Origin of the sequence: Tabrizicola sp. (genome assembly GCF_041919135.1) — a bacterium.
Lineage (GTDB): Bacteria > Pseudomonadota > Alphaproteobacteria > Rhodobacterales > Rhodobacteraceae > Tabrizicola.
In genome coordinates this window covers 1-53,767 of record NZ_JAYRUJ010000005.1, presented here as the reverse complement: position 1 = coordinate 53,767, position 53,767 = coordinate 1, and the positions used below count along the sequence as shown (strand labels likewise).

61 protein-coding genes are annotated in these 53,767 nt (G+C 67.3%); 37 read left to right on the top strand and 24 right to left on the bottom strand.

Going from position 1 to position 53,767, the window contains the following annotated elements:
* Positions 1-110 precede the first annotated feature (110 nt).
* From ACE3UA_RS05515 to ACE3UA_RS05490, 6 genes are all read left to right on the top strand, one after another.
* The gene (locus tag ACE3UA_RS05515) at positions 111-1,895 is read left to right on the top strand and encodes an APC family permease (protein ID WP_374643352.1); all 1,785 of its coding nucleotides are present in this window, start codon (positions 111-113) and stop codon (positions 1,893-1,895) included.
* Positions 1,896-2,050: 155 nt separating this feature from the next.
* Positions 2,051-3,190: an aminomethyltransferase family protein gene (locus ACE3UA_RS05510; RefSeq protein WP_374643350.1), complete on the top strand. Its 1,140-nt coding sequence runs from the start codon at positions 2,051-2,053 to the stop codon at positions 3,188-3,190.
* A 58-nt stretch (positions 3,191-3,248) separates the two neighbouring features.
* A complete protein-coding gene (locus ACE3UA_RS05505) occupies positions 3,249-3,875 on the top strand; it encodes a dimethylamine monooxygenase subunit DmmA family protein (protein WP_374643348.1) in 627 nt (208 codons plus the stop codon).
* Positions 3,872-4,834 carry a 2Fe-2S iron-sulfur cluster-binding protein gene (locus ACE3UA_RS05500; RefSeq protein WP_374643346.1) on the top strand — a complete coding sequence of 321 codons (963 nt, stop codon included), beginning with the start codon at positions 3,872-3,874 and terminating at the stop codon, positions 4,832-4,834. Before ACE3UA_RS05505 ends, ACE3UA_RS05500 begins: the two co-directional genes overlap by 4 nt.
* Positions 4,835-4,843: 9 nt before the next feature.
* Positions 4,844-5,908, top strand: a complete 1,065-nt coding sequence (locus tag ACE3UA_RS05495; RefSeq protein WP_374643344.1) for a DUF3445 domain-containing protein — start codon at positions 4,844-4,846, stop codon at positions 5,906-5,908.
* Entirely contained in the window at positions 5,901-6,917 is a 1,017-nt protein-coding gene (locus ACE3UA_RS05490) for a GlxA family transcriptional regulator (protein ID WP_374643342.1), read from the top strand. The genes ACE3UA_RS05495 and ACE3UA_RS05490 overlap by 8 nt, the downstream gene beginning before the upstream one ends.
* Before the next feature lie 26 nt (positions 6,918-6,943).
* Here the strand turns inward: ACE3UA_RS05490 and ACE3UA_RS05485 are convergent, their stop codons facing one another.
* Positions 6,944-7,816: an EamA family transporter gene (locus ACE3UA_RS05485; RefSeq protein WP_374643340.1), complete on the bottom strand. Its 873-nt coding sequence runs from the start codon at positions 7,814-7,816 to the stop codon at positions 6,944-6,946.
* 111 nt (positions 7,817-7,927) lie between these two features.
* On the opposite strand from ACE3UA_RS05485, the gene ACE3UA_RS05480 reads away from it, so the two are divergent.
* Entirely contained in the window at positions 7,928-10,291 is a 2,364-nt protein-coding gene (locus tag ACE3UA_RS05480; RefSeq protein ID WP_374643338.1) for a DUF1989 domain-containing protein, read from the top strand.
* Positions 10,292-10,313: 22 nt separating this feature from the next.
* Positions 10,314-10,688 carry a group II truncated hemoglobin gene (locus tag ACE3UA_RS05475; protein WP_374643336.1) on the top strand — a complete coding sequence of 125 codons (375 nt, stop codon included), beginning with the start codon at positions 10,314-10,316 and terminating at the stop codon, positions 10,686-10,688.
* A 3-nt stretch (positions 10,689-10,691) separates the two neighbouring features.
* On the opposite strand, the gene ACE3UA_RS05470 is transcribed toward ACE3UA_RS05475, so the two are convergent.
* The 4 genes from ACE3UA_RS05470 to cbiB are packed head-to-tail and all read right to left on the bottom strand — an operon-like array spanning position 10,692 to position 14,571.
* A complete protein-coding gene (locus ACE3UA_RS05470) occupies positions 10,692-11,597 on the bottom strand; it encodes a glycosyltransferase family 2 protein (protein ID WP_374643334.1) in 906 nt (301 codons plus the stop codon).
* Positions 11,579-12,490, bottom strand: a complete 912-nt coding sequence (locus ACE3UA_RS05465; RefSeq protein WP_374643332.1) for a glycosyltransferase family 2 protein — start codon at positions 12,488-12,490, stop codon at positions 11,579-11,581. Before ACE3UA_RS05465 ends, ACE3UA_RS05470 begins: the two co-directional genes overlap by 19 nt.
* A complete protein-coding gene (locus tag ACE3UA_RS05460; protein WP_374643330.1) occupies positions 12,490-13,647 on the bottom strand; it encodes a lytic murein transglycosylase in 1,158 nt (385 codons plus the stop codon). The genes ACE3UA_RS05465 and ACE3UA_RS05460 overlap by 1 nt, the downstream gene beginning before the upstream one ends.
* A gap of 24 nt (positions 13,648-13,671) precedes the next feature.
* Positions 13,672-14,571, bottom strand: coding sequence for an adenosylcobinamide-phosphate synthase CbiB (gene cbiB / locus ACE3UA_RS05455; protein ID WP_374643328.1), 900 nt, complete (start codon positions 14,569-14,571; stop codon positions 13,672-13,674).
* Between the two features lie 208 nt (positions 14,572-14,779).
* On the opposite strand from cbiB, the gene ACE3UA_RS05450 reads away from it, so the two are divergent.
* Positions 14,780-15,133 (top strand): hypothetical protein, encoded by a 354-nt coding sequence (locus ACE3UA_RS05450; RefSeq protein ID WP_374643326.1) that lies wholly within the window; start codon positions 14,780-14,782, stop codon positions 15,131-15,133.
* Positions 15,134-15,214: 81 nt separating this feature from the next.
* Here the strand turns inward: ACE3UA_RS05450 and ACE3UA_RS05445 are convergent, their stop codons facing one another.
* Together ACE3UA_RS05445 and ACE3UA_RS05440 are read right to left on the bottom strand one after the other, a co-directional pair.
* On the bottom strand, positions 15,215-15,745 hold the full coding sequence (locus ACE3UA_RS05445; protein ID WP_374643324.1) for a murein L,D-transpeptidase family protein: 531 nt from the start codon (positions 15,743-15,745) through the stop codon (positions 15,215-15,217).
* Positions 15,742-16,914 carry a MalY/PatB family protein gene (locus tag ACE3UA_RS05440; RefSeq protein ID WP_374643322.1) on the bottom strand — a complete coding sequence of 391 codons (1,173 nt, stop codon included), beginning with the start codon at positions 16,912-16,914 and terminating at the stop codon, positions 15,742-15,744. Before ACE3UA_RS05440 ends, ACE3UA_RS05445 begins: the two co-directional genes overlap by 4 nt.
* Positions 16,915-17,119: 205 nt before the next feature.
* On the opposite strand from ACE3UA_RS05440, the gene def (ACE3UA_RS05435) reads away from it, so the two are divergent.
* Genes def (ACE3UA_RS05435) through ACE3UA_RS05415 form a run of 5 tightly spaced genes read left to right on the top strand, consistent with a single transcriptional unit; the run spans position 17,120 to position 19,790 of the window.
* Positions 17,120-17,635 carry a peptide deformylase gene (gene def, locus ACE3UA_RS05435; RefSeq protein WP_374643320.1) on the top strand — a complete coding sequence of 172 codons (516 nt, stop codon included), beginning with the start codon at positions 17,120-17,122 and terminating at the stop codon, positions 17,633-17,635.
* Positions 17,636-17,653: 18 nt separating this feature from the next.
* Complete coding sequence (gene def, locus ACE3UA_RS05430; protein ID WP_374643318.1) at positions 17,654-18,139, top strand: peptide deformylase; 486 nt, start codon at positions 17,654-17,656, stop codon at positions 18,137-18,139.
* Positions 18,136-18,639, top strand: a complete 504-nt coding sequence (def, locus tag ACE3UA_RS05425) for a peptide deformylase (protein WP_374643316.1) — start codon at positions 18,136-18,138, stop codon at positions 18,637-18,639. The genes def (ACE3UA_RS05430) and def (ACE3UA_RS05425) overlap by 4 nt, the downstream gene beginning before the upstream one ends.
* The gene (gene fmt, locus ACE3UA_RS05420; protein WP_374643314.1) at positions 18,636-19,529 is read left to right on the top strand and encodes a methionyl-tRNA formyltransferase; all 894 of its coding nucleotides are present in this window, start codon (positions 18,636-18,638) and stop codon (positions 19,527-19,529) included. The genes def (ACE3UA_RS05425) and fmt overlap by 4 nt, the downstream gene beginning before the upstream one ends.
* Before the next feature lie 48 nt (positions 19,530-19,577).
* Positions 19,578-19,790, top strand: a complete 213-nt coding sequence (locus ACE3UA_RS05415) for a GlsB/YeaQ/YmgE family stress response membrane protein (RefSeq protein WP_374643312.1) — start codon at positions 19,578-19,580, stop codon at positions 19,788-19,790.
* Here the strand turns inward: ACE3UA_RS05415 and ACE3UA_RS05410 are convergent.
* From ACE3UA_RS05410 to ACE3UA_RS05375, 8 genes are all read right to left on the bottom strand, one after another.
* A complete protein-coding gene (locus ACE3UA_RS05410; RefSeq protein WP_374643310.1) occupies positions 19,783-20,283 on the bottom strand; it encodes a transcriptional regulator in 501 nt (166 codons plus the stop codon). The two genes, ACE3UA_RS05415 and ACE3UA_RS05410, sit on opposite strands and share 8 nt — an antisense overlap.
* 38 nt (positions 20,284-20,321) lie before the next feature.
* Positions 20,322-20,969, bottom strand: coding sequence for a trimeric intracellular cation channel family protein (locus ACE3UA_RS05405; RefSeq protein ID WP_374643308.1), 648 nt, complete (start codon positions 20,967-20,969; stop codon positions 20,322-20,324).
* Positions 20,966-21,424, bottom strand: coding sequence for a ribonuclease HI (gene rnhA, locus ACE3UA_RS05400; RefSeq protein ID WP_374643306.1), 459 nt, complete (start codon positions 21,422-21,424; stop codon positions 20,966-20,968). Before rnhA ends, ACE3UA_RS05405 begins: the two co-directional genes overlap by 4 nt.
* A gap of 3 nt (positions 21,425-21,427) precedes the next feature.
* Positions 21,428-21,889 (bottom strand): DUF3429 domain-containing protein, encoded by a 462-nt coding sequence (locus ACE3UA_RS05395; protein ID WP_374643304.1) that lies wholly within the window; start codon positions 21,887-21,889, stop codon positions 21,428-21,430.
* A gap of 39 nt (positions 21,890-21,928) precedes the next feature.
* Positions 21,929-22,402, bottom strand: coding sequence for a hypothetical protein (locus tag ACE3UA_RS05390; protein WP_374643302.1), 474 nt, complete (start codon positions 22,400-22,402; stop codon positions 21,929-21,931).
* Between the two features lie 72 nt (positions 22,403-22,474).
* Positions 22,475-23,428, bottom strand: coding sequence for a 4-hydroxy-3-methylbut-2-enyl diphosphate reductase (gene ispH / locus ACE3UA_RS05385; protein WP_374643301.1), 954 nt, complete (start codon positions 23,426-23,428; stop codon positions 22,475-22,477).
* Between the two features lie 254 nt (positions 23,429-23,682).
* Positions 23,683-24,102 (bottom strand): YqaA family protein, encoded by a 420-nt coding sequence (locus ACE3UA_RS05380; RefSeq protein WP_374643299.1) that lies wholly within the window; start codon positions 24,100-24,102, stop codon positions 23,683-23,685.
* Between the two features lie 16 nt (positions 24,103-24,118).
* Positions 24,119-24,694 carry an NYN domain-containing protein gene (locus ACE3UA_RS05375; RefSeq protein ID WP_197647253.1) on the bottom strand — a complete coding sequence of 192 codons (576 nt, stop codon included), beginning with the start codon at positions 24,692-24,694 and terminating at the stop codon, positions 24,119-24,121.
* Positions 24,695-24,837: 143 nt separating this feature from the next.
* On the opposite strand from ACE3UA_RS05375, the gene folK reads away from it, so the two are divergent.
* From folK to ACE3UA_RS05315, 12 genes are all read left to right on the top strand, one after another.
* The gene (folK, locus tag ACE3UA_RS05370; protein ID WP_374643296.1) at positions 24,838-25,410 is read left to right on the top strand and encodes a 2-amino-4-hydroxy-6-hydroxymethyldihydropteridine diphosphokinase; all 573 of its coding nucleotides are present in this window, start codon (positions 24,838-24,840) and stop codon (positions 25,408-25,410) included.
* 84 nt (positions 25,411-25,494) lie between these two features.
* On the top strand, positions 25,495-25,848 hold the full coding sequence (gene rpoZ / locus ACE3UA_RS05365) for a DNA-directed RNA polymerase subunit omega (protein WP_197647255.1): 354 nt from the start codon (positions 25,495-25,497) through the stop codon (positions 25,846-25,848).
* Positions 25,849-25,875: 27 nt separating this feature from the next.
* Positions 25,876-27,993: a bifunctional (p)ppGpp synthetase/guanosine-3',5'-bis(diphosphate) 3'-pyrophosphohydrolase gene (locus ACE3UA_RS05360; protein ID WP_374643294.1), complete on the top strand. Its 2,118-nt coding sequence runs from the start codon at positions 25,876-25,878 to the stop codon at positions 27,991-27,993.
* 64 nt (positions 27,994-28,057) lie between these two features.
* Entirely contained in the window at positions 28,058-28,744 is a 687-nt protein-coding gene (locus ACE3UA_RS05355; protein WP_374643292.1) for a DUF2062 domain-containing protein, read from the top strand.
* Positions 28,745-28,768: 24 nt separating this feature from the next.
* A complete protein-coding gene (locus tag ACE3UA_RS05350) occupies positions 28,769-29,530 on the top strand; it encodes a pyridoxine 5'-phosphate synthase (RefSeq protein WP_374643290.1) in 762 nt (253 codons plus the stop codon).
* 79 nt (positions 29,531-29,609) lie between these two features.
* A complete protein-coding gene (acpS, locus tag ACE3UA_RS05345) occupies positions 29,610-30,041 on the top strand; it encodes a holo-ACP synthase (protein WP_374643288.1) in 432 nt (143 codons plus the stop codon).
* Positions 30,042-30,067: 26 nt separating this feature from the next.
* On the top strand, positions 30,068-30,856 hold the full coding sequence (lepB, locus tag ACE3UA_RS05340; protein ID WP_374643286.1) for a signal peptidase I: 789 nt from the start codon (positions 30,068-30,070) through the stop codon (positions 30,854-30,856).
* Positions 30,853-31,542 (top strand): ribonuclease III, encoded by a 690-nt coding sequence (gene rnc / locus ACE3UA_RS05335; RefSeq protein WP_374643284.1) that lies wholly within the window; start codon positions 30,853-30,855, stop codon positions 31,540-31,542. The genes lepB and rnc overlap by 4 nt, the downstream gene beginning before the upstream one ends.
* 154 nt (positions 31,543-31,696) lie before the next feature.
* Entirely contained in the window at positions 31,697-32,608 is a 912-nt protein-coding gene (gene era / locus ACE3UA_RS05330) for a GTPase Era (RefSeq protein ID WP_374643282.1), read from the top strand.
* A gap of 126 nt (positions 32,609-32,734) precedes the next feature.
* Positions 32,735-33,070, top strand: coding sequence for a DUF1491 family protein (locus ACE3UA_RS05325; protein ID WP_374643280.1), 336 nt, complete (start codon positions 32,735-32,737; stop codon positions 33,068-33,070).
* A 36-nt stretch (positions 33,071-33,106) separates the two neighbouring features.
* The gene (gene recO / locus ACE3UA_RS05320) at positions 33,107-33,826 is read left to right on the top strand and encodes a DNA repair protein RecO (protein WP_374643278.1); all 720 of its coding nucleotides are present in this window, start codon (positions 33,107-33,109) and stop codon (positions 33,824-33,826) included.
* A 62-nt stretch (positions 33,827-33,888) separates the two neighbouring features.
* On the top strand, positions 33,889-35,151 hold the full coding sequence (locus ACE3UA_RS05315) for an MFS transporter (RefSeq protein WP_374643276.1): 1,263 nt from the start codon (positions 33,889-33,891) through the stop codon (positions 35,149-35,151).
* On the opposite strand, the gene ACE3UA_RS05310 is transcribed toward ACE3UA_RS05315, so the two are convergent.
* Both ACE3UA_RS05310 and ACE3UA_RS05305 read right to left on the bottom strand, forming a co-directional pair.
* Positions 35,126-36,790, bottom strand: a complete 1,665-nt coding sequence (locus tag ACE3UA_RS05310; protein ID WP_374643274.1) for an acyl-CoA dehydrogenase family protein — start codon at positions 36,788-36,790, stop codon at positions 35,126-35,128. The genes ACE3UA_RS05315 and ACE3UA_RS05310 overlap by 26 nt on opposite strands.
* Before the next feature lie 189 nt (positions 36,791-36,979).
* Positions 36,980-38,590: a phosphoenolpyruvate carboxykinase gene (locus tag ACE3UA_RS05305; RefSeq protein WP_374643273.1), complete on the bottom strand. Its 1,611-nt coding sequence runs from the start codon at positions 38,588-38,590 to the stop codon at positions 36,980-36,982.
* A 348-nt stretch (positions 38,591-38,938) separates the two neighbouring features.
* Here ACE3UA_RS05305 and ACE3UA_RS05300 point away from each other — a divergent pair, with 348 nt between their 5' ends.
* The 8 genes from ACE3UA_RS05300 (at position 38,939) to ACE3UA_RS05265 (ending at position 44,874) form a co-directional block, all read left to right on the top strand.
* Positions 38,939-39,640, top strand: coding sequence for a response regulator transcription factor (locus ACE3UA_RS05300; RefSeq protein ID WP_197647267.1), 702 nt, complete (start codon positions 38,939-38,941; stop codon positions 39,638-39,640).
* A 14-nt stretch (positions 39,641-39,654) separates the two neighbouring features.
* Positions 39,655-41,352: an ATP-binding protein gene (locus ACE3UA_RS05295; RefSeq protein WP_374643271.1), complete on the top strand. Its 1,698-nt coding sequence runs from the start codon at positions 39,655-39,657 to the stop codon at positions 41,350-41,352.
* The gene (locus tag ACE3UA_RS05290; protein WP_374643269.1) at positions 41,349-41,765 is read left to right on the top strand and encodes an HPr kinase/phosphorylase; all 417 of its coding nucleotides are present in this window, start codon (positions 41,349-41,351) and stop codon (positions 41,763-41,765) included. Before ACE3UA_RS05295 ends, ACE3UA_RS05290 begins: the two co-directional genes overlap by 4 nt.
* A 22-nt stretch (positions 41,766-41,787) precedes the next feature.
* Positions 41,788-42,693: an RNase adapter RapZ gene (rapZ, locus tag ACE3UA_RS05285; RefSeq protein WP_374643550.1), complete on the top strand. Its 906-nt coding sequence runs from the start codon at positions 41,788-41,790 to the stop codon at positions 42,691-42,693.
* Positions 42,690-43,085, top strand: a complete 396-nt coding sequence (locus ACE3UA_RS05280) for a PTS sugar transporter subunit IIA (protein ID WP_374643267.1) — start codon at positions 42,690-42,692, stop codon at positions 43,083-43,085. The genes rapZ and ACE3UA_RS05280 overlap by 4 nt, the downstream gene beginning before the upstream one ends.
* A gap of 3 nt (positions 43,086-43,088) precedes the next feature.
* On the top strand, positions 43,089-43,355 hold the full coding sequence (locus ACE3UA_RS05275; protein WP_374643265.1) for an HPr family phosphocarrier protein: 267 nt from the start codon (positions 43,089-43,091) through the stop codon (positions 43,353-43,355).
* A 48-nt stretch (positions 43,356-43,403) separates the two neighbouring features.
* Entirely contained in the window at positions 43,404-44,288 is an 885-nt protein-coding gene (locus ACE3UA_RS05270) for a lysophospholipid acyltransferase family protein (RefSeq protein ID WP_374643263.1), read from the top strand.
* A gap of 91 nt (positions 44,289-44,379) precedes the next feature.
* Positions 44,380-44,874 carry a GNAT family N-acetyltransferase gene (locus ACE3UA_RS05265; RefSeq protein ID WP_374643261.1) on the top strand — a complete coding sequence of 165 codons (495 nt, stop codon included), beginning with the start codon at positions 44,380-44,382 and terminating at the stop codon, positions 44,872-44,874.
* A 16-nt stretch (positions 44,875-44,890) separates the two neighbouring features.
* On the opposite strand, the gene ACE3UA_RS05260 is transcribed toward ACE3UA_RS05265, so the two are convergent.
* Positions 44,891-45,766 carry a 3-hydroxybutyryl-CoA dehydrogenase gene (locus ACE3UA_RS05260; protein ID WP_374643259.1) on the bottom strand — a complete coding sequence of 292 codons (876 nt, stop codon included), beginning with the start codon at positions 45,764-45,766 and terminating at the stop codon, positions 44,891-44,893.
* 158 nt (positions 45,767-45,924) lie between these two features.
* Between ACE3UA_RS05260 and ACE3UA_RS05255 the strand changes: the two genes are divergently transcribed.
* Positions 45,925-46,653, top strand: a complete 729-nt coding sequence (locus ACE3UA_RS05255) for a DUF6473 family protein (protein WP_374643257.1) — start codon at positions 45,925-45,927, stop codon at positions 46,651-46,653.
* 57 nt (positions 46,654-46,710) lie between these two features.
* Here the strand turns inward: ACE3UA_RS05255 and ACE3UA_RS05250 are convergent, their stop codons facing one another.
* From ACE3UA_RS05250 to ACE3UA_RS05225, 6 genes are all read right to left on the bottom strand, one after another.
* On the bottom strand, positions 46,711-47,637 hold the full coding sequence (locus ACE3UA_RS05250; protein ID WP_374643255.1) for an electron transfer flavoprotein subunit alpha/FixB family protein: 927 nt from the start codon (positions 47,635-47,637) through the stop codon (positions 46,711-46,713).
* Positions 47,637-48,398 carry an electron transfer flavoprotein subunit beta/FixA family protein gene (locus ACE3UA_RS05245; RefSeq protein ID WP_374643253.1) on the bottom strand — a complete coding sequence of 254 codons (762 nt, stop codon included), beginning with the start codon at positions 48,396-48,398 and terminating at the stop codon, positions 47,637-47,639. Before ACE3UA_RS05245 ends, ACE3UA_RS05250 begins: the two co-directional genes overlap by 1 nt.
* 242 nt (positions 48,399-48,640) lie before the next feature.
* Positions 48,641-49,213, bottom strand: coding sequence for a cob(I)yrinic acid a,c-diamide adenosyltransferase (locus tag ACE3UA_RS05240; protein ID WP_374643251.1), 573 nt, complete (start codon positions 49,211-49,213; stop codon positions 48,641-48,643).
* A gap of 13 nt (positions 49,214-49,226) precedes the next feature.
* Positions 49,227-49,430, bottom strand: a complete 204-nt coding sequence (locus ACE3UA_RS05235; RefSeq protein WP_374643249.1) for a twin transmembrane helix small protein — start codon at positions 49,428-49,430, stop codon at positions 49,227-49,229.
* Between the two features lie 104 nt (positions 49,431-49,534).
* On the bottom strand, positions 49,535-50,359 hold the full coding sequence (locus ACE3UA_RS05230) for an SDR family oxidoreductase (RefSeq protein WP_374643247.1): 825 nt from the start codon (positions 50,357-50,359) through the stop codon (positions 49,535-49,537).
* A 6-nt stretch (positions 50,360-50,365) separates the two neighbouring features.
* Positions 50,366-50,995: an SH3 domain-containing protein gene (locus ACE3UA_RS05225; protein WP_374643245.1), complete on the bottom strand. Its 630-nt coding sequence runs from the start codon at positions 50,993-50,995 to the stop codon at positions 50,366-50,368.
* 145 nt (positions 50,996-51,140) lie between these two features.
* Here ACE3UA_RS05225 and parC point away from each other — a divergent pair, with 145 nt between their 5' ends.
* Both parC and ACE3UA_RS05215 read left to right on the top strand, forming a co-directional pair.
* Positions 51,141-53,453, top strand: coding sequence for a DNA topoisomerase IV subunit A (gene parC, locus ACE3UA_RS05220; protein WP_374643243.1), 2,313 nt, complete (start codon positions 51,141-51,143; stop codon positions 53,451-53,453).
* Positions 53,454-53,640: 187 nt separating this feature from the next.
* Positions 53,641-53,767, top strand: a 127-nt coding sequence (locus tag ACE3UA_RS05215) for a GTP-binding protein (protein ID WP_242070362.1), incomplete at its 3' end; no start/stop codon positions are given.

Sequence of the window (53,767 nt, the reverse complement as noted above, 5' to 3'; positions counted from 1 at the left end):
GCTGATCACGCACCACGTCCAGGCGGAACCGAAAACGCGAAGCGGACCATTGGGGCCATGCAGGAGGGCAGGGGCCGGATTCCTCCGCTTCTTCCAACAGGAGAGAGGGAATGACCACTGAATTAGGAACGGGCCAGAGGGCCCGGGCGGCGGAACCCGGATCGGGCCAGATGGTCCGGGCGCTGAGCTGGCAGGGGGCCTTCTGGGTTGCCGCCGGCGTGCCGCCGCTGGTGCTGTTTTCGATTGGCGGGATCGCCGGGACCGTGGGGCAATATGCCTTCGTGGTCTGGATGCTGTCCATGCTCATGGGGTTTTCGCAAAGCTTCACCTATGCCGAGATGGCGGGGATGTTCGGCAACAAGTCGGGCGGAACCTCGGTCTATGGCGCGACGGCCTGGCTGCGCTATGGCAAGCTGATCGCGCCGCTGTCGGTCTGGTGCAACTGGTTCGCCTGGTCGCCGGTGCTGTCGCTCGGCTGCGCCATCGCGGCGGGCTATATCCTGAACGCGCTGTTCCCGATCCCGCTGGCCGAGAGCCAGCCGGTGCTGGACTGGGTGGCGGCGAACATCGGCAGCTATACGGCGGAAACGCAGTCGGTCGTCGACTACATGGCCGCCAACGCGGGCGTGACGGCCGAGGCGGCGATCCAGGCGGTTGCGGCATCGGACGGCGTTTCGGCGCTGACGCCCTGGTTCCGGGTCTATGAGGCGTTCCAGATCACCATCCCGGCGCTTGGCACGCTGCACTTCAACTCGACCTTCATCATCGGCGTCGCGCTGATGCTGATCATCCTGGCGATCCAGGAGCGGGGCATCGCCTCGACGGCCTCGGCGCAGAAATGGCTGGCGCTGGTCGTGCTGATTCCGCTTCTGCTGGTGGGTCTGGTCCCGATCCTGACCGGGTCGATCGACTGGATGAACGTCACCAACCTGACCCCGCCCAACGCGGGCGAGAACGGCGAGTGGAATGTCGGCGGCTGGACCCTGTTCCTGGGCGGCATGTATATCGCGGCCTGGTCGACCTACGGCTTCGAGACCGCGGTCTGCTATACCCGCGAGCTGAAGGATCCCCGGCGCGACACCTTCCGGGCGATCTTCTACTCGGGCCTTCTCTGCATCGTGTTCTTCTTCCTGATTCCCTTCTCGTTCCAGGGCGTCATGGGCGAGACCGGGATGCAGGATCCGGGCATCGTCGAGGGCACCGGCGTCGGCGAGGCGCTTGGCAACATGATCGGCGGCGGCCCGGTGATCACGCAGATCTTCGTGATCCTGATGATCATCGCGCTGTTCCTGGCGATCATGACCGCGATGGCGGGGTCGTCGCGCACGCTCTACCAGGGGTCGCGCGATGGCTGGCTGCCGAAGTTCCTTGGCACCGTCAACGAGCATGGCGCGCCGCGCAAGGCGATGTGGACGGATGTGGCCTTCAACATCTTCCTCCTGGCGCTGGCCTCGGATGCGGGGGGCTATTTCTATGTCCTCGCGATCTCGAACGTCGGTTACATCCTGTTCAACTTCCTGAACCTGAACGCCGGCTGGATCCACCGCATCGACAGTGCGCACATGGACCGGCCGTGGAAGGCGCCGACCTGGCTGATCGGGCTGAACACCTGCCTGGCCTTCGTCAACGCCCTGTTCCTGGGCGCGGGCGCCAAGGTCTGGGGCTATGAGAACGCGCTGCTGTCGGGGGTGATCTTCGCCTCGTTCATCTTCCCGGTGTTCTGGTATCGCCACTACATCGTCGATGGCGGCAAGTTCCCGAAAGAGGCCTATGAGGATCTCGGCCTGCCCTATGGCGAGCTGGGTGAACGCAAGGCGGGGATCCGGCCCTATCTGGCGCTGGTCGCCGGGGCCTGCGTCGTTCTCTGGGCGAACTGGTTCTTCGTCCTGCCGTGACGCTGCGCAAGAAAAGCGAAGGTCGCCCGGTCCGGGCGGCCTTTTTCTTTCACATTTGTTTTCCCTTAAGAAATTTTGTTGCATTTGATTATTGATTTCTGGCGAGAATCGCCTGAAACTGGCGAAAAAACAAACATGCAAACGGGAGTATACGCATGACCAATTCCTGGCGCTTCTCGACTCTGGGCGATCGTCACCGGGCCCTCGGCTCCAACCTGGAAGACTGGAGCGGTATGGGCACGGCCTGGTCCTATGAAAAGGGTGACCCGGATGCCGAATACATGGCGATCCGCACCAAGGCCGGGCTGATGGATGTCTCGGGCCTGAAGAAGGTCCACATCACCGGCCATGCCGCCAGCCATGTGATCGAGCGCGCCACGACCCGGAACGTCGAAAAGCTGATGCCGGGCCGCGCGGTCTATGCCTGCATGCTGAACGACGCCGGCAAGTTCGTCGACGACTGCGTGATCTACCGCATGGGGCCGAACAGCTTCATGGTCGTGCACGGCTCGGGCCAGGGGCATGAGCAGCTGACGATGGCGGCCACGGGGCGCGATGTCTCGATCCGCTTCGACGACAACCTGCACGACCTGTCGCTGCAGGGGCCGATGGCGGTGGATTTCCTGGAAAAGCACGTCCCCGGCGTGCGCGACCTGGCCTATTTCAGCCATATGCCGACCAGCCTGTTCGGCAAGCCGATCACCCTGTCGCGCACCGGCTATACCGGCGAGCGCGGCTATGAGATCTTCTGCCGTGGCCAGGACGCCGTGGAAATCTGGGACCGCATCCTGGAAGAAGGCAAGTCGATGGGGATCATCCCCTGCCGCTTCACCACGCTGGACATGCTGCGGAGCGAGAGCTACCTGCTGTTCTTCCCCTACGACAATTCGGAAATGTATCCGTTCGAGAACGAAGGCCCCGGCGACACGCTGTGGGAACTGGGCCTTGATTTCACCGTCTCGCCCGGCAAGACCGGCTTCCGTGGCGCCGAGGAGCATTACCGCCTGAAGGGCAAGGAACGCTTCAAGATCTGGGGCCTGAAGCTTGAGGGCAAGAATGTCCCCGGCAACGGCGCGCCGGTCTATTCGGACGGCAAGAAGGTCGGGGTCGTGACCCAGGCGATGCATTCGCCGCTGAACGACTGGACGGTCGCGATCGCGCGCCTGCCGGTCGATCTGGCGGTGGACGGCAAGAAGGTCGTCGTGAACTGCGCCACCCATGGCGAGATCGCGGCCGAGACGCATTCGCTGCCGTTCTACGACGTCGACAAGAAGCGGCGCAGCGCGAAGGGCTGATCTTTGCATCGGGGTCCGTCCCTTGCGGCGGACCCCATCCTCCAAGGAACCGGATCCCGTGACGACAACTCTCATCCCCGTGGGCGCACCTTCGATCACCAGCCGCCCGGTCTATGCGCCGCTCGAGCCGCGGCCCGCCAGCCAGCACCTGATCATCGCCGACGGCGAAGGGGCCGAGGCGGTGGTCGAGCTGTTCGGCAAGGCGAACGACCGTTCGGCAATGCTCGCCGCTGCGCAGCTCCTCTATACCCCCGGCCCGAACGGCACCGACCAGAGCGCGACGCTCGAGGCGCTTGGCGCCGCGCAGTTCTTTCGCGCGCCGACGATCCCGGTGATCCTGACGCGGCTTGCAAGGGTTCTCTCGGCCGCCCATATGGGCACGCAATTCTACCTTGCCGGCACCGAGGGGCTGATCGGCCAGGCCGAGCGCGAGATCATGAACACCGGCTTTCCGCATGCGTCGGTCCAGAAGGAACACCGGGGATCGACCGTGCGCCGGGTGCAATGCGTGCATTGCAAGGGCATTACCGAGAACGTGGCGACCGACCCGTTCAAATGCAGCCATTGCGGGCTGAACCTGTTCGTCCGCGATCATTACTCGCGCCGGATGGCGGCCTTCCAGGGCGTCAACATCGACGCGGAAGACCCCGGCCAGGTGCCGGAAAGCGTGGTGAGGTTCAAATGAGCGGGGGCGCGAAACTCCAGGTCCGGGTGGCCGAGGTCGTCGAGGTCAACGAGCTGATCAAGCGGTTCCGCTTCGTCGCCCGCGACGGGTCCGAGCTGCCGGCCTTTTCCGGCGGGGCGCATACGGTGGTCGAGATGGACGACCAGGGCACGCGCCGGCTGAATCCCTATTCGCTGATGTCCGACCCCGAGGACCGTTCGGGCTATGAGATCAGCGTGCGCCGCGATGACGCGGGCCGCGGCGGCTCTCTGTTCATGCACCGGCATGTGGTGCCGGGGATGGAGATGGTGCTGTCGAACCCGGTGAACCTGTTCGCGCTGGACAACCGGGCGAAGAAGCACCTGATGATCGCGGGCGGGATCGGGATCACGCCCTTCCTGGCGCAGATCGCGCAGCTGACGCATTTCGGCGGCAAGTTCGAGCTGCATTATTCGGCCCGCTCCAGGCCGCTGGGCGCCTATATGGACCGGCTGACGGCGGCGCATCCCGACCGGGCGCATTGCTACTTCGACGAGCTGGGCCAGCAGATCGACCTGAAGCAGGTCCTCGCGAATCAGCCGATCGGAACGCATCTCTACGTCTGCGGGCCCAAGGGCATGATCGCCTGGGTGCTGGCCACCGCCGAGGGTCTGGGCTGGCCGAAACAGGCGCTGCATTCCGAGGAGTTCCTGGCCCCCGGCACCGGCCTTCCGTTCCAGGTCGAGCTTGCGGCCAGCGGCAAGACCATCACCGTGGGCGCGACCCAGTCCCTGCTCGAGGCGATGGAGGCCAATGGCGTCGACGCGCCCTATCTCTGCCGCGGCGGGGCCTGCGGGCAATGCGAAACGAGTGTTCACAAATGCGACGGCACGATCCTGCACCGCGACCACTGGCTGACGCCGGAAGAGCAGGCGTCGAACCAGAAGATCATGCCTTGCGTCAGCCGCTTCGAGGGCAAGACCCTCGTCATCGACCGATAGGAGACGACGATGAGCCTTGATTTCAAGACCGGAGCCTTCAACGACTTCTTCCGCGACGAGACGTTCCGCGGCGATTTCACCTATCGCAACTCGAACCCGCGCCGGTTCCCGTTCCCGTTCGACCGCGACGACTACATGTATTCGGTCAACATGGAGCCGCATGTTCCCGGCCGCCCGGGTTCGGTGTTCGAGCACATCTTCGACGTGGACGAGCATTATGTCGCCGAGATGAAGGACCGCGCCAAGGTCCTGGCGGACGACCCGCTGCGCTGCCAGTCGCTGCCGCACATGACGCTGGCCGGCTGGGACGTGCTGGAACTGATCATGGAGACGAAGGCCCGGGATTATCCGCAGTGGTTCAGCCTGACCAAGGACGGCAACCGCTGGCACTGGGTCAACCGGCCGCTGGGGATCGAACAGTCGTTCACATTCCTGGACGAATCGACCCTTCCCTATGGCCCGTTCGAATACATCATGCGCCAGACCCAGGGCGACTGGACGCTGCAGGACGAACGCGACGGGACGCTGTGGATGGATGCGGGGATCGCGACCAGCCAGGCGGACTGGTCGGTGGATTTCGACGTCGGCATGAACTTCCACGAATGGCATGCGCCGGTGCCGCTGGCGCATGAGAAGGGGGTCTTCGACCGCGCGCTGAAATTCCTGCTCAAGCTCCAGCATGGCGCTCCGGTGCGGCGGTTCAACTGGACGATGACGGTGAACCCGCTCCTGGACACCGCGCCCGAGACCTATCCGAAATGGGGGCCGATGAAGACGACCCTGACGCCGGAGAATCTGGGTCAGAAGCAGCACCTGCGGGTGGAGCTGCAGACGCTCTACCGGCTGCCCCGGTCGAACGCGATCGCCTTCGACATCCGCTGCTATCTGGCCAGCTTCGACGAGATCGTGACGGTGCCGAAATGGGCCCGCCGCCTGCACCGGGTGATCCGCGACCTGCCCGAGGAACTGGCGACCTACAAGGGGTTCCTGCGCAACCGCCCGGCCATGGTGGAATGGCTGGCGAAACGTGATGACGGGGCGCCGACCTCGCCAGGGTGGTGGCCCGATGACTGATCGCGCCTCGGCCAACGCCCCGCTGCGGCTGGGGTTCCTGCTGTTCCCCGGTTTCCCGATGGCCTGCCTGACCTCGGCCATCGAGCCCTTGCGCGCCGCGAACGAGATCCGGGGCCGCAAGGAATTCGTCTGGTCGCTGGTCGCCGAAAGCCCGGCGCCCGTCAGGTCAAGCGCCGACATCGGCTTTGACCCCGATGCGACGCTGCAGGAGATCGAGGGGCTGGATCACCTCTACATCCTATCGCCGCCCACGGCGGAATTTGCCGATCCCCGCCGCTCGCCGGCCCGGCTGCGCTGGCTGGACCGGACGGGGGTGACGCTGGGCGCCTTCTCCGGCGGGATCTTTCCGCTGGCACGGGCGGGGCTGATGGAGGGGCGGCCCTGCTCGGTCCACTGGTGTTATGAAGCGGCGTTCAAGTCCGACTTCCCCGGCATCGAGGCGCGCGAGGCGGCGATCCTGATCGAGGGGCGGCGGATCACGGCCAGCGGGGCGGGGGCGGTGTTCGACCTGATGCTGCGCCTGATCGAGGACCGTCTCGGCCGCGATTGCATGACCGAGGTGGCCTGCTGGTTCCAGCACCCCTTCGTGCGCGATGCCAATGCCAGCCAGAAGGTCCCGGTGGCCCGCGCCGGCGGCACGACCGACACGCTGCCCGCCCCGATCCGCGAGGCGATCCGGCTGTTCGAGACCCATGTCGAGGACCCGTTGCGCATCCCGGACGTGGCGGCTGCGGTGGGCCTGTCGGGCCGGCATTTCGAGCGCACCTTCAAGCGCGAGACCGGACAGAGCCCCCTGCGGTATTATCACCATCTGCGACTGATGAAGGCGCGGCAGCGGGTGCTGTATTCCAACGATTCGCTGCGCGAGATCGCGGCCTCGGTGGGCTACATGACCTCAAGCCCGATGATCCGGCACTATACCGAGCTTTTCGGCGTCTCTCCCCGGGACGAGCGGCGGCTGACCCAGTCGATGCGCCGCTCGCCGGTCCGGGTGGAAGCGGCGGAGTAGGGCGCAAGGGCGCAGGGGGGGGCGAATCACCCACCCTGCGCCAGGCTTTGCAGGCCCAGGCCGCCGATCCCGCTGAAGACGGTCAACACGCCCAGCCATTGCAGCGGCCGGACCCGTTCCCGCAGGATCCAGGCGGCCAGCACCACGGTCAGGACGCCGAACAGCGACGCGGCGACCGAGGCATATTCGGCGCGCGGCATTTGCCCGGCAGCGGTGACCAGCCCCAGCGCTAGCGCGTCGAAGGCCCCCATAAGCACCAGAAGCCGGGCCTGTCCCGGTGCCGGGGCAAGCCTGGCGCGTCGCAGCAGTGCGATGCCGAAGATCGCGGCAAGGGCGGTGACCCGCCCGATCAGCATGACCGGCAGTTCGGCCCCCTGGCGCGCCGCCTCCTGCCCCAGCGCGAAGCTCATGGCGAAGCCCGCCGCGCTGAGCCCGGCCCAGCCCAACGCCACGGCGGCGGGGGCGGCATAGCCTTCGGGCCCATCCTCGCGCGAGGCGGTGGCGACGATGGCGATGCCCAGGACGATCGCCACCACCGAAATCCAGTCCTCCGTCGTGACCGGCTGGCCCTGCGCGGCGGCGATGACCAGCGACAGCATCGGAAAGGCCCCGATCACCGGCGAGACGAGTCGCACCGGCGCAAGGCTGAAGGCCCGATACAGCGCGCCGCCCGCCAGCGCATAGGCCAGCCCATAGGCCAGCGCCACCGAGATGGCCCCATTGGTCATCGCCGTCCAGTCCCCGAGCGCCAGCGCGACCGGCGCCAGGGCAAGGCTTCCCGCGCCAAAGACCACCAGCATGATCGGCAGCAGCATCGCGCCTTGCGTCAGCTTCCGCGCCAGGAGGTCGTGGCCCGCCCAGACCAGGGCGGCGGTCAGGCCGAAACTTAGTGCCAGCATTTTGCAGCCTTCCACACATCGATTGCTTGCGTCAAATTGACACTGTCGCTATTCATGGAGATGAACAAGTTTTATCCTCATTAAAGACGGCGTGCCGCCACGGGGGAAACCATGCTCGACTATCCCGCCATCCTGCAAGGCCCGCCGCGCCCCAGCCGGATCCTGACGCCGCAAGGCTTTTCGCGCCACGCCGGGCAGGAGCGCCATGTCGTTCCGGGCGGCGGGGCGCTGCTCATCCAGCTGATGACGGGCGACCGGCTGACGCTTGTCAACGACGAGGGCGGTCAACCCGTCGAACTGGTTGCGGCGGCGAAGGATGGGCGGATCGACGCGGCGATCCTGGGGCAGGCGGCAAATTCCTTGGCCGAAGGGCTGAAGGCGATGCTTGCCTCGGGCGAGGAGAGCCTGGCCCGGCTGCGCAAGGGGCTGGCGGCGCGGAAGATCGACCTTGGCAAGGCCGGGGGCCTTCGCCTGTTCGGGGCGGAAACTCCGGCCGGGACCAGGGCCGAACTGACCGCGCTGGACGAGGGCTGGCTGGCGATCGCCGCCCCCGGCCTGCCGATGGCGCCCGAGGCGCAGGATACCGCGACGCAGGTCACGCTGCTGCTGCAAAGGGCCAAGCCCCGGCTGATCGGCCAGTATGACCTGCCCGACCCGCTGGCCGACCCGATCCTGGACCTGCGGGTCAAGTCGGCCACGGCGGAAAGCTATTTCGTCAAGGCAGGCGACTATATCCAGATCCTCGACGTCGACGGGCGGCAATGCACCGATTTCCAGTGCTTCGACGCCCGCAAGCTGGACAAGGGCATTCAGCATGCGCTGGACGTGACCACCAGCCGCACGCTGATGGGTCATGCCTATTCGATGCCCGGCCTTCACTCGAAGTACTTCGACCAGGACTGGGTGCCGCTGGTCGAGGTGGTGCAGGATACCGTGGGCCGGCACGATGCCTTTGCCATGGCCTGCGCCGCGAAATACTATGACGACATCGGCTATCCCGGCCATGTCAACTGCTCGGACAACTTCAACAAGGCGCTGGCCCAGCACGGCGTGGACCCGCGGCCGGGCTGGATGGCGGTGAACCTGTTCTTCAATACGAACATCGATTCACATGGCGTCCTGATCAGCGACGAACCCTGGTCGCGCCCCGGCGACTATGTGCTGTTCCGGGCGCTGACCGACATCGTCTGCGTCAATTCGGCCTGCCCGGACGACACCTCGCCGGCGAATGGCTGGTACCTCTCCGACATCCACGTCCGCACCTATTCCGGGGCGGAGAAGTTCTCCCGTTCGATCGCCTATCGCCCCACGCCCGCCTCGGAGCCGAAGATGACCAAGGAAACCGCCTTCCACGACCGGATCAGCCAGAAGACCCGCAACGTGGTGGAATACAAGGGCTACTGGCTGCCGCAGGTCTATTCGCAGAACGGCGCGCTGGAGGAATACTGGGCCTGCCGTCAGGCCGCCGTGGTGCTGGACCTGTCCCCCCTGCGGAAATGGGAGGTCACCGGCCCGGACGCCGAGGCGCTGATGCAATGGGTGCTGACGCGCGACATGAAGAAGCTGAGCCAGGGCCAGGTGGTCTATTCCGCGATGTGCTATGAGCATGGCGGGATGATCGACGACGGCACTGCGTTCCGGCTGGGCCGCGACCAGTTCCGCTGGATCGGCGGCGACGACTATGGCGGGCACTGGATCCGCGAACAGGCCGAGAAGCTGGGCCTGCAGGCGATGGTGCGATCCTCCACCGATCAGTTGCACAACCTTGCCGTCCAGGGCCCGAACAGCCGCGAGATCATGAAGCGCATGATCTGGACCGCGCCGCACCAGCCGACGATCGAGGAACTGGGCTGGTTCCGCTTTACCGTGGGCCGTCTGGGCGGGCCGTCGGGCGCGCCGGTGGTGGTGTCGCGGACGGGATATACGGGTGAACTGGGCTTCGAGATCTTCTGTCATCCGAAGGACGGCAGCGCGGTCTATGACGCGGTCTGGGCCAATGGCGGCGACCTGGGGCTGAAGCCGATGGGCCTTGCCGCGCTGGACATGGTGCGGATCGAGGCCGGGCTGATCTTCGCGGGCTACGATTTCAGCGACCAGACCGATCCGTTCGAGGCCGGGATCGGCTTTACCGTGCCGCTCAAGTCCAAGACCGACGATTTCATCGGACGCGAGGCGCTGATCCGGCGGAAGGAGCATCCCAGCCGCAAGTTCGTCGGGCTGGACATCGACGCGAACGTGGATGTCGGCCATGGCGATTGCCTGCATGTGGGCCGGGCGCAGGTGGGCGAGGTCACGTCCTCGATCCGCTCGCCGATCCTGGGCAAGAACATCGCGCTGGCGCGGGTGGACGTGGCCCATGCCGAGGTGGGCACGGCGCTGGAGGTCGGCAAGCTGGACGGCCAGCAGAAGCGGCTGCCGGCGGTGATCGTGCCCCTGTCGCATTACGACCCGAAGAAGACCCGTCCGCAAAGCTGAGAGGAAGCCGCGCATGGAGCCGATGATCGAACGCATTGGCGGTGAGTCCAAGGTCCACTTGCTGGTGAACCATTTCTACGACCTGATCGAGACCCTGCCGCAGGGCAAGGCGATCATGGAAATGCACCTCAAGGGCCACGGCCTCGCCCATGTCCGTCCCGAACAGTTCGAGTTTCTCTGCGGCTTCTTCGGCGGTCGGCGCTATTATCACGAGCGTCACGGCCACATGAACCTGCGCGAGATCCACGCCCATGTGGACATCCGCCTGCAGGACGCCGAGGACTGGCTGGCTCTGATGGACCGCGCCATGGTGGAGACCGGGGTTTCCGAGGCCGAACGGACGCAGATCATGGCCACCTTCCGCCGCGCCGCGCTGACGCTGGTGAACGCGGACTGAGGGTTATCCCTTCCGGCGTTCCAGCAGCGCCGCCGCCTTGGACCGAAGGCCGAGATCGGCGGTGATCAGCCGGCCATGCTCTTGCAACAGCGCGATCTTCTGCGGCGTCAGGGTCATGGTCTGGGCGTAGAAGGCGCTGATCGCCTCGTCGCTTGCCCCTGCGAGATAGGACCGCAGCCGAGTCTCGGCATCAAAGTGATAGGCTCCCCCGTCCAGCCGGAATGGCAGGATGCTGCGCCAGGCGACCGGGTCCTGGGCATGGAAATGCAGGATGCGCAGGTCGGGGTGGAAGGTTGTGCGCAGCGGCTTGCGGTCCCTGAACACCTCGTGCAAGCCGATCTTCACCCCTGGAACGCCAATCCGGCAGAAGCTCTTGCCGATGGTATGGCTGAGGTTGCCCTTGGCGACCACATCCGCCACCGGCCCGAAGACGGCAGCATGGAGATCCGGGTGCGATGGCCCCAGCGCCGCGCGGAAATGGCGGGCGGTGAAGATGTCGTCGGGCAGGTCCGGGTCGTGGATGGCCTCGAATGGTTCCATGAGCAGGTTCGGCATCCCGACCGGCACCTTAGCGAGGATCTCGGCCACGGGGCGATCGGCGTGGATGAACTCGTCGGTGTCGATATGGCCCAGCCAGTCCAGCCTGCATCTGCGCTGGGCATGGATCGCATTGGCGATCTGGCGATTGTGCAGCTTCGGCGGCCGTCCGCCCCGGAGCGCCCAGTACAAGCCGGTGCAACGGACGGCCTTCACGCGGGGCAGCCGGGACACGGTTGCAATGGCCGCGTCGGCCGGATCGTCGAAATAGATCCAAATACGCGCGGCCCCGAGCGCCAGATGGTGGGCGATGAAGGCCAGGAGCTGCTCTTGCGGGGCCTTCACCGTCGACACTATTCCCCAACGTGCCATGGCCGCGCCTCCCTGAACTTTCGGACTTCCTCGCGCAGGCCAAGCCTGGCCGTGACCACCCGGCCGATCGCCTGCAACGCGCGCGAGACCTCCATCGGCAGGATCTGGGTCCGGCGGTAGAAGGCGTCGACCTCGTCCGGCGTGGCCGCGGCAAGGAACTCTGCCAGCGCCGGGTTGAACTGATAGGCCCCGCGCAGGATGCGAAAGGGCAGCGCGGCCTCCCAGGCGGCGCGGTCCTGGGCGTGGAAATGCAGAAGCCGCGCCTCGCGGCACCAGTCGGCGGCGGGCAGGCGCTTGCGGTGCAGCAAGACGCTGTGCAGCCGGGGAGAGAGACCCTTGATCCCGGTGCGGAACAGGACCTTGCCCACCGAATGGCTGAGGATTCCGTTGCGGATCACGCGCTTGTAGGGCCCCAGGGCGGGTGTGCGGAAGCGCCAGACGTCATGCGTCAGCGCGCCGCGAAACTCGGATGCCGTGTAGATGTCATCGGGCAGCATCGGGTCATGCATCGCCTCGAAGGGCTCCAGCTTGACCACCTGCCGGTCGGCCGGGGCCTCGGCCAGGATGTCGCCCAGCGGCCGGTCGGCCTGGATGAACTCGTCGACGTCGATATGGCCCAGCCAGTCGGTCCGCGCCTGCATATAGGCATCGCGGGCATTGCGGGACTGCCGGTTCTGGTGCTGGTGGTGCCGGGTCTTGTCGGCCCAGTAGCCGGCATCGCACAGGGTCGCGGTGATGCGCGGGTGCCCCTGCAGCGCGGCATGGGCCGGGTCGGCGGGATCGTCGAAATAGACCCAGAGATGCGCGGCCCCGATCGACAGGTGATGCGCGACCCAGGCGAGGACCTTCTCTTCGCTCGCCTTGACCGTCGCGACAAGGCCCCAACTGGCCATCAGAGCGCGTCCAGGAGGTCTCGTGTCGGCCAGCCATCGGCGGGCAGGCCCAGGCGAAGCTGTTCCTTCTGCACCGCCTTGCGGGTGCCGGCACCGAGGATGCCGTCGATCTGGCCGACCTCATGGCCAAGCGCGGCAAGCTTCTCCTGCAGCGCGGTCATCTCTTCGGGCGCGAGTGCGGGGTCGGGCCTGCCCGCCGCATAGGGGATCGCCCCTTCGATCCTTGTGGCGAAATAGGCGGCGGTGGTGACGTAGACGAAGCTCTTGTTCCATTCGAACAGGGTGCGATAGTTCGGATAGGCCAGGAAGGCCGGCCCCTTTCGCCCCTGCGGCAGCAGGATCGACGCCGCGAGCCCCGGCGTCAGCGGCCCGTTCCGCGGGGTCACGCCAAGCGCCTCCCAGTCCTCGGTCGGGCGTTCCGTCTCCAGCCCGGACAGCGACCAGTCGAAGTCCTCGGGCAGCGTGACCTCGGCCAGCCAGGGTTCGCCCGCGCGCCAGCCATGGTGCTGCAGCATCCGCGCGCCCGACAGGATCGCATCGGCCTCGGAGGATTTCAGCAGGACAAGCCCATCGCCGTCCCCGTCCACCCCGCGTTCCAGGATGTCCTTCGGCAGCATCTGGACCATGCCGATCTCGCCCGCCCAGGCGCCGGTGGTGTCCAGATCGAATTCGTCCAGCGCATGCAGCTGCGCGGCGGCCAGGACCTGGGGCTGGAACAGCTCGGGCCGGCGGCAGTCGTGCGCAAGGGTCAGCAGCGCATTGCGGGTGTTGAAATTGCCCTGGACCTGGCCGAAATCGGTTTCAAAGGCCCAGAAGGCCAGCAGGATCCCGCGCGAGACGCCATATTCCGCCTCGGCCTGATCGAAGATCGTGTTCAGGCTTTCCGACCTGGATTTCGCGGTGGCAAGTCGCTGCTTCGAGATCAGCGATTGCGAGAAGTCGAGGAAGGTCTTGCGAAAGACGCCCTGGCTGCGGTCCGCCTTCAGGACCTTCTGGTCGATCCGGGCGCCCGCGAAGAACTCCTCCGCCTTGTCCTGCGGCACGCCGGCGGCGACGGCCTCGGCCTGCATCGCCGCAAGGAAGGCGCCGAACTCGCCGCCACAGGGGGCCGCCGCGGCCGGGGTGGCGAGGGTCAGGGCAAGAAGGGCGGCGCGCATGGGATCTCCGGGTTTGCGGAGAAACTAGGCCAGCGCCACCAGGACGGCAACCACCAGCAGCGCGGCCCAGACCCGCCACAGCGCATCGGCGGCGGCGTCGATGTCCTCGGGGCCGGGGTCGCGGCGGCCCTCGGGCCAGACCCAGGGATAATGCCTGCGGATGCCGTTATAGCTGCGCGGACCGGAAAGCGCGACGTTCAGCACCGGGGCCAGCGCGGATTCGGGCCAGCCGGCATTGGGGCTGCGGTGCTTGGGCGCGTCGCGCAGGATCGGCGCGGGATCGACCCAGCCATGCGTCAAGGCGATCAGCAGCGCGGTCAGCCGGGCGGGGATCAGGTTCAGGAGGTCGTCCAGCCGCGCCGAAGCCCAGCCGAACTCGCGATATTTCGGGGTCAGGTGGCCGATCATGCTGTCGGCGGTATTGACCAGCTTGTAGGCCAGGATGCCGGGCAGGCCGAGGAGGAGATACCAGAAGACCGGCGCGACCACGCCGTCCGAGAGGTTCTCGGCCGCGCTTTCGATCGCGGCGCGGGCGATGTCGGGGCCGGTCATCTCCGTGGTGTCGCGGCCGACGATCATGGCGACGGCCTGCCGCCCCTCGGCAACCGAGCGGCGCAGGGCGCTGGCCACGGCGCGGACATGCTCGACCAGGCTTTTCTGCGCGATCAGGATGGCAAGGGTCAGGAGTTCCAGCAGGCCATGGTCGGGGACCCGGTGGATCAGCCAGCCGAGGATCAGGCCGGTGAAAAGCAGGCCGGCGGCCACCATGACGCCCCTGACGCGCAATGCGGCGCCCCGGTTGAAACGCCGGTCGCACCAGCCCACCAGCCGGCCCATCAGCACGGCCGGATGCGGCAGGCGGTCCCAGACCGCCTTCGGTTCGCCGAACAGGGCGTCAAGCGCCATCGCCAGGATCAGGATCATGCGCCGGTGGTTCCCGAATCCCTGCTGATTCGCAAGCGGGGTCAGGGCGTTGCGGCCTTTTGCCCAAGGGGGGAAGGTCGCTCAACCAAGAGATGCAGGAAATTGCGGCTTTCAGGACATCTGGCGTTTACATTTCGCCACTACCCTTGGCGCAGCTTGATTTTTTCGGGCCCGGATCCAGACTGGAGGCAAGATGCAGGGGGCTGCCATGCTTGAGTTTCTGCCCAAGGAAGTGCGCGAGGGGCTGGAGGCCGCGCGCAAGAAGGACCAGCGCCGCAAGTCTCGGCTGCGGGTCCAGGTGGGCGACGCGGTCTTTCCGGTGCTGCGTTTCTGGGACCGGGGCTTTGCGCTGGACGCGGACCTGTCGCCGGGCAAGCTGCGCGGCCTGGTCGATGTCTACGATGGCTCGCGGCATGTGTTCCAGTGCCTGATCGTCGCCTCGGCGATCGAGAATGGCGAGCTGGTCTGCGACTTCAAGCGCGCGACGGCGGTGTCGGACCGCGCGCCGCTGGACTTCTGGCGCGACGAGAACGCGCCGGTGGGCTATCTGCCGAGGACGTGAACGGTTCGCGGATCCCTCCTCGTTCGACTTTCGTCTCCTCGTCGGCGCGTCTGCGAGGAGTGACGAAGTCACCGACGAGCGTCAGGGCCGGATCTCCACCTTCGTGCCGATCGGCGCGACCTGCCAGATCTCGCGCATCTCGGCATTGGTCAGGGCGACGCAGCCCGCCGTCCAGTCGCCGCCCAGCCTGAAACCCTCGGACAGGGCATTGGGCTGGCCGTGGATGAAGATGTCGCCGCCGGGATCGACCCCGGCCCTTGCCGCCTCGGCCCGGTCCTCGGCGCGGGGATAGTCCAGCCCCAGCGACAGGTGAAAGGCGCTGCGGTCGTTGCGGCGGTCGATGGTGAACTCGCCCTCGGGGGTCTTGCCATCGCCCTGCCGCTGCTTGTCGCCGTCGGGGGCGAAGCCCAGGGCGATCCGGTAGCTTCGCACCGTCTTGCCGTCCTGGATCAAGGACATGCGCCGGGCGGCCTTCTCGATCACGATGCGCTCCACCTCGCCGGTCAGGGGCGGCAGCGGCACCCGCGCGGGCGGCAGGAACAGGGGGGCGGCCAGCACCCCCAGCGCGGCCGCCAGCATCACCCATGCCAGCCGCCGCGCGAGGCGCTTCATTGCAGGTCGGCGAAGGCGCGCTGCAGCCGGGCCACGGCCTCGGCCACCTGGGCGCGCGGGCAGGCGAGATTGAAGCGCAGATAGGCCTCGCCCCCCTTGCCGAAAGCAGCGCCGTGGTTGGTCGCGATCTTCGCCTGCTGTTCCACCCGCTCGATCACCTCGGCCGGAGTCATCCCGGTGCCCGAGAAATCGACCCAGGCCAGATAGGTCGCCTGCAGCGGCGTCGAGCGCAGGCCGGGGATCCCGGCGATGCCTTCGTCGAACAGCCGGCGGTTGCCGTCGATATAGCGCATCAGGTCATCGACCCAGGCCGCGCCCTCGGGGCTGTAGGCGGCCGTCGCCATATGCATGCCGAAGGAATTGGGCGAGATGCCAAGCGCGTTGACCGTGTTGGCAAAGGTCTTGCGCAAGGCGGGATCGGCGATGATCACGTTGCCGATATGCGCGCCCGCGATGTTGAAGGTCTTGGTGCTGGCGGTCATCATCACCAGACGGTCGGCGATGCCGGGCACGGCCTTGGCCATGACCAGATGCTTCTGCCCGGGAAAGACCAGATCGTGATGGATCTCGTCCGAGACGAGGATCAGGTCGTGCTTCACGCAGAAATCGGCGATCTGGCGCAGTTCCTCGGCCGTCCAGACCCGGCCGCCGGGATTGTGCGGCGAGCAGAGGATCAGCATCTTCTCGCGGCCGGTCAGCAGGCCCTCCCAGGCGGCAAGGTCCAGCCGCGCCGTGCCGTCCTCCAGCGCCAGCGGGCATTCCAGCACCTCGCGCCCCGCGGCTTTGATCACCCGGGCGAAGGCGTGGTAGACCGGGGTCATCAGGACCACCGCGTCACCGGGCCTGGTGAAGCTGTGGACGCAAAGCGCGGTGCCGTTGACCAGGCCATGGGTGGTGAAGATCCATTCCGGCGCGACCTCCCAGCCGTGGCGGTTGGCCATCCACCAGCGGATCGCCGCCAGATAGGCGCTTTCGTCGCCGAAATAGCCGTAGATGCCATGGGCCAGCATCTTCTCCAGCGCGGTCTGCACGACCTGGGGCGGGCGGAACTCCATGTCCGCGACCCACATCGCCAGCCCCTCGCCGGGCGGCAGGCCGTAGAGGGAGGGCATCATGTCCCATTTCGCGCAATGCGAGCCGGTGCGGTCGATCGGGGTGTCGAAGCTCATCCAGTCTGATCCTTGTGCGGAATTTTCATCCGATTACAGCATTATACTTGGGAAGTGTTCCCAAAAGAGATATGATAATCGGAAACTCATTCCAATAAGTTCGATAATTGCGGAAAAATCACCCGCTCCAGATTGACCGACCTCCTCCATCCTTTTCCGTGCCTTCCCCTTGCCATGTCGCCCCGGCTTTCGTAGATCGCAGGGCATGATCCGCCCCATCCTGATCCATCCCGATCCGCGCCTCAAGAAGGTCTGCGACCCGGTGGCCGAAATCACGCCGGAACTGCGCCAGCTGGCCGGCGACATGCTGGAAACGATGTATGACGCGCCCGGCATCGGCCTTGCCGCGCCGCAGGTCGGCGTGACGAAACGGCTGATCGTGATGGATTGCATCAAGGACGGCCCGCCGGAACCCGTCGTGCTGTTCAACCCTGTGGTCCTCTGGTCCTCCGAGGACCTGTCCACCTATGAGGAAGGCTGTCTCTCGATCCCCGACCAGTATGCCGAGGTCAAGCGCCCGGCCGAGGTTCAGGTGCGCTGGACCGATCTTGACGGGAAAGAGCAGGAGCGTCAGTTCGCCGGGCTCTGGGCGACCTGCGTGCAGCATGAGATCGACCATCTGAATGGCAAGCTGTTCATCGACTATCTCGGCCCGCTGAAGCGGCAGATGATCACCCGCAAGATGGAAAAGCTGAAGCGGGAACGCGCGCGGGCGCTCTAGCCCGGAAGGAGGGTTCCGATGCTGCTGCCGATCCTGTGCTGGCCCGATCCGCGCCTGTCGCAACCTTGCGCGCCGGCAGTGCTGGACGACGAGTTGCGCGCGCTCGCCGCCGACATGCTGGAGACGATGTATGCCGCCCCCGGTCGCGGTCTTGCCGCGCCGCAGGTCGGCCGGCTGGTGCGGATGTTCGTGATGGATGTCGCCTGGAAGACCGGCGATCCCGCGCCGATGGTGTTCGTGAACCCCGAGATCGAGCTTCTGGGCGCGCCGGTCCCTGGCCCCGAGGGTTGCCTGTCGATTCCCGGCCCGGTGACGCAGGTGGCGCGCGCGCCGCAGGTCCGGGCGCGCTGGAGCGACCTGCACGGCCAGCGGCACGAGGCGCTGCTGGACGGATTCGCCGCCGTCTGCGTGCAGCATGAATACGACCATCTCGACGGCATCCTGACGCTGGACCGCCTTGCGCCCGAAGCCCGCGCCCGGGCCGAGGCGGAGGTGCTGGCATGACCGTCCGCCGTTGCCTGCCCTGGCCCGACCCGATCCTGCGCAAGCCCGCCGCCGACGTCTCCGCGATCACCGACGAGGTCCGTTCGATCTGGGCCGACATGATCGACACGATGGAGGCGATGCCGGGCTATGGCCTTGCCGCCGTGCAGATCGGACTGCCCCTGCGGCTGGCGGTCGTGGACGCCTCCGAGGCGCGGGGGCAGGCGGTGCGGATGGCCAATCCCGAGGTCCTGCACGCCAGCGTCCAGCCGCGCGAGCATGAGGAGGCGAGCCCCAACCTGGCCGGCGTCTCGGCGGTGATCCAGCGCCCCCGCGCGGTGACGGTGCGCTTTCTGAATGCGGACGGCCTGGTCGAGGAGCGGGATTTCGTCGGCCTCTGGGCGACCTCCGTGCAGCACCAGATCGACCATCTGGCGGGGAAGGTGTATTTCGACCACCTCTCGCCCCTGAAGCGCAAGATGCTGATCGCGAAGGCGCAGAAACTGGGGCGGCGCGGATGAGGGTCGTCTTCATGGGCACGCCCGAGTTCGCCGTCCCGGTGCTCGAGGCGCTGCACCGCGAGCACGAGGTCGTCGCCGTCTACTGCCAGCCCCCCCGTCCCGCCGGACGCGGCAAGGCCGACCGTCCCAGCCCGGTGCAGCAGCGGGCCGAGGCGCTTGGCCTGCCGGTGCGGCACCCGGTCTCGCTGCGCAGCGAGACCGCAGCGAAGGACTTTGCTGCACTTGCAGCGGACGTGGCGGTGGTCGTCGCCTATGGCCTGATCCTGCCGCAGCCGGTGCTGGACGCGCCGCGGCATGGCTGCCTGAACATCCACGCCTCGCTCTTGCCGCGCTGGCGCGGCGCGGCGCCGATCCATCGCGCGATCATGGCGGGCGACCGGGAAACCGGCGTCTGCATCATGCGGATGGAGGCGGGGCTGGACACCGGCCCGGTCCTTCTGCGGGAGACGCTGGAAATCGGGCCGGAGGAGACCACGGCCGAACTTCACGACCGCCTGAGCGGCCTGGGCGCGGGCCTTGTCCTGCAGGCGCTGGACCGGCTGCCGACCCTGGTTCCCGAACCGCAACCGGCCGGGGGCGTGACCTATGCCGCCAAGATCGACAAGGCCGAGGCGCGGGTCGATTTCTCCCGCCCGGCGGTCGAGGTCGACCGGCTGATCCGCGGCCTTTCGCCCTTTCCCGGCGCCTGGGTCATGGTGGGCGGCGAGAGGGTGAAGCTCCTGCGCTCGCGCCTGGCCGAAGGCGCGGGCAGTCCGGGGCAGGTGCTGCACGGCTTCACCATCGCCTGCGGCACCGGCGCGGTCGAGATCACCGAGGCGCAGCGCGAGGGCAAGCGCCCCATGCCGGCCGTCGAGGTGCTGCGCGGCCTGATCCTGCCGGAAAGACTGTAGCGCAACCGCCCCGGCATCCCCATATTGCGGCCATGAGGGGGGGATGACATGCCGTTCATCTGGCTACTGATCGTGGGCGCGGCGGCGGGCTTTCTGGCGACGCGCATCCTGAAGGTGGATCTCGACACCCCGACCACCATCGCCCTTGGCGTCTTCGGCGCCTTGATCGGCGGGCTGGTCCTGCTGGCCGGGGCCGGCGCGGGCTTCGTCGGCGCGCTTCTCGGGGCGCTGGTCTGGGCCTGGAAAGCCTGGTCTAGGTAAGCCGCTTCGCCGCGTCCTTCAGCCGGAAGCCCGGCGCGCCAAGGGCCGACCACAGGGCCTGACCCTGCCAGGCCGCGAACAGCAGCGCGGCACCCTCTCGCGCCTTCTCTCCCGCGCCCAGCCGCAGCGCCAGCGCCGATTCCACCCTCGCGCGCCAGGCGGCCGCACGCTGCGCCAGTTCGGGATCGCGGAGATCGGTGGCCAGCCCATGCGCATCCACCGGGCCGATCGCCTTCAGCAGCCCCGGTGGCCCCTTTTCGGCACTGGCCGCGATCGCCAGCGCCGTGCGCGCCTCCAGCGCGTCCCAGGCCGCCAGCCGGGCGGCGCGGACCATGCCGTCGCGGCTGCCATACCTTTGCACCAGCGTCGGCGCCGCCAGCCCGGTCGCCGCAGCGACGCTGCCGAAGGACACGGCCCTGTCCCCGCCCCGGTCCAGCTGGCGCTGGATGGCGGCATAGACCTGTTCGTCGGGAATGGTGCGGCTGCGCGGCATGGGGCGAGGATAGGCGAACGCCCGTTCACCCTGCAAGCCTAGCGTTTCGGCGCCCCCGGGCTCGGCGGGTGCGAGCGGTAGACCGGCAACCGCCAGCCCAGCGCGATGCTGCCGGCGCGCAGGGTGAAGACGATCCCGGCACAGAGAAGGAGCGAGAGCCCGTGGCCCAGCCCCGCCAGCCCGCCCAGCACCGCACCCAGCGACCCGGCCAGCGCACAGGTCGCGTAAAGCTCGCCCTGTTTCAGGACCAGCGGCACCTCGTTGCAGACCACGTCGCGCAAGAGGCCGCCCATGCAGCCGGTGATCATCCCCATCACCAGCAGGATCGGCCAGCCCTGCCCCTCGGCCATCGCCACCGCGACCCCGGCCGGGACCGCGACCGACAGCGCGAAGGCGTCGAACCACAGAAGCGCGCGATAGCGGCTTTCCAGCAGATGCGCGGTGAAGAAGACCGTGACGGCGGCGAAAGCGGCGACCGCCAGGACCAGCGGATCGGCGACCCAGAAGACCTCGCGGTTCAGGATCGCATCTCGCAGCGTGCCGCCGCCGGTGGCGGTCAGGCAGGCGATGAAGATGAAGCCCACCACATCCAGTTGCGACCGGCTGGCGGCCAGCGCCCCGGTCAGCGCGAAGACCAGCACCGAGGCATAGTCGAGCCCGTCCTGAAGCGTGAAGGCGGCGATCATGCCGGGGCCTTGAACGGCGCCATCCCGGCCCTGGCCAGCGCATCGGCGCGCTCGTTCTCGGCATGGCCGGCATGGCCCTTGATCCAGCGCCAGGTGACCCGGTGCCGCGCCTGTGCCGTATCAAGCCTTTGCCAAAGCTCGACATTCTTGACCGGAGGCCCCCCGGCCGTCCGCCAGCCCTTGCGCTTCCAGTTGTGGATCCACTCGGTCACGCCGTTCTTCACATAGGCGCTGTCGGTGACGATGGTGATCTCGGACGGCCGCGCCAGCGCCTCCAGCGCCGAGATCGCGGCCATCAGTTCCATCCGGTTGTTGGTGGTCTGCGCCTCGCCGCCCATCAGCTCGCGCTCCTTGATGACCACGCCGTCCTCGCGCGCCAGCATCAGCACGCCCCAGCCGCCGGGGCCGGGATTGCCCGAGCAGGCGCCGTCAGTATAGGCGAAAAGCTGCGGCATGGTTCAGGCCTGCAACGGAATGGCAAGGCAGGCGAGAACGACGACGGTCAGCATCACCCGCAGCCGCAGCCACCAGACCGGCGCCAGGCCCCAGGCGGAATAGGTCGCGTCCAGAAGGAGGAGGCCGACGAAGCCGGCGGCCAGGAAGATCGTGGAATTGGCGCTGGCATCGGTGACGGTGCAGAACACCCAAAGCGCGGGGATCACCGAAAGGGCATAGGCGACCCCGGCCTCGCGCCCCTCGGCCTTGGTGGCAAAGCCCCACAGGACGCCGGACATGAAGGACAGGATCACCGTGCCCCAGGTCAGTCCGACATAGGCCCCGAGGAACATCGGCGGCAGCCATTGCCCGGCCCATCCGGCCAGCGCCGGCGACAGGTGGGTGGCGGCCGACCAGAGGAAGGGGATCAGCCCGGCAAGGCCGAGAAGCAGGGCAGGGCGGGGGATGCGGCGGTCGTTGCTCATGGCCCTGATCTAGCCCGGCGCGCGGGCCAAGGCCAGCCGTCAGTCGGTCAGGAAGCGGTGCAGGCGCGCGGGGATCGCGGCCCGGATCGCGGAAAGCACGCTGGCGACGCGCCCGGCATCCTGTTCGCGGACCTGCGAAGGCAGGTCGATCCTGGTGCCTTCCAGCCAGACAGCCCCATAGACGGCCCCGCCGCCGACGGCGAGATCCTCGGGCGGGTGGGCCGGGTCCTCGCGCAGGGTGCTGGCAACGGCAGCGGCACGGATCGCCTCCAGCTCAGCCTCGCCGACCTTGGCGCGGCGCGTCTTGCAGGCCGGGCCCTCGGTCTCGTAGCCCGTGCATCGCTTGAGGAACAAGATGCCGTCCTCATGGATGATGACGCTGGCCTCCCAGGCGTATTCCGGCGGCAGGCTGCCCGAGTCGGCGCGATATTCCGCCAGGACGGGGGCATCCTCGGCCCAGACGGCGGGGGCGAGCAGCATGAGAAGGGCGGCTAGGGCGGTCAGGCGGGGCATCGCTGGTGTCCGGGCTATCGTTGCTGTCCGGCCCTCATAGCATCCCGGCCGAACAGCGGCCCAGTAGGGAATTCACGCCGGTTCGCGCAGGATGCGGGGGACCTTGAACTCGATGTCCTCGACGGCGGTCTCGACCTGCTCCACGGTCACGGCGAAGCGGGCGCGGAAGGCGTCGATCACCTCGTCGACCAGCACTTCGGGCGCGCTGGCGCCGGCGGTCAGGCCGATGGCGCGCACGCCGTCCAGGGCACGCCAGTCGATGTCGGCCGCGCGCTGGATCAGCATCGAGTAGCCGCAGCCCGCCGCGCTGCCGACCTCGACCAGGCGGCGCGAGTTCGACGAGTTCGGCGCCCCGATCACCAGCAGGGCGTCGATCTTCGGGGCGACGGCCTTGACGGCGGCCTGGCGGTTGGTGGTGGCGTAGCAGATATCGTCGTGGGCGGGGGCGTGGATCCGGGGGAAGCGGGCCTTCAGCGCGGCGGCGATTTCGGCGGTATCGTCGACCGAGAGCGTGGTCTGGGTGATGAAGGCCAGCCTCGCCGGGTCGCGGACCTGAAGCTTCGCCACATCCTCGACCGTTTCGACCAGCAGCACCTCGCCGGGGGGAAGCTGGCCCATGGTGCCCACTGTCTCGGGGTGGCCGGCGTGGCCGATGTAGATCATCTGGGTGCCGGCCTCATGGTGCCGGGCGGCCTCGTTATGGACCTTGGTGACGAGGGGGCAGGTCGCGTCCACCGCGATCATCCGGCGGTCGGCGGCCTCGGCCGGGACCGATCTGGGGACACCGTGGGCCGAGAAGACGACGGGGCGGTCGTCGGGGCATTCCGACAGTTCCTCGACGAAGACGGCCCCCTGGGCGCGAAGGGCGTCGACGACGAACCTGTTGTGGACGATCTCGTGGCGGACGTAGACCGGGGCCCCCCATTTCTGCAGGGCCATCTCGACGATCTTGATCGCGCGGTCCACCCCGGCGCAGAAGCCGCGGGGGGCGGCGAGGTAGAGGGTCAGGGGGGGCAGGTCGGGCATCGGGAAGGTCCGTGGCTGGTCGGGCCAGACTTAGGGGTTGCGGAGCGGGAGGTCCAGTGTGGGACGTGTCCACGGTGGACAGATTTTTCGAGCAAACGATTTCAATGGGTTGCTTGCGGGCGTTAAGGATCTGGAAAGAAGTTTGGCGGGTCGTTCGCTCGGGTCGGACGCGGGCGAGGGGATCGACGCAGGGTAGGTGCAACCCACCGAGGTTGCGGTTGGCAGGTCAGCGGGATGGTGGGTTGGCGCCCAGCCTACAGGGCCGAGACGGCGGCGGCGAGGGCGATGTAGCGCCCGGTCTTCGCGATGGCGACCAGCAGCAGGAACACCGGGACCGGAACCCGCAAGACGCCCGAAAGCGCCACGATCATGTCGCCGAAGGGCGCCCATGACAGGAGGAGGAGCCAAAATCCCCAGCGGCCCCACCAGATCTTTGCGCGGGTCATCTGCGCGGGTGTCAGCGGAAACCAGCGGTGGTCGTGCTGATCCGCCAGCCAGCGGCCGAGCGCATAGGTCACGCAGGAGCCGAGCGTGTTGCCGATGGAGGCCACCAGGACCAAGGCCAGCGCGGGCCAGCCTGCGGCCTGCAGGCCGAGAAAGACGATCTCGGACTGGAAGGGGAGCGGGCTGGCGGCCAGGAGGGCCGCCAGAAACAGGCCGGAAAGCCCGATCACGCCGGACGCGCCGGGATCACTTCGCCCCGACCGGAACCTCGTCGGGGGTAACGGGGCGCGGCTCGCGCGGCGGGCGGCCGATGACTTCGCGCAGCTCATCCAGCTCGATGAAGTTGTCGGCCTGACGGCGCAATTCGTCGGCGATCATCGGGGGCTGGCTGCGGATCGTCGAGACGACCGAAACACGGACGCCCTGCCGCTGCAGGCTTTCCACCAGCGGGCGGAAGTCCCCGTCGCCCGAGAACAGGACCACATGGTCGATCCGGGGCGCCAGTTCCATCGCATCGACGCAAAGCTCGATGTCCATGTTGCCCTTGACCTTCCGCCGCCCCTGGCTGTCGGTATATTCCTTCGCCGGCTTGGTGCGCATGGTGAAGCCGTTGTAGTGCAGCCAGTCCACCAGCGGCCGGATCGGGGAATATTCCTCGTTCTCGAGCAGAGCGGTATAGTAGAATGCGCGAAGCAGCTTGCCGCGACGCATGAATTCCATTCGCAGAAGCTTGTAGTCGATGTCGAAACCCAACGCCTTGGCCGCAGCGTAAAGGTTCGATCCATCAATGAACAGCGCAAGCCGTTCGTCCTTGTAAAACATCTAGTGGTCCCCTCAAACCCGCCGACTGGACGAGCTTCCGTGTCTGGAGCGCATCGTGTAGTGAATTCCAGCAGCCGACTTACGGTGAATATCAGTCTGTATCCTGTGGCGACAAGTCAACTCTGGGAACTTTAGGGCTAATCATGCGTGAATCCGATCATGCTTTGGTCGCACTCGGCGCAAATCTGCCATTCGGGGGCGAACCTCCGGAAGCGACCCTCAGCCATGCGTTGAGCGCCCTCGCCGAGGAGGGTCTTCCCGTGCTGGCGGTCAGCCGGTTCTTCGCCACGCCCTGCTTTCCGGTGGGGGCGGGGCCGGACTATGTGAACGCGGCGGCAGTGGTCGATTGCACGGCGGCCGGCGGCCCGGCCGGGGTGCTGGCGCGGCTGCATGCGGTCGAGGCCCGCTTCGGGCGCGAAAGGCTGCAACGCTGGGGGATGCGGACACTGGACCTGGACCTGCTGGCGGTGGGTGATTCGGTGCTGCCGGATCCGGCGGCGCAGGATGGCTGGCGCAATCTGCCGGTGGGGGAGCAGGCCCGCGCCGCGCCGGACCGGCTGATCCTGCCGCATCCGCGGTTGCAGGACCGGGCCTTCGTGCTGGTTCCATTGGCCGATGTGGCCCCCGACTGGGTGCATCCGCGCCTGGGCCTGACGGTCCGGCAGATGCTGGCGGCGCTGCCGCAGGCGGATCGCGATGCGGTGAAACCGCTTTGATTTGCGGCGATTCCGCGCTTGTCAAGCCATGCCATTGCGCCTAAATAGGCCACTTCCAGCGAAGCTTCGGGATTGGAGTTGCTCATGGCCCGCGTGACGGTCGAAGATTGCGTTGACAAGGTGCCGAACAGGTTCGAGCTGGTGATGCTTGCTGCCCACCGGGCGCGCGAGATCCAGTCGGGCTCGCCCCTGACGATCGACCGCGACAACGACAAGAACCCGGTCGTCGCCCTGCGCGAGATCGCCGACGAGACCCAGTCGGCCGATGTCCTGCGCGAGCGGATGATCGAAAGCCACCAGACCCAGATCGAGGTGGACGAGCCCGAGGAAGACCAGATGGCGCTTCTCATGGGTGGCGAGATGGATCGTCCGATGGTGGACGACATGTCGGAAGAAAAGCTGCTGCGCGCGCTGATGGAAGCCCAGGGCGAAGTTTAAGGGTTTTGGCCCGCGGGTGGGGCGGTGATGATCGACGTCGATGACCTCATCGCCCTGGTTCGCAACTATAACCCGCGTTGCAATGCCGATCTGATCCGCCGGGCCTATGTCTATGGGCTGAAGATGCACGAGGGGCAGGTCCGCAAGTCGGGCGAGCCCTATTTCACCCATCCGGTTGCGGTGGCCGCGATCCTGACCGAACAGCGGCTGGATGACGCGACCATCGTCACGGCGCTGTTGCACGACACGATCGAGGACACGCGGTCGACCTATGCCGAGGTGGCCGAGCTTTTCGGGGCCGAGGTCGCGGAACTGGTCGACGGGGTCACCAAGCTGACCAACCTGCAGCTCTCCAGCACCGGCAGCCAGCAGGCCGAGAATTTCCGCAAGCTGTTCATGGCGATGAGCCGCGACCTGCGGGTGATCCTGGTCAAGCTGGCCGACCGTCTGCACAACATGCGGACGATCAAGTCGATGAAGCCGGAAAAGCAGGCCCAGAAGGCGCGCGAGACGATGGAGATCTTCGCTCCGCTGGCCGGGCGGATGGGGATGCAGTGGATGCGCGAGGAGCTGGAGGACCTGTCCTTCAAGGTCCTGAACCCCGAGGCGCGCAACTCGATCATGCGGCGTTTCCTGACGCTGCAGCGCGAGACCGGCGATGTGGTCCACAAGATCACCGGCGACATCCGGCACGAGCTGGAAAAGGCGCAGATCGAGGCCGATGTCTATGGCCGGGCGAAGAAGCCGTTTTCGATCTGGCGCAAGATGCAGGAGAAGGACCTTGCCTTCTCCAGCCTGTCGGACATCTACGGCTTCCGGGTGATCTGCGGCAGCGTGGCGGACTGCTACCGCATCCTGGGCGTGATCCACCAGAGATGGCGCGCGGTGCCGGGGCGGTTCAAGGATTACATCAGCCAGCCGAAGAACAACGGCTATCGCTCGATCCACACCACGGTCTCGGGCCGCGACGGCAAGCGGGTCGAGGTGCAGATCCGCACGCGCGAGATGCACGAGGTGGCCGAGGCGGGCGTCGCGGCGCACTGGTCCTACCGCGAGGGCGTGCGCGCCCCGAACCCGTTCGCGGTCGATCCGGCGAAGTGGATCGCCACTTTGACCGAGCGGCTGGACGAGGGCGACACCGACGAGTTTCTCGAGAACGTGAAGCTCGAGATGTATTCCGACCAGGTGTTCTGCTTCACGCCGAAGGGCGACGTGATCCAGCTGCCGCGCGGCGCGACGCCGCTGGACTATGCCTATGCGATCCATACGCGGATCGGGAACTCCTGCGTTTCGGCCAAGATCGACGGGATCCGGGTGCCCCTGTGGACCCGGCTGAAGAACGGCCAGTCGGTCGAGATCATCACCGCCGAGGGTCAGCGCCCGCAGGCGAGCTGGATCGACATCGTCACCACCGGCCGGGCGAAGGCCGCGATCCGGCGGTCCTTGCGCGAGGAGGACCGGGGCCGCTTCGTCAAGCTGGGCCAGGAACTGGCGCGGGCGGCGTTCGAGCATGTCGGCAAGAAGGCCAGCGAGAAGGCGCTGCGCACGGCGGCCAAGATGCTGGGGCTGGCGGACGAGAACGATCTTCTGGCGCGCCTCGGCTCGGCCGAGATGCCGGCGCGGCGGGTGGTGGAAACCCTGTATCCCGAGCTTGCCATGGCCGTGGCCGAGGAGGTGGACGCGAAACGTCCGGTGGTGGGCCTGACCGCCGACCAGGGCTTCCGCCGCGCACAATGCTGCCAGCCGGTGCCGGGCGAACGGATCGTGGGCATCACCTATCGCGGCCAGGGCGTGGTGGTCCATGCCATCGACTGCCCCGCGCTGGAGGAATTCGAGGACCAGACCTCGCGCTGGGTCGACCTGCACTGGCATTCCGGTCGGCACGCGCCGGCCTATACGGTGTCGCTCGACATCACGATCTCGAACGACGCGGGGGTGCTGGGGCGGATCTGCACCTTGATCGGCGAGCAGAAGGCCAATATCTCCGACCTCAGGTTCACCGATCGTAAACCGGATTTTTACCGGCTTGTCATTGACGTCGACCTGCGCGACGTCGAACATCTGCACACGGTCATGACCGCGCTTGAAGCCGACACGGATGTGGCGCAGATCTCTCGGCACCGCGATCTGACGCGGCGGCCGTAACGGGAATTGACGGGCTCGTCCCGGGTGAAGAGGCAGGGAAGTGGTCTTCAAACGCAGGGAACCGTTGGGCTGGGGCGCGTGGCTGCGCGAGCAGGTCTATCCGCGCGGCGGCTTCAAGCGGGCGATCCGCTATGTCGTCCACCGGATGCGCCGCCTGCCCGACCAGCCGCACCGCGTGGCGCGCGGGGTCTTCGCCGGTTCGGTGATCGGTTTCCTGCCCCTGCCGGGGCTGCAGTTCGTCGCCGCCTGGGGCGCGGCCCGGCTGGCGCGCGGCAATGTGCTGGCCGCCCTTCTGGCCACCTTCAACACCAATCCGGTGACGACGCCGTTCTTCGCGGTCCTGGCGATGACGCTGGGGCACTGGATCCTGGGGATCGAGGCCCCGCTGAACGCGGAATACATCGGCAAGGCCTTCGCCAATGCCGGCGCCGACCTGTGGTACAACTTCCTTGCGATCTTCGGCCCGGAGCGCACGCGCTGGGACGGGCTGATCCAGTTCTGGCACGAGATCTACTGGCCCTATTTCATCGGCGCGCTTGGACCTGCCCTGGTGATCAGCGCCGTGGCCTATTACGTCACGATCCCGCTGGTCGCGGCCTATCAGAAGTCCCGCGCCGCCACCGCGCATGAGCGCAGCGAGCGGCGGCGCGCGATCCGGACCAAGCTGGCCGAGGCCGCGACCAAGCTGAAGCGGCGGGGCGAGGACGGGCAGGACCTGCCCGAGGATGACGACGGGCCGGGAACCCCCTGACCCGGACAGGAACGGAGAACGGCGATGGCAATGATGGCAGGCAGGCTTCGGCTGGGGGTCAACATCGACCATGTGGCGACGGTGCGGAATGCGCGCGGTTCGGCCTGGCCCGATCCGCTGCGCGCGGCCCTTCTGGCCGAGACGGCGGGGGCCGACGGGATCACCGCGCATCTGCGCGAGGACCGCCGCCACATCCGCGACGGCGATATCGAGGCGCTGATGGCGGCGATCTCGATTCCGCTGAACTTCGAATGCGCCGCCACCGAGGAAATGCAGGCCATCGCGTTGCGGCACAAGCCGCATGCCATCTGCCTGGTCCCCGAAAAGCGCGAGGAGCGGACGACCGAGGGGGGCCTCGACGTCGCGGGCGACATGGCGCGCCTGGCCGACTATATCGCGCCCCTGCGCGAGGCCGGGGCACGGGTCAGCATGTTCATCGGCCACGATCCCCGCCAGATCGAGGCAAGCGCACGGATCGGGGCGGCGGTGGTCGAGCTGCATACCGGGCTTTATTCCGACCTTCTGGCCGAGGGTCATGCCGAACTGGCCGAGCGCGAGTTGCAGGCCCTGCGCAAGGGGGCGGAACTCGCGGCCGAAGCGGGGCTGGAGGTCCATGCCGGCCACGGGCTGACCTATGACAATGTGGAGCCGATCGCGGCGATCCCGGAACTGGCCGAACTGAACATCGGTCACTTCCTCGTGGGCGAGGCGATCTTCTGCGGCCTCGGTCCCGCGATCGAGGAGATGCGGCGGCGGATGGACCTGGCGCGCGGGCCGGTGCTGTGACCGCCGGGGCGCCGGAATTCGTGACAAATTCCGGGACGATTTCCGGACCGGAAATCGGCGTCGCGCAGGGGGGCGGGCGGTGATCCTGGGGATCGGCACGGATCTTGCCAACATCGAGCGGATCGAGGGCGTCCTTGCGCGTCACGGCGACCGTTTCCGCGACCGGGTGTTCACCGAAGCCGAGCAGCGCAAGGCCGAAAGCCGAAAGCGCGCCATTGCCGCGACCTATGCCAAACGCTGGGCCGCGAAGGAGGCCTGTTCCAAGGCGCTGGGCACCGGGTTGCGGATGGGGATTTCCTGGAAGGACATGGCGGTGACGAACCTGCGCTCGGGCCAGCCGGTGATGCATGTCACGGGCTGGGCGGCCGACCGACTGCGGGCGATGACGCCTGCGGGCCACGAGGCGGTGATCCATGTGACGCTGACCGACGACCACCCCTGGGCACAGGCCTTCGTGGTGATCGAGGCCCGGCCGCTGTCCTTGACTCCGTCCCCCTCGCCGCGCATGTAGCGGCGGTTATCGCAAGGCAGGGCATCATGGCAAAATCCGGCAAGGCCGACGGCGGGATCCTCGAGACGATCAGGACGGTATTCTGGGCCCTGGTGATCGCGGGCGTGTTCCGCACCCTGTTCTTCCAGCCGTTCTGGATCCCGTCCGAGTCGATGAAGGACACGCTGTTGATCGGCGACTTCCTCTTCGTCAACAAGATGGCCTATGGCTATTCGAAATATTCCTGCCCCTTCGCGATGTGCCCGTTCTCGGGCCGGATCTTCGCCTCGGAACCCGAGCGGGGCGACGTGGTTGTCTTCCGCCATCCGGTCGCGGGGACCGACTACATCAAGCGGCTGATCGGCCTGCCGGGCGACAAGATCCAGATGAAGGCGGGGGTGCTCTATATCAACGGTGTCGCCGCGCCGCAGGAACCCGCGGGCACCTTCCAGGAGGTCTATGAGCCGCAGGGCCCGATGCGCAACATCCCGCAATGCGAGAACGGCGCGGTGGGGGCGGGCGGCACCTGCACGAAAAGCCGCTTCGTCGAGACCCTGCCCGAGGGCCAGAAGCACAACATCCTGAACATCCGCGACAACGGGCCGGGCGACGACACGCCGGTCTTCACCGTGCCCGAGGGGCATTACTTCTTCATGGGCGACAACCGCGACAATTCGACCGACAGCCGCTATGACCCGCGCGCGGGCGGGGTGGGGATGCTGCCGGCGGAATATCTGATCGGCCGGGCGGACCGGGTGATCTTCTCCTCGGCCGGGTCGCGGATGGTGTATTTCTGGACCTGGCGATCCGACCGTTTCTTCAAGGCGATCGAGTGAGGCTTTCGGCCGAACTCCTGGCCTTCCAGGGCCGGCTCGGGCATCAGTTCCGCAAGCCGGACCTTCTGACGCGCGCCGTCACCCATGCCTCGATCGGGACGGCGACGCGGCCGGACAACCAGCGGCTGGAATTCCTGGGCGACCGGGTGCTGGGCCTGGTGATGGCCGAGGCGCTGCTGGCCGCCGATCCGGGCGCGCGCGAGGGCCAGCTGGCGCCGCGCTTCAACGCGCTGGTGCGCAAGGAGACCTGCGCCGCCGTCGCGCGCGAGATCGGGCTGGGCGAAGTGTTGAAGCTGGGCCGCTCCGAGATGCTGACCGGAGGGCGCCGGAAAGAGGCGCTGCTGGGCGATGCGATGGAGGCGGTGATTGCCTCGGTCTACCAGGATGCGGGCTTCGAGGCGGCGCGGGCGCTGGTTCTGCGGCTTTGGGGCGACCGGATCGCCCGGGTGGAGCCGGACGCGCGCGACGCCAAGACCTCGTTGCAGGAATGGGCGCAGGCGCGGGCGATGCCGCCGCCGGCCTATGAGGAGGCGGGCCGGTCGGGCCCGGATCATGCGCCGATGTTCACGGTCCGGGTCACGCTGGCGAATGGCGCCTCGGCCGAGGCGGCGGCGGGATCGAAACGGGTGGCGGAGCAGGCCGCGGCGCGGATGCTGCTGGAGCGGATGGAAGGCGCGGGCCTTTAGGCGACGGCTCGTCGAGCACTTCGTGCACTCCTCGCAAGGATGCCGCCGACGAGGGCACGACGTGCTGGAAGAGGCCTGTCTCTCCGGACGGAATGCGAACTGGTCTTCCGTGCCGCTTTCGCCTATGGGTCGGACAAGGAAAGGTAGCCACCCCATGACCACGCGCGCGGGCTTCGTCGCCCTGATCGGAGAGCCGAATGCCGGCAAGTCCACCCTCCTGAACCGGATGGTGGGCGCGAAGGTTAGCATCGTCACGCACAAGGTGCAGACGACGCGGACGCGGATCCGGGGGGTCTGCATGGAGGGCGAGAGCCAGATCGTCTTTGTCGATACGCCGGGCATCTTCCGGCCGCGGCGGCGGCTGGACCGCAGCATGGTCAAGGCGGCCTGGGGCGGGGCCTCGGATGCCGATATCATCGTCCTCTTGATCGAGGCGCATCGCGGGCTGACCGAGGGCGCGCAGGCGATCATCGAGCGGCTGCGCGACGAGATGCCCAAGGGCAAGCCGGTGGCGCTGGCGATCAACAAGATCGACCGGGTGAAGGCCGAGACCCTGCTGGCGCTGGCCGAGGAGGCGAACAAGGCGTTTCCCTTCGCCAAGACCTTCATGATCAGCGCCGAGCGCGGCCACGGGGTCGGCGACCTGCGCGAATGGCTGGCCGCCGAGCTGCCGGAGGGGCCGTGGTTCTACCCCGAGGACCAGATCGCCGACCTGCCGATGCGGATGATCGCGGCCGAGATGACGCGCGAGAAGCTTACCCTGCGGCTGCATGAGGAATTGCCCTACCAGCTGACGGTCGAGACCGAGAAATGGGAGGACAAGCCCGACGGGACCACCCGGATCGACCAGATCGTCTATGTCGCGCGGGACGGCCACAAGGGGATCGTGCTGGGCAACCGGGGCGAGACGATCAAGGCCATCGGCCAGGCGGCGCGGGCCGAGATCAGCGAGTTCCTGGGCCGGACGGTGCATCTGTTCCTGCAGGTCAAGGTGCGGCCGAACTGGCTGGACGAGCCCGAGCGCTATTCCGAGATGGGGCTGGATTTCAAGGACGGGGATGCCTGAGGCCGCCGAATTCCTTGCGGAATTCGGGCAAATTCCTGCGAAGGAATTTGGCCCCGGTCCTGAAGCCGCGCGCGGTTGGCAGCGGGGAAGCCTCCGGCGGGAGTATTTGGAAAAAGAGCAAGCGGCATGAGCGTCCGGCTGGCCAGCGGGGTCTGGGTCTCGGCTTACCTCACACGGCTGCGGCTGGCGGAGATTCCGGCCTATGTCACCGCGAAGGGCGATGCCGAGGCGGGGGCGGTGGTGGTGAAGGTGGCGCTGCTGGACGGCACCGCGCGGGCCTGGGAGCGGCGGTCGGACCTGATGACCGGGGCACGGGCCTGGATCCTGCTGGCCGAGGGCGAGGAGCGGGAGGTGGACGCGCTGCTGGCGCGGACGAAGGCACGGGACCCGGACCTCTGGGTGATCGAGCTGGAGGACCGGCAGGGGCGGACGCTGCTGGATCAGGACGGGTTGTCGGATTGAGTTGCGCCCCCCGCGGCGGCGCGGGATAGTTCCGGCATGGACTGGCGCGACCAAGGGATCCTTCTGTCGATGCGCCCGCATGGCGAGACCTCGGCCATCATCGAGGTGCTGACGGCGGCGCATGGGCGGCATATGGGCGTGGTGCGGGGCGGGGCCTCGCGCCGGATGGCGGCGGCGTTGCAGCCGGGGACCGGCCTCATGCTGGACTGGCGGGCGCGGTTGCACGAGCAGCTGGGGGCCTTCACCGTCGAGCCGTTGCAGAGCCGGGCGCATCTGCTGGGCGACCGGCTGGCGCTGGCGGGGCTGCTGTCCGTCTGCGCGCTGCTGCATGTCGCCTTGCCGGAGCGCGAGCCGCATCCGCGTCTCTGGACCGCGACGCGGGGGGTCATGGATCTTCTGGGGCGCGAGGGCTGGACCTCGGCCTATCTGCGCTGGGAGTTGCTGCTGCTGGACGAGCTGGGCTTCGGTCTGGACCTGGGCGCCTGCGCGGTGACGGGGGCGACCGAGGGGCTGGCCTATGTCAGCCCGCGGACCGGCCGCGCCGTCACCCGCGAGGGCGCGGGGGACTGGGCGGAGCGGCTGCTTCCCCTGCCCGAGGGGTTGGCGGGCGAGGCGGCCTTGCCGCCCGGGGCGGTGGCGCAGGGGCTGCGGCTGACCGGACATTTCCTGGACCAGGGATTGCGGCCGGTGCTGGGCGACCGGCTCTTGCCCGAGGCGCGGGCGCGGCTGCTGGACCTTCTGGCGCGACCGGCGTGATGCGACACCGGATGTCGCGGCTGTGACAGACGGAACCCGGCTTCCGCCGTCGAACTCGCTGCATGGCCACCCGTTACCTGCCCCTGGCGCTGAAACATTCCCCCACCCCCCGGATCGAGCATTTCGCGCTTCTGGCCGGGCTGGACGCGACGATCCGCGGGACTCTGGTCTCGACCATGCCGCTGGTGGTCTATGACGCGCTGGGCGATGCGCAATCGACCTCGGTCGCGTTCTTCATCGCGGGAATCGTGGCGCTGGTCTGGGGGCTGATGGTGCCCTGGGCCACCCGCCGGATCCCGAGGCGCTGGGTCTATAGCGGGGGCGTGGCGCTGTATCTTGTCGGCAACGGGCTTGGCGCGATCGGGACGGTATGGTCGGTGCCGCTGGCGCTGATCTGCAATGCCATGGCGACGGTGACGATCTTCGTCTGCCTGAACGCCTATGTGCTGGATTACGTCGACCGCGCGAACCTGGGCCGGAGCCAGTCGGTGCAGATGGCCTATGCGGCGGGGGCCTGGACCATCGGGCCGATGGCGGGGGTCTGGCTGTATCACCAGTGGCACGCACTGCCCTTCCTCGTGGCCGGGGGCTTTTCGCTGGTGCAGATGACCTGTTTCTGGATCCTGCGGCTGGGCAATGGCAAGCAGATCGCCCGCGCCAAGCGGCCGACGGTCAATCCGCTGGGCTATCTGGGCCGCTTCTTCAGCCAGCCGCGCCTGATCGCGGGCTGGACCTTCGCGGTGATGCGCAGTTGCGGCTGGTGGGTCTATGTCGTCTACCTGCCGATCTTCTGCATCGAGGCGGGGCTGGGCGACAAGGTGGGCGGCATCGCGCTGTCGGTGTCCAACGCGCTGCTGTTCGCCGCGCCCGCGCTGAACCGGCTGGCGCGGAGGCTTTCGGTCCGCCGCTCGGTCCGGCTGGCCTTCGGGATCTGCGGGCTGCTGTTCCTGGCGGCCGGCCTGATCTCGGCCTTGCCCTGGGCCACGGTGGCGCTGGTCATGCTGGCCTCGGGCTTCCTGGTGATGCTGGATGCGGTGGGCGGGCTGCCCTTCCTGATGTCGGTCAAGCCTTCGGAGCGGACCGAGATGTCGGCGGTCTATTCCAGCTTCCGCGATGTCTCGGGCATCCTGACGCCGGGGGCGGCCTGGCTGGTGCTGTTCGTCGCACCGCTGCCGGGGATATTCGTCGCGGCGGCGGTGGGGTTGTTGTCCTCCTGGGCCATTGCGGGGCGGTTGCATCCCCGCCTTGGCGTGGCGCGCCCGTCGCGCGGCGGGGGGCAGCCCCCCGGCCCGGGGGCCATCACTCCAGCAGGCGCCGGGCGATGACCTGGGCCTGAATCTCGGCCGCGCCCTCGAAGATGTTCAGGATGCGCGCGTCGCAGAGGATGCGGCTGATCCGGTATTCCAGCGCGAAACCGTTGCCGCCGTGGATCTGCAGCGCATTGTCGGCGGCGGCCCAGGCCACGCGGGCGCCGAGGAGCTTGGCCATGCCCGCCTCCAGGTCGCAGCGCTTGTCGTGGTCCTTCTGCCAGGCGGAGAAATAGGTGAGCTGGCGCGCGACCATGATCTCGACCGCCATCATCGCCAGCTTCCCGGCGACGCGCGGGAATTCGATCAGCGACTTGCCGAACTGCTTGCGGTCCTCGGCATATTGCATGCCGGTTTCCAGCGCCGATTGCGCCACGCCGATCGCGCGGGCGGCGGTCTGGATGCGGGCGCTCTCGAAGGTCTGCATCAGCTGCTTGAAGCCCTGGCCCTCGACGCCGCCCAGGATATTCTCGCCCTTGACGCGGAAATCGTCGAAATTGACGGTGTATTCCTTCATGCCCCGGTAGCCCAGCACCTCGATCTCGCCGCCGGAGAGGCCGGGATCGACGAAGGGCGTCTCATCGGTGCCGGGGGTCTTTTCCGCCAGGAACATCGAGAGGCCGCGATAGTCGCTGGTGCCCTCGACGCTGCGGGCCAGCACGGTCATCACATGGGTCCGGGCGGCATGGGTGATCCAGGTCTTGTTGCCGGTGATCACCCAGTCCTCGCCGTCCTTGCGCGCCCGGGTGCGCAGGCTGCCGAGGTCGGAGCCGGTGTTCGGCTCGGTGAAGACGGCGGTCGGCAGGATCGCGCCCGAGGCGAGGCCGGGAAGCCATTTCGCCTTCTGCTCGTCGGTGCCGCCGCAGAGGATCAGCTCGGCCGCGATCTCGCTGCGGGTGCCGAGGGAGCCGACGCCGATGTAGCCGCGGCTGAGTTCCTCGGAGACGACGACCATGCTGGCCTTGGACAGGCCGAAGCCGCCGTAGGATTCGGGGATGGTCAGGCCGAAGACGCCCATCTCGGCCAGTTCGGTGATCACCTCCATCGGGATCAGCTCGTCCTTCAGGTGCCAGTCATGCGCGCGGGGGATGACCTTCTCGTCGGCATAGCGGCGGAACTGGTCGCGGATCATCTCCAGCTCCTCGTCCAGCCCGGTGCCGCCGAAGGTCGCGCGGCCGTGGTTGTCGCGCATGAGCGCCACCAGCGCGGCGCGCGCCTCGGGCGTGTTGCCCGCGGCCATCAGCTGCGCTGCGGCATCGCCGGGGGTCCAGCCGAGGCCGAGGTCGGAGAGGCGGGCAAGCTCGCCCTGGCTCATCGGGATGCCGCCGGCGATCTGGCTGAGATATTCGCCGAAGCCGATCTGCAGGATCAGCGCCTCCATCGCGCCGAACTGGCCTGCCTCGTCCAGCCGGCCGGCCCAGGCCGACAGCTGCCGCAGCGATTCGACGTAAGTGGCCAGCCAGGCAAGCGCATGGGCCTGGAACTGCCGTTCCTCCAGCGCCGTGGCCGAGACCTTGCCGCTGATCGTGACCCCGGCCTTCAGCCCGTCGCGGCCTTGGGTGAACAGGGCCTCGACCTCGGGCAGGGCGGCGCTTGCCAGGGCGCGGAGATCGGCAAGGATCGGGGTCTGGGTCATGGCCTGTCCATCATGCGGCATCGGAAAGCTCCACGGATTCTGCACTTGCGAAGAGGTAGGGCCTTTGCGACGGCAGCGCAACAAGATTTCGCCGCAACCCGGTGCGGCGAATGAATGTGTCGCGATGGAATCGGGGGCGCTCGTCGATGCACTTCGTGCACTCCTAGCCGGCGTCAGGCCGACGAGGAGACGCAGTCGAACGAGGAGGGGTCAGCCGATGGCGGCGGCTTTCACATCGGCGTCGATGAAGGGCACATACTGGGCGAAGTTCTTCTGGAACATGCCGACCAGCTTGGCCGCCTGCGCGTCATAGGCGGCCGGATCGGCCCAGGTCGAGCGCGGGTCGAGCAGCGCGGAATCGACGCCCGGCACCGCGACCGGGACCTCGAAGCCGAAGTTCTTGTCCTTGCGGAAGGTGACCGTGTTCAGCGAACCGTCCAGCGCCGCCGACAGGAGCGCCCGCGTCGCCTTGATCGGCATCCGCTTGCCGGTGCCATAGGCCCCGCCGGTCCAGCCGGTGTTGACCAGCCAGCAGGTCGCGCCGTGCTGCAGGATCTTCTCCTGCAGGAGCTTGCCATAGACCTCGGGGCGGCGCGGCATGAAGGGGGCGCCGAAGCAGGTCGAGAAGGTGGGCTGCGGCTCGGTGATCCCGCGCTCGGTCCCGGCGGCCTTGGAGGTGAAGCCGGAGAGGAAGTGATACATCGCCTGCGCCGGCGACAGCCGGGCGATCGGAGGCAGCACGCCGAAGGCATCGCAGGTCAGCATCACGACATGGCGCGGATGGCCGCCAAGCCCGGTGGCCGAGGCGTTGGAGATCGCCTCCAGCGGATAGGCGCAGCGGGTGTTCTCGGTCAGGCTGCGGTCGGAGAAGTCGAGGACCAGAGTCTCGGGGTCGTAGACCATGTTCTCGACCACGGTGCCGAAGCGGTGCGTGGTGGCATAGATCTCGGGCTCGGCCTCGGCCGACAGGTCGATGGTCTTGGCGTAGCAGCCGCCCTCGAAGTTGAAGACGCCCTCGTCGGACCAGCCGTGTTCGTCATCGCCGATCAGCGTGCGGTCGGGCGAGGCAGAGAGCGTGGTCTTGCCGGTGCCGGACAGCCCGAAGAACACCGCCGAATCCTCGGGCTGGCCGATGGCGTGGTTGGCGCTGCAATGCATGGCCATCACGTTCTTGCCGGGCAGGATGTAGTTCAGGATGGTGAAGACCGATTTCTTGTTCTCGCCGGCATAGGCGGTGTTGCCGATCAGAATGGTCTTTTCGTCGAAGTTCAGCGCGATCACCGTATCGGTGCGGCAGCCGTGCCGGGCCGGGTCGGCCTTGAACGAGGGGAGGTTGATGATCGTCCATTCCGGGGTGAACCCGTCCAGTTCCCCGCGCGAGGGGCGGCGCAGCAGGTGGCGGATGAAGAGGCCGTGCCAGGCCAGTTCCGTCACCACGCGCACGTCCAGCCGGTGCGCCGGATTGGCCCCGGCATAGAGGTCCTGCACGAAAAGCTCGCGTCCCTTCACATGCTCCAGCATGTCGGCCTTCAGGGTGGCGAAGGCCTCGGGCGTCATCGGGGCGTTGTTTTCCCACCAGATCGTGTTTTCGGTGCCGGGGGTGCGGACCACGAACTTGTCCTTGGGCGAGCGCCCGGTGAACTGCCCCGTCGAGCAGAGGAAGGCGCCGCCCAGGCCCAGGCGACCTTCGCCCCGTGCGACCGCCGCCTCGACCAGCGCCGCCTCGACATAGTTGTAGTGGGCGACCGCCACACCCTTGATGCCTTGGTGCGAGAGAGTCTGGTCGGGATTCACGCGTCCGACGGTGGTTTCCTGGGTCATCCTGCTAGCTCCGAGGGGCCGCGGCGTAATTGCGGCGGCGGTTCGTTCAACGGCATCCGGGCCTGGGGGATGCCTCGGACAAGCGATGGTGGGGCCTGTCCGTAACGGCGCTATACCATGATGGTTCCTTTGTAGAACAGCACGTTTTCAACGCGTTAGCGCAATCATTCCGGGGTTAGCGCCACCAACCCGGAAAGCGTTCCGGCGGCGCGGGGGATGGCGGCGAATTTGTCACCCTCGCGCGGTCTTGTGCGCGGCTGATTCGCTTTCCTGTTGATTATCCGACACGCCGCCCCAACAATCCGACGAAAATGCATAAGGCAGCAGCAGTTACCGGGAGGCTCGAAGATGTCGCGCATCGCCCTCGTGGACGACGACAGGAACATTCTCACGTCGGTCGCCATGACCCTTGAGGCCGAGGGCTTCGAGGTCGAGACCTATAACGACGGCCAGTCGGCGCTGGAGGCATTCAACCGCCGTATGCCGGACATGGCGGTCCTGGACATCAAGATGCCCCGGATGGACGGCATGGACCTGTTGCAGCGGATGCGGCAGAAGACCTCGATCCCGGTGATCTTCCTGACCTCGAAGGACGACGAGATCGACGAGGTGCTGGGCCTGCGCATGGGCGCGGACGATTACGTCAAGAAGCCTTTCAGCCAGCGCCTGCTGGTGGAGCGCATCCGCGCGCTCTTGCGCCGGCAGGAGGCGATCAGCACCGGCGAGGCGGCGGCGACCGAGGAAACCCGGATGATGGAGCGCGGGGCGCTGCGGATGGATCCCTTGCGCCATTCGGTGACCTGGAAGGGGCGCGAGGTGTCGCTGACCGTGACCGAGTTCCTGCTGTTGCAGGCGCTGGCGCAGCGGCCGGGATTCGTGAAAAGCCGCGACCAGCTGATGGACGTGGCCTATGACGACCAGGTCTATGTCGACGACCGCACCATCGACAGCCACATCAAGCGGTTGCGCAAGAAGATGCGGTCGGTGGACGACACCTTCACCGCGATCGAGACGCTTTACGGCATCGGCTACCGCTACAACGAAGAGTGACGCGGACAGCGCCCATGACCTCGGCCCAAAGGATCGCCAGTACGGAGGTTTACCGACCGAAACGCTCGGGCGACGTGCTTTTGGGCGAGGACTGGGTCTCGCCCGATGCCACGGTCGAGCGGCTGAAGGAAGGGCGCAGCGGGCGCAGCATCGTCGCGCTGAACCGCTCGCCGCTGGCGCGCAAGATCGTCGTCTTCAACCTGATGGCGCTGGTCATGCTGGTGATCGGCGTCCTGTTCATGAACCCGTTCCGCGACAGCCTGGCCTTGCAGCGCCAGCAGGGCATGACCCGCCAGGCCGAGCTGATCGCCAAGGTCTACGAGAGCCAGCTGCGCCCCGGCAGCGCCGGCTTCGACTTCCGCATGGCGCTGGAGGAAATCAAGGTCGACCCGGTGATCGAGATCTTCGTCTTCGATCCGACCGGGCGGCTGCTGGCCTCCAAGGTGGGGCAAGGAACCGAGACGCTGGTCGTCGATCCGGCAAAGCCCACGATCCTGGCCGATTTCCTGGAGGGCGTCTGGAATTCCGTCACCCTGGTCCTGCGTCAGGGCAGCAGCATCCGCACCGAGACCATCGATGCGGCGCACAAGGCCGAAGGCGCGGTCAGGGGTGCGCTGAAAGGCGAAAGCGTCAGCCACATCACCCGCGACAGCGAGGGCAGCCTGTTCTTCTCGGTTGCCTCGCCGATCCGGGTCGGCGGCGATGTGGTGGGGGCGGTGGCGCTGACCTCGAACTCGGTCGAGATCGACCGGCTGGTGCGCTATGAGCGCGAGCAGATCCTGCAGGTCTTCCTGATCGCGCTCGTCGTCTCGATCGGGCTGAGCCTGATGCTGGCCTCGACCATCTCGAACCCGCTTTCCGACCTTGCCGCCGCGGCCGAACTGGGGCGTGACCGCGACACCCGCCGGGTGGCGCCGTCCCGGGTGCGGATCCCCGACCTTGCCGCGCGGCCGGACGAGATCGGGCGGCTTTCGGTCGCCATGCGGGGCATGGTCTCGGCGCTGTATGACCGGATCGACGCCAACGAGCAGTTCGCCGCCGATGTGGCGCACGAGATCAAGAACCCGCTGGCCAGCCTGCGCTCGGCCGTAGGCTCGCTGCGCTTTGTCAGGAAAGAGGAGCAGCGGGAAAAGCTTCTGGACGTGATCGAGCATGACGTCCGCCGCCTGGACCGGCTGGTCAGCGACATCTCCAACGCCTCGCGGCTGGACAGCGAACTGGTGAAGGAGGAGGAGGAGGAGTTCAACCTGCTGAAAACCCTCTCGAACCTTTGCCAGTATCTCAGCCAGCAGGCGGGCGAGAAGGGGGTGGATTTCATCATCGACCTGCCGGCCGACCCGATTGCGATCCACGGGCTCGAGGCGCGGCTGGCGCAGGTCTTCGTGAATCTCGTGACCAACGCGATTTCCTTCTGCGATGACGGCGACGCCGTCCGCGTGTGGGCCCGCCGGCGCGAGAACCGTGTGCTGGTCGTGGTCGAGGATACCGGCCCCGGCATCCCGGAACAGGCCCTGACCAAGGTGTTCAAGCGGTTCTATTCGGAACGCCCGCAGGCCGAGTTCGGCAAGCATTCCGGCCTTGGCCTTGCGATCTCGAAACAGATCGTCGAGGCGCATGGCGGGGTGATCTGGGCCGAGAACATCCGCCCCACCGCCGCCGATCCGGCCTCGGAGCCGCTGGGCGCGCGCTTTGTCGTCGGCCTGCCGGTGTGAGCGAGATCCTTCATGCCAGCTGTGTCGCGCTGGACGGGCGCGGGCTGCTGATCCTGGGGCCCTCCGGCGCAGGCAAGTCGGCGCTGGCGCTGCGGCTGATGGCGCATGGCGCGAGGCTGGTGGCCGATGACCGGACCGAGGTCGCGGTGGAGGCGGGCCGCCTGGTCGCCCGCTGCCCGGCCCCGCTCAGGGGCCTGATCGAGGCGCGGGGGGTGGGCCTGCTGCGCGCGCCGCCGCTGGACGAGGCCGGGATCGTGCTGGTCGCGGACCTGGGCCAGGTCGAGGAACACCGCCTGCCGCCCCGGCGCAGCATCACAATCCTGGGATGCGAGGCCGAGCTTGTGCTGCAGGTGCCGAATGACCATTTCACCGCTGCCCTGATGCTTTATCTTCAGCATGGACGGCAGGCTTGACCCTGCCACGGACCGAAGGATGATGCCCGAACCCGACCACCGCCTGATCCTTGTCACCGGACCCTCTGGCGCCGGGCGGACGACGGCCATCCGCGTGCTTGAGGATCTCGGCTATGAAGGGATCGACAATATCCCGCTGTCGCTGGTCCCGCGCCTGATCGAAGGCTCGCCGCTGGGACGGCCGATCTCGCTGGGCCTTGACGTGCGCAACCGCGACTTCAATGCCACCGCCCTGATCGAGCTGATCGACCGCCTGACCCGCAATCCCCGCGTCATGCTGGAGATCCTGTATCTGGACTGCGCGCCGGGGGTGCTGATCCAACGCTTCTCGGAAACCCGCCGCCGCCATCCGCTGGCCCCGTCCGATACCCCGGCGCAGGGGGTGGAGCGCGAGCTTGACCTGCTTGCCCCGATCCGCGCCCGTGCCGATCACCTGATCGACACGACCGACCTGACCCAGCACGACCTGAAGGCCGATCTCGCCGCGCTGTTCGACATCATGCCCTCGGGGCGGCTGTCGGTCTCGGTCCAGTCCTTCAGCTACAAGCGCGGCATCCCGCGCGGCGTGGACATGATCTTCGACTGCCGCTTCCTGACGAATCCGCATTGGGTGACCGAACTGAGCCCGCTGGACGGGCGCGACCCGCAGGTGGCCGCCTATGTCCGCAGCGACCCGCGCTTTGCCGAGTTCTTCCAGAGGTTGCGGGACTTGTTGCTGTTTCTGCTTCCGGCGCATCTCGATGAGGGCAAGGCGCATCTGACCATCGGCTTTGGCTGTACCGGAGGGCAACACCGCTCTGTCGCCGTCACCGAAATGATGGCCAATGCGCTTGCAGAAAAGGGCTGGGCGGTGTCAAAACGTCACCGGGAACTGGAACGCAGGGGCGCAGTCGCGCAGTCCGAGGCAATGAGGGTGGCAGGCGCGTGATCGGCATCGTGATCGTGGCACATGGCGGTCTGGCGCGGGAATATCTCTCGGCGGTCGAGCATGTGGTCGGCAAGCAGGACGGCGTCCGTGCGATCGCGATCGAGGATGACCACGACCGCGTGGCCAAACAGGCCGAGATCTGCGCCGCCGCCGATGCCGTCGACACCGGGCAGGGCGTGGTGCTGGTCACCGACATGTTCGGGGGCTCGCCCTCGAACCTGTCGCTGCCGGCCTGCGCCACCACGGGCCGCCGCATCCTTTACGGCGCGAACCTGCCGATGCTGATCAAGCTGGCCAAGTCGCGCGACATGCCCGTTCCCGACGCGGTGGCCGCCGCTCTGGATGCGGGCCGCAAATACATCAACGCACTCGATCTTGGTGGCGGGGCCTGACGCATGACGCGCACTTTCCGTATCGTGAACGAAAAGGGCCTGCATGCCCGGGCCAGCGCGAAATTCGTCGAGGTGGTCGAATCCCACGACGCCCAGGCCTCGGTCGCCCGCGACGGGATGGAGGTCTCGGGCGATTCGATCATGGGCCTCTTGATGCTGGGCGCCTCGCGCGGGACGACCATCGACGTCACGACCTCGGGCGCCGAGGCGGTGAAACTCGCCGATGCGCTGGAGGCCCTTGTTGCGGCCCGGTTCGGAGAGGACTATTGAGCGATGATGCCGCGACTCTGTCGCGGCGCCTCCGGGGATAGCCGTTTCGTGACCGACCATAGCCAGATTGCCACCGACTCGCCGCGATCTGCGGTGGATCGGGCCGACCGCCCGTATGACATGCGGCGGCTCAGCTATGCCGGCACGTTCAAGAATCCCTTCAAGGCCGGGACGATCCGCGCGATCGAATGGGCGACGGCCAAGGTCCAGCTTCTGCGGCTGATCCGCAGCTTCGAGAAATCCGGCGCCCCGTTCGGCGCGCCGTTCTGGCCCAAGGCGATCCGCCACATGGGCATCCGCATCGAGACCCCGCCCGAGGAGATCGCGCGCATCCCGGCGACCGGGCCGCTGGTCGTGGTCTCGAACCACCCCTCGGGCCTGGTGGACGGCATGGTGCTGGCCGAGATGGTCACCCGCGTCCGGTCGGATTTCAAGATCCTGACCCGCTCGCTGCTGACCGGGATCCCCGAGGTCGAGGAGTTCATGATCCCCGTCCCCTTCCCGCACGAGGACAATGCCCGCGAACTGGGCTTGCAGATGCGGGAAGAAACGCTGGCGCACCTGAAGGCCGGGGGGGTGATCATCCTGTTCCCGGCGGGCAAGGTCGCGATGTCCGAAGGCTGGTGGGGCCCGGCGGTGGAAGGCGAGTGGAACGTCTTCACCCACAAGATCGTCCGGTCCACCGGGGCGACGATCCTGCCGGTCTATTTCCCCGGCCAGAACTCCCGCGCCTTCCAGATCGCAAACCAGTTGTCGGATACGGTGCGGCAGGGGTTGCTGCTCTATGAAATCAAGCGGTGCCTGTTCAAGCCGACCCGCCCGGTGATCGGCGCACCGATCCCGGCATCGGAACTGAAGAACTGGGAAGGCAACCCGCGGGGGTTCCTGGCGTGGCTGCGCGAGCATACGCTGGCGTTGAAAAATCAGGCGTAGTGTGGGCGCCAACCCACCATCCGACCCCGGAACGGGAAGTACAGATCGTGGGTTGGCACCCACCCCAGTTGCCGCAGGGAGGCAAGACCCCTTGATCGTTCGCGAAGAGTCGGCAGGAGACATTGCCGAAATCCGAAACGTGACCGAAGCGGCCTTCCAGGGCGCGGACCACAGTTCGGGAACGGAAGCGGCGATCATCGATGCGCTGCGCAGTGCCGGAAGACTCACGCTTTCACTGGTTGCAGAAGCGGATGGCCGGATCGTCGGCCATGTCGCGTTCTCTCCCGTCACGATCGCCGGAGAGGACATCGGTTGGTCCGGGCTCGGCCCTGTTTCGGTCCTTCCGCAGATACAGGGCAAGGGCATCGGCGGCGCGCTGATCCGGAATGGCCTTTCCCGCATCAGGTCGGAGGGCTGGAAGGGCTGCGTCGTGGTGGGCGATCCGGCCTATTATCAACGCTTCGGCTTCGCGCCGGAACCGGGCCTCGTCTTCGAGGGCGTTCCGCCAGAATATTTCATGGCATTGACTTTCGCTGGCCCGACGCCATCGGGCAACGTGATCTACGAACCGGCTTTCTATCCTTGAACCGGCGCCGCCAGGGTCACCGTGTCGGCACCGGCACTTCGCCCCGGTAGTCATAAAACCCCCGCTGCGTCTTGCGGCCCAACCACCCCGCCTCGACATACTTCGTCAGCAAAGGACAGGGCCGGTACTTGGTGTCCGCCAGCCCCTCGTGCAGCACGTTCATGATCGCAAGGCAGGTATCCAGCCCGATGAAATCCGCCAGTTCCAGCGGGCCCATCGGGTGGTTGGCCCCGAGCTTCAACGACTCGTCGATGCTCTTCACCGACCCCACGCCTTCGTACAGCGTATAGACCGCCTCGTTGATCATCGGCATCAGGATGCGGTTGACGATGAAGGCCGGGAAATCCTCGGCTGACGCGGCGGTCTTGCCCAGCCGCTTCACCACCTCGTGCAGCGCGTTCCAGGTCGCCTCGTCGGTGGCGATGCCCCGGATCAGCTCCACCAGCTGCATCACCGGCACCGGGTTCATGAAGTGGAAGCCCATGAACTTTTCCGGCCGGTCGGTGCGGGACGCCAGCCGGGTGATGGAAATCGACGAGGTGTTCGAGGTCAGGATCGTCGAGGGCTTCAGATGCGGCAGAAGGTCCTCGAAGATCGCCTGCTTGACCGTCTCGCGTTCCGTGGCGGCCTCGATGATCAGGTCGCACTGGCCCAGGTCGGAGAGTTTCAGCGTGGTCCTGATCCGCTCCAGCGCGGCGCGCTTGTCGGCGGGCAGCACCTTGCCGCGTGCGACCTGGCGCTCGATGTTCCTGTCGATCGTGGCGAGGGCCTTCACCAGGCCCTCCTCCGAGATATCGTTCAGCAGCACCTCGTAGCCGGCCAGCGCAAAGACATGGGCGATGCCGTTGCCCATTTGCCCGGCACCCACGATGCCCACCAGCTTGATCTCCATCGCCCTCACCTCCGCTGCTGCCCCGGTTATGCCCGGCCGATGCCGCCCGCGCAAGGACGGGGAAATCGCTAGACCTTTAGCCAATCGCCCGAATTTAGCCATTCGGCAACCACCCTCTGCCAGCCTTTGCCACGAGAGGGCTGCAATCGGGTGACGGGATGGTTCCAGCGACGGAAATCGGGGCCGAGGATCGGTCCTCCTGCCGCTATGGCGCGTCCCGGACCCTGTTCCGCGGTCCGGCGCGGGATCTTTCGGGTCCCTATCTCGCCATGCTCGGCGGCTCGGCGACCTTCGGCAAAGGCCTGGCCCGGCCCTTCGCCGAGCTGGTGGAGGAGGCCCTGCGCCTGCCGGTCGCGAATCTGGGCGTGGTGAACGGCGGGCCGGATGTCTGGCTGTCCGATCCTGCCGCGCTGGCGGTGGCGCAGGGCGCGCGGCTGGCGGTGGTGCAGGTCACCGGGGCCGAGGGATTGGGCAATCCGCTCTATTCCGTGCACAGCCGCCGCAACGACCGCTTCATTGCCGCCACTCCGGCGCTGCGGGCGCTTTACCCGGGGGTGGAGTTCACCGACATCCATTTCACCCGCCACCTGCTGCAGGTCCTGCGCGACGCCGATCCCCGCCGGTTCCAGACGGTGGTGGGCATCCTGCAGGAGAGCTGGCTGGCCCGGATGCGCGCCTTGCTGGGCCGGCTGCCGCGGCCGCTGCTGCTCTGGCTGGTGGCCGAGGAGCCGCTGTTCATCACCGCGCCGATGATCGAGGCGCTGCGTCCGCTTGCGCCGGCGATCCCCTGCCATGCTGCCGGGGCGGGCTGCCCGCATCCCGGGATCGCGGCAAGGCTGGTCCCGGCGATTCGCGCCGGGCTGGAAACGGCAACGGGGGCCGCCTGACGCGACCCCCGTATCCTTGTTCCGGGTGTAGGGTGGGTGAATCACCCCCCTTGCGGGTCAGAGCTTCTCGATCAGTTCCGGCACGGCGGTGAAGAGGTCGGCGACCAGGCCGTAGTCGGCGACCTGGAAGATCGGGGCCTCTTCGTCCTTGTTGATCGCGACGATGACCTTGGAGTCCTTCATCCCGGCGAGATGCTGGATCGCGCCCGAGATGCCGACGGCGACGTAAAGCTCGGGCGCCACGACCTTGCCGGTCTGGCCGACCTGCCAGTCGTTCGGCGCATAGCCCGAGTCCACCGCCGCGCGGGACGCGCCCACGGCCGCGTTCAGCTTGTCGGCCAGCTTCTCGATCAGCGCGAAGTCGGCCTGTGAGCCAACGCCACGGCCGCCCGAGACCACGATCCCGGCCGAGGTCAGCTCGGGCCGGTCGCTCGACGCCACCTTGTCCTCGACCCAGGAGGACAGGCTGCCGTCGACCGAAGCCGAAACCTTCTCGACCGGGGCCGAGCCGCCCTTGCCGGCGGCGTCGAAGGTCGCGGTGCGGATCGTCAGCACCTTCTTCGCGTCCGAGGTCTTCACCGTCTGGATCGCGTTGCCGGCATAGATCGGCCGGTCGAAGGTCGCCGCGTCATGCACCGCGAGGACTTCCGAGATCACCATCACGTCGAGAAGCGCCGCCACGCGGGGCAGCACCGATTTCGACAGCGCACCCGAGGCGGCCACGATATGCTCGTAATCGCCGGCCAGCGAAACCACCAGCGCGGCGGTGGGTTCCGACAGGCCATGCGCGTAAGTCCCATCCTCGGCCAGCAGCACCTTGGCCACGCCCGCGAGCGTCGCGGCTTCGGCGGCGGCCGCAGCGGCATCCGGACCCGCGACCAGCACCGTCACCGGGCCGAGCGTTTTCACCGCAGTCAGCGCCTTGGCGACCTGATCGGTGGCAAGCGCGCCACCCACGACATCGGCAAGAAGAAGAACGGCCATCAGAGCACCCCCGCTTCGTCTTTCAGTTTCGTGATGAGTTCGTCCACCGAGCCCACCTTCACCCCCGCCTTGCGGCCCGCCGGCTCCACCGTCTTGACGACCGAGAGCCGGGGCGCGACGTCGACGCCGTAGTCGGCCGGAGTCTTGGTCGCCAGCGGCTTGGCCTTGGCCTTCATGATGTTCGGAAGGCTCGCATAGCGCGGCTCGTTCAGGCGCAGGTCGACGGTGATGATCGTCGGCATGCTGACGGTGATCGTCTGCAACCCGCCGTCCACTTCGCGGGTGACTTTCGCGTGGTCGCCCTCGATGACGACTTCCGAGGCGAAGGTGCCCTGCGACCAGCCCAGGAGCGCCGCCAGCATCTGCCCGGTCGCGTTCATGTCGTTGTCGATCGCCTGCTTGCCGCAGAGGACGAGACCCGGCTGTTCCTCCTTGACCACGGCGGCCAGGAGCTTGGCCACCGCCAGGGGCTCGATGTCGGTGTGCACGTCCGAGGCGGCCTCGATCAGGATCGCCCGGTCCGCGCCCATGGCGAGTGCATTGCGCAGCGTCTCCTGCGCCTGCTTGACGCCGATCGAGACGACGACGACCTCGGTCGCCACGCCCTTCTCCTTCAGCCGGATCGCCTCTTCCACCGCGATCTCGTCGAAGGGGTTCATCGACATCTTGACGTTCGCCAGGTCAACGCCAGACCCGTCCGCCTTCACCCGAACCTTCACGTTGTAGTCGATCACCCGCTTGACCGGGACCAGCACCTTCATCGGCCGCACTCCTCATCCGACGCGCCCGGGGGCGCACAAGCTCTCGCCCCGCCAGATAGCGGAAGGCGGCCTGCCGGAACAGAGCAAATGCGACACCTTCAGGCGACAGGACGCCGCGTTTCTGATCGGGGCGGCCGATCAGGGCAGAATGTCGGGAATACTCCTCGAGCACTTCGTGCACTCGTCGTGAGCGATGCGCGAGGAGTGCACGAAGTGCTCGACGAGCAGCGCCTTGCGGCCGTTCAGCGCGTCAGGCCGGGCACCCAGAGGACATCGGCCTTGCCGTCGTCATTGGCGATCCGGCCGGCGACGAAGAACCAGTCGGACAGGCGGTTGAGGTAGTGCACCGCATCCGGGTTCACGTCCTCCTCCGTCGCAAGTTCCACCACCAGCCGCTCGGCCCGGCGGCAGACCGTCCGGCAGAGGTGCAACTGGGCGGCCAGGACCGAGCCGCCGGGCAGGATGAAGCTGCGCAAGGGGGTAAGCCGGTCGTTCATCGCGTCGATCTCGCGCTCCAGCCGGGCGACCTGGGCCTCGATCATGCGCAGGGGGGTGTAGGAGAGCGTCGGGTCCAGATGCCGGTCGGGGGTGCAGAGATCGGCGCCAAGGTCGAAAAGGTCGTTGGAAATGCGCTGCAGCGCCTCGCCGGCCTCGCCTTTCGCATGCAGGCGGGCAAGGCCCACGGTGGCGTTGGTCTCGTCCACGGTGCCATAGGCGCTGACCCGCAGGCTGTGCTTGGCCACCCGCGTGCCGTTGCCAAGCGCGGTTTGCCCGGCATCCCCGGTGCGGGTATAGATTTTCGACAGGACGACCATTCTTTCCTCCGGGTCACGAGCCGCTGCGCAGCCAGGCGAAGGCGACGATCAGCACCACCGCCACGAACTGCACGCCAAGCCGCCAGCGCATGATGCGGTTGGCGTTGCGCTTGTTGAAGTCGCCGCCCCTGGCGAAGGTTCCGATCCCGAACAGCAGGATCGCCAGCACGACCAGGCAGGCCACGGTCGCGAACAGGAACAGCGGGTCGGAAAACATGGGCGCACTCCCTTTGCCCATGATCTAAGCGCGCGGCGGCGGAAAGCGAAGTCAAATTTCTCGAGGAAGAAATCCGGCAAGAATTTTACTTGAAAGTCTTGAGGCTAGCCCTTGGCGATCAACCAGTCCAGCGCACGGGTCGGCAGCACCCGCCGGGCAAGACCCATCAGATGGGTCGGCGTGGTGACGTAATACCGCGCCTTCGGCCGCTTCGCCTCCAGCGCCCGGATCAGGCTTTGCGTCACCGCCGAGGGCGGCAGCTCGAACCTGTCCTTCTTCACCTTCCTGTCGTAAAGCCGCCCGCGCAGCCGCACATATTCCTCGCGCCGGGCCGAGTTTTCCCAGTCGATCCATTGCTCGAAATGCGGGATCGCATTCTCGCGGATCTTCGTGGCGATCGGGCCGGGTTCGATCAGCACGATGTCGATTCCCGTGCCGCGCATCTCGATCCGCAGCACGTCGGTCAGTCCCTCCATCGCGAACTTGGTCGCGACATAGGCGCCGCGCCAGGTCAGCGCGACCAGGCCGAGGACCGAGGAGCAGTTGATGATCCGCCCATGTCCCTGCGCCCGCATCAGCGGAATCACCCGCCGCGTCAGGTCGTGATAGCCGAAGAGGTTGGTCTCGAAGATTTCGCGCAGCGCCCCGCGCGGCAGGTCCTCGACCGCGCCGGGGCAGGCGAAGGCGCCGTTGTTGTAAAGCGCGTCCAGCGTGCCGCCCGTCCGCGCCACCACCTCTGCCACCGCCTCGGCGATGCTGGCCTCATCGGCATAGTCGAGGCGGAAGCTTTCCAGCCCCTCGGCCCGCAGGCGCGCGCAATCGGCCTCTTGCCGACAGGTCGCAAAGACGCGCCAGCCGCGCGCCCGCAGGGTCCGGGCGGCGTTAAGGCCGATGCCCGACGACGAGCCGGTGATCAGGATGGACCGCATGGAAGGTCAGGGCGCCTCGGGGCTGAGGTAGCGCAGCGCGACATAGCCTTCCAGCCCATCGCCCTGAATGATGATTCGGGCCCATTCGCCATCGACATCCTGGACCATCAGCGCAGCCTCGCCATTGGCGAGCTTGCCCAGGATCTCGGCATCGGTCGAGGGAGTGGCCCGCACGTTGACCGAACTTGCGGTGACATAGCGGATCGAATCGTCCCCGGACAGGGCCATGGTTTCGGGGGCCGCGGCTTCGGGGGCGGCAGCTTCGGGCAGCGGGACCCCGGCTTCGCCCGGGACGGGTTCGTTGCCGAAGGAGGCAAGCGAGAAGATCGGCTCCTCCACCGCCGCCACGACCTCCCGGCCCGGCTCGACCTCGACCGCGGGCTTGATCGCGGGGGCAGGGGGGGCGACGGGGGTGGGGGCGGCGGGTTCCGGCGCCAGTGCCGCCAGGGCCGGCGCGGGCTTCGCCACCGGGACGGGGGCTGGCCGGGCCTTCGCCTCGGCTGCGGCCCAGACCTCGTCCAGCCGTCCCTCGGATTGCGCCAGCGCCAGGCCCGGACGCAACTGGCCCCGGTCCTGACCCAGGGTCATCAGGGCGACGAACATGCCCAGGCACAGCAATAAGGTCAGGCGCAACATGGGATTTTCCGGTCTGGCAATTGTCTGGTTCTTAGCACCGTTCGGCCCGCAGGTAGAGTCCAAAACGCATCGCTTGCCAACAGGTTCCGGCCGGGCCGAGAAACCCATCTGGACCGGGCGCGCGGTTTTCCCGTAAAGGACGGGCATGACCACAGATGATGACGAACCCAGGATCGAGGGGCCGGATGGCCTGACCGTCTCGGAACCGCTGTCCCGCGCGATCGGCGAACGCTACCTGACCTATGCGCTGTCGACGATCATGCACCGGGCCCTGCCGGATGCGCGCGACGGGCTGAAGCCGGTCCACCGGCGGATCCTCTGGGCGATGCGGCGGCTGCGGCTGACGCCGACGGGCGGATTCCTGAAGTCGGCCAAGATCAGCGGCGACACGATGGGGGATTTCCACCCGCACGGCGACCAGGCGATCTACGACGCGATGGCGCGTTTGGCGCAGGATTTCAACATGCGCTACCCGCTGGTCGACGGGCAGGGCAACTTCGGCAATATCGACGGCGACAACCCGGCCGCCTCCCGCTATACCGAGGCGCGGGTGACCGCCGCCGCCGAGGCGCTGATGGAAGGGATCGACGAGACCGCCGTCGATTTCCGTCCGAACTATGACGGCCGCCTGGAAGAGCCGGTGGTGCTGCCGGCGGCCTTTCCGAACCTTCTCGCCAACGGCTCCAGCGGCATCGCGGTCGGCATGGCCACCAACATCCCGCCGCACAATCTGGACGAGCTGATCGACGGTTGCCAGGCGCTGCTCGCCGATCCCCAGCTTTCCGACGAGGCGCTGGTCGCGCTGATCCCCGGCCCGGATTTCCCCACCGGCGGCGTGATCGTGGAGCCGCGCGACAGCATCCTGGACGCCTATCGCACCGGCCGCGGCGCCTTCCGCACCCGCGCCAAATGGGAGGTCGAGGACCTGGGCCGCGGCACCTGGCAGATCGTCGTCACCGAGATCCCGTTCCAGGTGCAGAAGTCCAAGCTGATCGAAAAGCTGGCCGAGCTGATCCAGGTGAAGAAGGTCCCCCTCCTTGCCGACGTCCGGGATGAATCGGCCGAGGACATCCGCCTGGTCCTGGAACCCCGCGCCCGCACCGTGGACGCCGAGGTGCTGATGGGCAGCCTGTTCCGGAACTCGGACCTGGAGGTGCGGTTCTCCTTGAACATGAACGTACTGATCGACGGCAAGGTGCCCAAGGTCTGTTCGCTGAAAGAGGTGCTGCGCGCCTTCCTCGACCACCGGCGCGACGTGCTGCAGCGCCGCAGCCAGCACCGGATCCTGAAGATCGACGCGCGGCTGGAAGTGCTGGAGGGCCTGCTGATCGCCTTCCTGAACCTTGACCGCGTGATTGACATTATCCGATACGACAGCGACCCGAAGGCCGCGCTGATGGCCGAGGACTGGTCGAAATCGCACATCCGGGCGATTTCGGAAAAGGATTACCGCCCGCCGGTGCCGGGCCGGGGCCTGCTGACCGAGAACCAGGCCGAAGCGATCCTCAACATGCGCCTGCGGTCCTTGCGGCGGCTCGAGGAGATGGAACTGAACGCCGAACGCGACGCGCTGAAGGCGGAGCGGGCCGATCTGGCCGATCTTCTGGCCAGCGAGAGCCGCCAGTGGCAGCGGATCGGGCAGGAACTGGACGAGGTGCGCAAGCTTTACGGCAAGCAGACCGTGCTCGGCGCACGCCGTTCCCAGTTCGCCGATGCCGCCGAGATCGAGGAAATCCCCTACGAGGCGATGATCGACCGCGAGCCGATCACCGTCATCTGCTCGAAGATGGGCTGGATCCGGGCGATGAAGGGCCATGTCGACCTTGCGGCGGAGCAGAAGTTCAAGGACGGCGACGGCCCCCGCTTCGCCTTCCATGCCGAGACCACCGACAAGATCCTGCTGGTGGCCGAGAACGGCCGGTTCTACACGCTGCTGGGCGCGAACCTTCCCGGCGGCCGCGGCATGGGCGAGCCGGTGCGCCTGATGGTGGACCTGCCGAACGACACCGGGATCACCGACCTCCTGATCTACCGGCCGGGGCAGAAATACCTCATCGCCTCGACCGCCGGCGACGGGTTCGTGGTACCCTCCGAGGAACTGCTGGCGCAGACCAGGGCCGGCAAGGCGGTGCTGACCGTGCGCGACGGGGTGAAGACGGCGGTCTGCGTGGCGATCGCGGGCGACTCGGTCGCCGTGGTGGGCGACAACCGCAAGATGCTGGTTTTTGCACTGTCCGAACTGCCGGAAATGGCCCGGGGCAAGGGTGTGAGGTTGCAGAAGTACAAGGATGGCGGGCTTTCGGACGCCACCACCTTCCCCCGCGCCGAGGGGCTGTCGTGGAAGGATCCGGCCGGGCGGACCCGGACCGAAACCGACCTGGCCGAATGGACCGGGGCAAGGGCGGGTGCCGGCAAGATGGCCCCGCGCGGCTTTCCCCGCGACAACCGCTTCACCTGACGCGGCGGCGCGTCGATGACTTCGTCACTCCTCGCGGATGGTCCGACGAGGCGACGAAGTCGAACGAGGAGGTCTGCCCGTCTGCCCAGCCCGATCAGGCTTGAATTTCCCGCCTCACCGGGCTAAGCCGCCGCGCGTGTAATCAAGGGCCCCACCCGGCCCCTTCTGGACAAGGGCGGAAAGCGCGATGGCGAAGGCAAAGTTTGAACGGACGAAACCGCACGTTAACATCGGGACGATTGGTCACGTTGACCATGGCAAGACGACGCTGACGGCGGCGATCACCAAGTATTTCGGCGACTTCAAGGGCTATG

What these genes read in the sequence shown, in the direction of transcription:
- ACE3UA_RS05515 (WP_374643352.1), top strand. Translation starts at nt 111, where the DNA reads ATGACCACTGAATTAGGAACGGGCCAGAGGGCCCGGGCGGCGGAACCC.
- ACE3UA_RS05510 (WP_374643350.1), top strand. Translation starts at nt 2,051, where the DNA reads ATGACCAATTCCTGGCGCTTCTCGACTCTGGGCGATCGTCACCGGGCC.
- ACE3UA_RS05500 (WP_374643346.1), top strand. Translation starts at nt 3,872, where the DNA reads ATGAGCGGGGGCGCGAAACTCCAGGTCCGGGTGGCCGAGGTCGTCGAG.
- ACE3UA_RS05495 (WP_374643344.1), top strand. Translation starts at nt 4,844, where the DNA reads ATGAGCCTTGATTTCAAGACCGGAGCCTTCAACGACTTCTTCCGCGAC.
- ACE3UA_RS05490 (WP_374643342.1), top strand. Translation starts at nt 5,901, where the DNA reads ATGACTGATCGCGCCTCGGCCAACGCCCCGCTGCGGCTGGGGTTCCTG.
- ACE3UA_RS05485 (WP_374643340.1), bottom strand. Translation starts at nt 7,816, where the DNA reads ATGCTGGCACTAAGTTTCGGCCTGACCGCCGCCCTGGTCTGGGCGGGC.
- ACE3UA_RS05480 (WP_374643338.1), top strand. Translation starts at nt 7,928, where the DNA reads ATGCTCGACTATCCCGCCATCCTGCAAGGCCCGCCGCGCCCCAGCCGG.
- ACE3UA_RS05475 (WP_374643336.1), top strand. Translation starts at nt 10,314, where the DNA reads ATGATCGAACGCATTGGCGGTGAGTCCAAGGTCCACTTGCTGGTGAAC.
- ACE3UA_RS05470 (WP_374643334.1), bottom strand. Translation starts at nt 11,597, where the DNA reads ATGGCACGTTGGGGAATAGTGTCGACGGTGAAGGCCCCGCAAGAGCAG.
- ACE3UA_RS05465 (WP_374643332.1), bottom strand. Translation starts at nt 12,490, where the DNA reads ATGGCCAGTTGGGGCCTTGTCGCGACGGTCAAGGCGAGCGAAGAGAAG.
- ACE3UA_RS05460 (WP_374643330.1), bottom strand. Translation starts at nt 13,647, where the DNA reads ATGCGCGCCGCCCTTCTTGCCCTGACCCTCGCCACCCCGGCCGCGGCG.
- cbiB (WP_374643328.1), bottom strand. Translation starts at nt 14,571, where the DNA reads ATGATCCTGATCCTGGCGATGGCGCTTGACGCCCTGTTCGGCGAACCG.
- ACE3UA_RS05450 (WP_374643326.1), top strand. Translation starts at nt 14,780, where the DNA reads ATGCTTGAGTTTCTGCCCAAGGAAGTGCGCGAGGGGCTGGAGGCCGCG.
- ACE3UA_RS05445 (WP_374643324.1), bottom strand. Translation starts at nt 15,745, where the DNA reads ATGAAGCGCCTCGCGCGGCGGCTGGCATGGGTGATGCTGGCGGCCGCG.
- ACE3UA_RS05440 (WP_374643322.1), bottom strand. Translation starts at nt 16,914, where the DNA reads ATGAGCTTCGACACCCCGATCGACCGCACCGGCTCGCATTGCGCGAAA.
- def (WP_374643320.1), top strand. Translation starts at nt 17,120, where the DNA reads ATGATCCGCCCCATCCTGATCCATCCCGATCCGCGCCTCAAGAAGGTC.
- def (WP_374643318.1), top strand. Translation starts at nt 17,654, where the DNA reads ATGCTGCTGCCGATCCTGTGCTGGCCCGATCCGCGCCTGTCGCAACCT.
- def (WP_374643316.1), top strand. Translation starts at nt 18,136, where the DNA reads ATGACCGTCCGCCGTTGCCTGCCCTGGCCCGACCCGATCCTGCGCAAG.
- fmt (WP_374643314.1), top strand. Translation starts at nt 18,636, where the DNA reads ATGAGGGTCGTCTTCATGGGCACGCCCGAGTTCGCCGTCCCGGTGCTC.
- ACE3UA_RS05415 (WP_374643312.1), top strand. Translation starts at nt 19,578, where the DNA reads ATGCCGTTCATCTGGCTACTGATCGTGGGCGCGGCGGCGGGCTTTCTG.
- ACE3UA_RS05410 (WP_374643310.1), bottom strand. Translation starts at nt 20,283, where the DNA reads ATGCCGCGCAGCCGCACCATTCCCGACGAACAGGTCTATGCCGCCATC.
- ACE3UA_RS05405 (WP_374643308.1), bottom strand. Translation starts at nt 20,969, where the DNA reads ATGATCGCCGCCTTCACGCTTCAGGACGGGCTCGACTATGCCTCGGTG.
- rnhA (WP_374643306.1), bottom strand. Translation starts at nt 21,424, where the DNA reads ATGCCGCAGCTTTTCGCCTATACTGACGGCGCCTGCTCGGGCAATCCC.
- ACE3UA_RS05395 (WP_374643304.1), bottom strand. Translation starts at nt 21,889, where the DNA reads ATGAGCAACGACCGCCGCATCCCCCGCCCTGCCCTGCTTCTCGGCCTT.
- ACE3UA_RS05390 (WP_374643302.1), bottom strand. Translation starts at nt 22,402, where the DNA reads ATGCCCCGCCTGACCGCCCTAGCCGCCCTTCTCATGCTGCTCGCCCCC.
- ispH (WP_374643301.1), bottom strand. Translation starts at nt 23,428, where the DNA reads ATGCCCGACCTGCCCCCCCTGACCCTCTACCTCGCCGCCCCCCGCGGC.
- ACE3UA_RS05375 (WP_197647253.1), bottom strand. Translation starts at nt 24,694, where the DNA reads ATGTTTTACAAGGACGAACGGCTTGCGCTGTTCATTGATGGATCGAAC.
- folK (WP_374643296.1), top strand. Translation starts at nt 24,838, where the DNA reads ATGCGTGAATCCGATCATGCTTTGGTCGCACTCGGCGCAAATCTGCCA.
- rpoZ (WP_197647255.1), top strand. Translation starts at nt 25,495, where the DNA reads ATGGCCCGCGTGACGGTCGAAGATTGCGTTGACAAGGTGCCGAACAGG.
- ACE3UA_RS05360 (WP_374643294.1), top strand. Translation starts at nt 25,876, where the DNA reads ATGATCGACGTCGATGACCTCATCGCCCTGGTTCGCAACTATAACCCG.
- ACE3UA_RS05350 (WP_374643290.1), top strand. Translation starts at nt 28,769, where the DNA reads ATGGCAATGATGGCAGGCAGGCTTCGGCTGGGGGTCAACATCGACCAT.
- lepB (WP_374643286.1), top strand. Translation starts at nt 30,068, where the DNA reads ATGGCAAAATCCGGCAAGGCCGACGGCGGGATCCTCGAGACGATCAGG.
- era (WP_374643282.1), top strand. Translation starts at nt 31,697, where the DNA reads ATGACCACGCGCGCGGGCTTCGTCGCCCTGATCGGAGAGCCGAATGCC.
- ACE3UA_RS05325 (WP_374643280.1), top strand. Translation starts at nt 32,735, where the DNA reads ATGAGCGTCCGGCTGGCCAGCGGGGTCTGGGTCTCGGCTTACCTCACA.
- recO (WP_374643278.1), top strand. Translation starts at nt 33,107, where the DNA reads ATGGACTGGCGCGACCAAGGGATCCTTCTGTCGATGCGCCCGCATGGC.
- ACE3UA_RS05315 (WP_374643276.1), top strand. Translation starts at nt 33,889, where the DNA reads ATGGCCACCCGTTACCTGCCCCTGGCGCTGAAACATTCCCCCACCCCC.
- ACE3UA_RS05310 (WP_374643274.1), bottom strand. Translation starts at nt 36,790, where the DNA reads ATGCCGCATGATGGACAGGCCATGACCCAGACCCCGATCCTTGCCGAT.
- ACE3UA_RS05305 (WP_374643273.1), bottom strand. Translation starts at nt 38,590, where the DNA reads ATGACCCAGGAAACCACCGTCGGACGCGTGAATCCCGACCAGACTCTC.
- ACE3UA_RS05300 (WP_197647267.1), top strand. Translation starts at nt 38,939, where the DNA reads ATGTCGCGCATCGCCCTCGTGGACGACGACAGGAACATTCTCACGTCG.
- ACE3UA_RS05295 (WP_374643271.1), top strand. Translation starts at nt 39,655, where the DNA reads ATGACCTCGGCCCAAAGGATCGCCAGTACGGAGGTTTACCGACCGAAA.
- rapZ (WP_374643550.1), top strand. Translation starts at nt 41,788, where the DNA reads ATGCCCGAACCCGACCACCGCCTGATCCTTGTCACCGGACCCTCTGGC.
- ACE3UA_RS05275 (WP_374643265.1), top strand. Translation starts at nt 43,089, where the DNA reads ATGACGCGCACTTTCCGTATCGTGAACGAAAAGGGCCTGCATGCCCGG.
- ACE3UA_RS05260 (WP_374643259.1), bottom strand. Translation starts at nt 45,766, where the DNA reads ATGGAGATCAAGCTGGTGGGCATCGTGGGTGCCGGGCAAATGGGCAAC.
- ACE3UA_RS05255 (WP_374643257.1), top strand. Translation starts at nt 45,925, where the DNA reads ATGGTTCCAGCGACGGAAATCGGGGCCGAGGATCGGTCCTCCTGCCGC.
- ACE3UA_RS05250 (WP_374643255.1), bottom strand. Translation starts at nt 47,637, where the DNA reads ATGGCCGTTCTTCTTCTTGCCGATGTCGTGGGTGGCGCGCTTGCCACC.
- ACE3UA_RS05245 (WP_374643253.1), bottom strand. Translation starts at nt 48,398, where the DNA reads ATGAAGGTGCTGGTCCCGGTCAAGCGGGTGATCGACTACAACGTGAAG.
- ACE3UA_RS05240 (WP_374643251.1), bottom strand. Translation starts at nt 49,213, where the DNA reads ATGGTCGTCCTGTCGAAAATCTATACCCGCACCGGGGATGCCGGGCAA.
- ACE3UA_RS05235 (WP_374643249.1), bottom strand. Translation starts at nt 49,430, where the DNA reads ATGTTTTCCGACCCGCTGTTCCTGTTCGCGACCGTGGCCTGCCTGGTC.
- ACE3UA_RS05230 (WP_374643247.1), bottom strand. Translation starts at nt 50,359, where the DNA reads ATGCGGTCCATCCTGATCACCGGCTCGTCGTCGGGCATCGGCCTTAAC.
- ACE3UA_RS05225 (WP_374643245.1), bottom strand. Translation starts at nt 50,995, where the DNA reads ATGTTGCGCCTGACCTTATTGCTGTGCCTGGGCATGTTCGTCGCCCTG.
- parC (WP_374643243.1), top strand. Translation starts at nt 51,141, where the DNA reads ATGACCACAGATGATGACGAACCCAGGATCGAGGGGCCGGATGGCCTG.